The 57,671-nt window shown below is 41.9% G+C and carries 48 protein-coding genes and 1 pseudogene (2 of these 49 cut by a window edge); 13 read left to right on the top strand and 36 right to left on the bottom strand.

What is annotated here, in order from left to right:
* Both ACG2F4_RS10230 and ACG2F4_RS10225 read left to right on the top strand, forming a co-directional pair.
* Positions 1–442: the final stretch of an AAA family ATPase gene (locus ACG2F4_RS10230; protein WP_395260404.1), read on the top strand. It extends 3,254 nt beyond the left edge of the window; only the last 442 of its 3,696 coding nucleotides appear in the window; the start codon falls outside the window, past its left edge; the stop codon is at positions 440–442.
* A complete protein-coding gene (locus ACG2F4_RS10225; protein WP_395260402.1) occupies positions 439–1,494 on the top strand; it encodes a hypothetical protein in 1,056 nt (351 codons plus the stop codon). The genes ACG2F4_RS10230 and ACG2F4_RS10225 overlap by 4 nt, the downstream gene beginning before the upstream one ends.
* 265 nt (positions 1,495–1,759) lie before the next feature.
* Here ACG2F4_RS10225 and ACG2F4_RS10220 read toward each other — a convergent pair whose 3' ends face one another.
* Positions 1,760–2,428 (bottom strand): phospholipase D-like domain-containing protein, encoded by a 669-nt coding sequence (locus ACG2F4_RS10220; protein ID WP_395260400.1) that lies wholly within the window; start codon positions 2,426–2,428, stop codon positions 1,760–1,762.
* Between the two features lie 99 nt (positions 2,429–2,527).
* On the opposite strand from ACG2F4_RS10220, the gene ACG2F4_RS10215 reads away from it, so the two are divergent.
* From ACG2F4_RS10215 to ACG2F4_RS10205, 3 genes are all read left to right on the top strand, one after another.
* Positions 2,528–2,851 (top strand): helix-turn-helix transcriptional regulator, encoded by a 324-nt coding sequence (locus tag ACG2F4_RS10215; RefSeq protein ID WP_395260398.1) that lies wholly within the window; start codon positions 2,528–2,530, stop codon positions 2,849–2,851.
* Between the two features lie 164 nt (positions 2,852–3,015).
* Positions 3,016–3,636: a type IV toxin-antitoxin system AbiEi family antitoxin domain-containing protein gene (locus ACG2F4_RS10210; protein WP_395260396.1), complete on the top strand. Its 621-nt coding sequence runs from the start codon at positions 3,016–3,018 to the stop codon at positions 3,634–3,636.
* A gap of 151 nt (positions 3,637–3,787) precedes the next feature.
* On the top strand, positions 3,788–4,603 hold the full coding sequence (locus ACG2F4_RS10205) for a DUF6577 family protein (RefSeq protein WP_395260394.1): 816 nt from the start codon (positions 3,788–3,790) through the stop codon (positions 4,601–4,603).
* 136 nt (positions 4,604–4,739) lie between these two features.
* On the opposite strand, the gene ACG2F4_RS10200 is transcribed toward ACG2F4_RS10205, so the two are convergent.
* Genes ACG2F4_RS10200 through ACG2F4_RS10190 form a run of 3 tightly spaced genes read right to left on the bottom strand, consistent with a single transcriptional unit; the run spans position 4,740 to position 5,830 of the window.
* Positions 4,740–5,192, bottom strand: coding sequence for a hypothetical protein (locus tag ACG2F4_RS10200; protein WP_395260393.1), 453 nt, complete (start codon positions 5,190–5,192; stop codon positions 4,740–4,742).
* A gap of 25 nt (positions 5,193–5,217) precedes the next feature.
* Positions 5,218–5,520, bottom strand: a complete 303-nt coding sequence (locus ACG2F4_RS10195; RefSeq protein ID WP_395260391.1) for a HigA family addiction module antitoxin — start codon at positions 5,518–5,520, stop codon at positions 5,218–5,220.
* 28 nt (positions 5,521–5,548) lie between these two features.
* Complete coding sequence (locus tag ACG2F4_RS10190) at positions 5,549–5,830, bottom strand: type II toxin-antitoxin system RelE/ParE family toxin (RefSeq protein WP_395260388.1); 282 nt, start codon at positions 5,828–5,830, stop codon at positions 5,549–5,551.
* Positions 5,831–6,046: 216 nt separating this feature from the next.
* Between ACG2F4_RS10190 and ACG2F4_RS10185 the strand changes: the two genes are divergently transcribed.
* Positions 6,047–6,670: a hypothetical protein gene (locus tag ACG2F4_RS10185; RefSeq protein ID WP_395260386.1), complete on the top strand. Its 624-nt coding sequence runs from the start codon at positions 6,047–6,049 to the stop codon at positions 6,668–6,670.
* Between the two features lie 15 nt (positions 6,671–6,685).
* On the opposite strand, the gene ACG2F4_RS10180 is transcribed toward ACG2F4_RS10185, so the two are convergent.
* The gene (locus tag ACG2F4_RS10180; protein ID WP_395260384.1) at positions 6,686–7,687 is read right to left on the bottom strand and encodes a type IV toxin-antitoxin system AbiEi family antitoxin; all 1,002 of its coding nucleotides are present in this window, start codon (positions 7,685–7,687) and stop codon (positions 6,686–6,688) included.
* A 182-nt stretch (positions 7,688–7,869) separates the two neighbouring features.
* On the opposite strand from ACG2F4_RS10180, the gene ACG2F4_RS10175 reads away from it, so the two are divergent.
* Complete coding sequence (locus ACG2F4_RS10175; protein ID WP_395260382.1) at positions 7,870–10,023, top strand: TOTE conflict system archaeo-eukaryotic primase domain-containing protein; 2,154 nt, start codon at positions 7,870–7,872, stop codon at positions 10,021–10,023.
* A 215-nt stretch (positions 10,024–10,238) separates the two neighbouring features.
* Here ACG2F4_RS10175 and ACG2F4_RS10170 read toward each other — a convergent pair whose 3' ends face one another.
* The 14 genes from ACG2F4_RS10170 to ACG2F4_RS10105 all read right to left on the bottom strand — a co-directional run bounded on the left by ACG2F4_RS10170 (position 10,239) and on the right by ACG2F4_RS10105 (position 29,303).
* Positions 10,239–10,694, bottom strand: a complete 456-nt coding sequence (locus ACG2F4_RS10170) for a DUF3368 domain-containing protein (protein ID WP_395260381.1) — start codon at positions 10,692–10,694, stop codon at positions 10,239–10,241.
* Positions 10,672–10,914: a UPF0175 family protein gene (locus tag ACG2F4_RS10165; protein WP_395260380.1), complete on the bottom strand. Its 243-nt coding sequence runs from the start codon at positions 10,912–10,914 to the stop codon at positions 10,672–10,674. Before ACG2F4_RS10165 ends, ACG2F4_RS10170 begins: the two co-directional genes overlap by 23 nt.
* A gap of 592 nt (positions 10,915–11,506) precedes the next feature.
* Positions 11,507–12,592, bottom strand: a complete 1,086-nt coding sequence (locus ACG2F4_RS10160) for a nucleoside hydrolase (protein ID WP_395260378.1) — start codon at positions 12,590–12,592, stop codon at positions 11,507–11,509.
* Positions 12,593–12,652: 60 nt separating this feature from the next.
* Complete coding sequence (locus tag ACG2F4_RS10155; RefSeq protein ID WP_395260376.1) at positions 12,653–13,639, bottom strand: nucleoside hydrolase; 987 nt, start codon at positions 13,637–13,639, stop codon at positions 12,653–12,655.
* 37 nt (positions 13,640–13,676) lie between these two features.
* Entirely contained in the window at positions 13,677–14,666 is a 990-nt protein-coding gene (locus ACG2F4_RS10150; protein WP_395260374.1) for a nucleoside hydrolase, read from the bottom strand.
* Positions 14,667–14,736: 70 nt separating this feature from the next.
* A complete protein-coding gene (locus ACG2F4_RS10145) occupies positions 14,737–15,732 on the bottom strand; it encodes a multidrug DMT transporter permease (RefSeq protein WP_395260372.1) in 996 nt (331 codons plus the stop codon).
* 25 nt (positions 15,733–15,757) lie between these two features.
* The gene (gene rbsK / locus ACG2F4_RS10140; protein WP_395260370.1) at positions 15,758–16,690 is read right to left on the bottom strand and encodes a ribokinase; all 933 of its coding nucleotides are present in this window, start codon (positions 16,688–16,690) and stop codon (positions 15,758–15,760) included.
* Positions 16,691–16,813: 123 nt separating this feature from the next.
* Positions 16,814–18,550, bottom strand: coding sequence for a RagB/SusD family nutrient uptake outer membrane protein (locus ACG2F4_RS10135; protein ID WP_395260368.1), 1,737 nt, complete (start codon positions 18,548–18,550; stop codon positions 16,814–16,816).
* Between the two features lie 19 nt (positions 18,551–18,569).
* Positions 18,570–21,656: a SusC/RagA family TonB-linked outer membrane protein gene (locus tag ACG2F4_RS10130; protein ID WP_395260366.1), complete on the bottom strand. Its 3,087-nt coding sequence runs from the start codon at positions 21,654–21,656 to the stop codon at positions 18,570–18,572.
* A gap of 229 nt (positions 21,657–21,885) precedes the next feature.
* Positions 21,886–22,917: a LacI family DNA-binding transcriptional regulator gene (locus ACG2F4_RS10125; RefSeq protein ID WP_395260365.1), complete on the bottom strand. Its 1,032-nt coding sequence runs from the start codon at positions 22,915–22,917 to the stop codon at positions 21,886–21,888.
* Positions 22,918–23,254: 337 nt separating this feature from the next.
* Positions 23,255–25,075 (bottom strand): L-fucose isomerase, encoded by a 1,821-nt coding sequence (locus tag ACG2F4_RS10120; protein ID WP_395260363.1) that lies wholly within the window; start codon positions 25,073–25,075, stop codon positions 23,255–23,257.
* A gap of 27 nt (positions 25,076–25,102) precedes the next feature.
* Entirely contained in the window at positions 25,103–26,794 is a 1,692-nt protein-coding gene (locus ACG2F4_RS10115) for an FGGY-family carbohydrate kinase (protein WP_395260362.1), read from the bottom strand.
* An 18-nt stretch (positions 26,795–26,812) separates the two neighbouring features.
* Positions 26,813–27,745 (bottom strand): dihydrodipicolinate synthase family protein, encoded by a 933-nt coding sequence (locus ACG2F4_RS10110; RefSeq protein ID WP_395260360.1) that lies wholly within the window; start codon positions 27,743–27,745, stop codon positions 26,813–26,815.
* Positions 27,746–27,824: 79 nt separating this feature from the next.
* Complete coding sequence (locus ACG2F4_RS10105; protein ID WP_395260359.1) at positions 27,825–29,303, bottom strand: sodium:solute symporter; 1,479 nt, start codon at positions 29,301–29,303, stop codon at positions 27,825–27,827.
* Between the two features lie 403 nt (positions 29,304–29,706).
* Here ACG2F4_RS10105 and ACG2F4_RS10100 point away from each other — a divergent pair, with 403 nt between their 5' ends.
* Positions 29,707–30,573, top strand: a complete 867-nt coding sequence (locus tag ACG2F4_RS10100; protein WP_395260357.1) for an AraC family transcriptional regulator — start codon at positions 29,707–29,709, stop codon at positions 30,571–30,573.
* On the opposite strand, the pseudogene ACG2F4_RS10095 reads toward ACG2F4_RS10100, so the two are convergent.
* Positions 30,570–31,370 (bottom strand): annotated as a pseudogene (locus tag ACG2F4_RS10095) (exo-alpha-sialidase); the annotation flags it as partial. The gene ACG2F4_RS10100 and the pseudogene ACG2F4_RS10095 sit on opposite strands and share 4 nt — an antisense overlap.
* 280 nt (positions 31,371–31,650) lie before the next feature.
* Positions 31,651–33,054: an arylsulfatase gene (locus ACG2F4_RS10090; protein WP_395260355.1), complete on the bottom strand. Its 1,404-nt coding sequence runs from the start codon at positions 33,052–33,054 to the stop codon at positions 31,651–31,653.
* On the opposite strand from ACG2F4_RS10090, the gene ACG2F4_RS10085 reads away from it, so the two are divergent.
* Positions 32,984–33,139 (top strand): hypothetical protein, encoded by a 156-nt coding sequence (locus tag ACG2F4_RS10085; RefSeq protein WP_395260421.1) that lies wholly within the window; start codon positions 32,984–32,986, stop codon positions 33,137–33,139. The two genes, ACG2F4_RS10090 and ACG2F4_RS10085, sit on opposite strands and share 71 nt — an antisense overlap.
* Positions 33,140–33,217: 78 nt before the next feature.
* On the opposite strand, the gene ACG2F4_RS10080 is transcribed toward ACG2F4_RS10085, so the two are convergent.
* The 6 genes from ACG2F4_RS10080 to ACG2F4_RS10055 form a co-directional block, all read right to left on the bottom strand.
* Positions 33,218–34,405, bottom strand: a complete 1,188-nt coding sequence (locus ACG2F4_RS10080; protein WP_395260353.1) for a sialidase family protein — start codon at positions 34,403–34,405, stop codon at positions 33,218–33,220.
* Between the two features lie 47 nt (positions 34,406–34,452).
* Positions 34,453–35,856 (bottom strand): arylsulfatase, encoded by a 1,404-nt coding sequence (locus tag ACG2F4_RS10075; protein WP_395260351.1) that lies wholly within the window; start codon positions 35,854–35,856, stop codon positions 34,453–34,455.
* A 21-nt stretch (positions 35,857–35,877) separates the two neighbouring features.
* Positions 35,878–36,933 carry an exo-alpha-sialidase gene (locus tag ACG2F4_RS10070; RefSeq protein WP_395260349.1) on the bottom strand — a complete coding sequence of 352 codons (1,056 nt, stop codon included), beginning with the start codon at positions 36,931–36,933 and terminating at the stop codon, positions 35,878–35,880.
* A 76-nt stretch (positions 36,934–37,009) separates the two neighbouring features.
* Complete coding sequence (locus ACG2F4_RS10065) at positions 37,010–38,425, bottom strand: sulfatase-like hydrolase/transferase (protein ID WP_395260347.1); 1,416 nt, start codon at positions 38,423–38,425, stop codon at positions 37,010–37,012.
* A gap of 399 nt (positions 38,426–38,824) precedes the next feature.
* On the bottom strand, positions 38,825–40,624 hold the full coding sequence (locus ACG2F4_RS10060; RefSeq protein ID WP_395260345.1) for a RagB/SusD family nutrient uptake outer membrane protein: 1,800 nt from the start codon (positions 40,622–40,624) through the stop codon (positions 38,825–38,827).
* A gap of 20 nt (positions 40,625–40,644) precedes the next feature.
* Complete coding sequence (locus ACG2F4_RS10055; protein ID WP_395260343.1) at positions 40,645–43,827, bottom strand: SusC/RagA family TonB-linked outer membrane protein; 3,183 nt, start codon at positions 43,825–43,827, stop codon at positions 40,645–40,647.
* Positions 43,828–45,345: 1,518 nt separating this feature from the next.
* On the opposite strand from ACG2F4_RS10055, the gene ACG2F4_RS10050 reads away from it, so the two are divergent.
* The gene (locus ACG2F4_RS10050; protein WP_395260342.1) at positions 45,346–45,537 is read left to right on the top strand and encodes a hypothetical protein; all 192 of its coding nucleotides are present in this window, start codon (positions 45,346–45,348) and stop codon (positions 45,535–45,537) included.
* 320 nt (positions 45,538–45,857) lie between these two features.
* Here the strand turns inward: ACG2F4_RS10050 and ACG2F4_RS10045 are convergent, their stop codons facing one another.
* From ACG2F4_RS10045 to ACG2F4_RS10005, 9 genes are all read right to left on the bottom strand, one after another.
* A complete protein-coding gene (locus tag ACG2F4_RS10045; RefSeq protein WP_395260340.1) occupies positions 45,858–46,247 on the bottom strand; it encodes a hypothetical protein in 390 nt (129 codons plus the stop codon).
* A complete protein-coding gene (locus ACG2F4_RS10040) occupies positions 46,247–47,536 on the bottom strand; it encodes a hypothetical protein (protein WP_395260338.1) in 1,290 nt (429 codons plus the stop codon). Before ACG2F4_RS10040 ends, ACG2F4_RS10045 begins: the two co-directional genes overlap by 1 nt.
* A gap of 48 nt (positions 47,537–47,584) precedes the next feature.
* Positions 47,585–49,540 (bottom strand): caspase family protein, encoded by a 1,956-nt coding sequence (locus ACG2F4_RS10035; RefSeq protein ID WP_395260336.1) that lies wholly within the window; start codon positions 49,538–49,540, stop codon positions 47,585–47,587.
* A 74-nt stretch (positions 49,541–49,614) separates the two neighbouring features.
* Positions 49,615–49,995 carry a hypothetical protein gene (locus ACG2F4_RS10030; protein ID WP_395260334.1) on the bottom strand — a complete coding sequence of 127 codons (381 nt, stop codon included), beginning with the start codon at positions 49,993–49,995 and terminating at the stop codon, positions 49,615–49,617.
* A gap of 625 nt (positions 49,996–50,620) precedes the next feature.
* Positions 50,621–51,715: a signal peptidase I gene (gene lepB / locus ACG2F4_RS10025; protein ID WP_395260332.1), complete on the bottom strand. Its 1,095-nt coding sequence runs from the start codon at positions 51,713–51,715 to the stop codon at positions 50,621–50,623.
* A 21-nt stretch (positions 51,716–51,736) separates the two neighbouring features.
* Positions 51,737–52,333 carry a hypothetical protein gene (locus ACG2F4_RS10020; protein ID WP_395260330.1) on the bottom strand — a complete coding sequence of 199 codons (597 nt, stop codon included), beginning with the start codon at positions 52,331–52,333 and terminating at the stop codon, positions 51,737–51,739.
* A gap of 85 nt (positions 52,334–52,418) precedes the next feature.
* A complete protein-coding gene (gene lepA / locus ACG2F4_RS10015) occupies positions 52,419–54,227 on the bottom strand; it encodes a translation elongation factor 4 (RefSeq protein WP_395260327.1) in 1,809 nt (602 codons plus the stop codon).
* A 233-nt stretch (positions 54,228–54,460) separates the two neighbouring features.
* Positions 54,461–54,736, bottom strand: a complete 276-nt coding sequence (locus ACG2F4_RS10010; RefSeq protein ID WP_395260326.1) for a YkoF family thiamine/hydroxymethylpyrimidine-binding protein — start codon at positions 54,734–54,736, stop codon at positions 54,461–54,463.
* Positions 54,737–54,756: 20 nt separating this feature from the next.
* A complete protein-coding gene (locus ACG2F4_RS10005) occupies positions 54,757–54,969 on the bottom strand; it encodes a hypothetical protein (RefSeq protein ID WP_395260324.1) in 213 nt (70 codons plus the stop codon).
* A 334-nt stretch (positions 54,970–55,303) separates the two neighbouring features.
* On the opposite strand from ACG2F4_RS10005, the gene hisG reads away from it, so the two are divergent.
* The 3 genes from hisG to hisC form a co-directional block, all read left to right on the top strand.
* Entirely contained in the window at positions 55,304–56,185 is an 882-nt protein-coding gene (hisG, locus tag ACG2F4_RS10000; protein WP_395260322.1) for an ATP phosphoribosyltransferase, read from the top strand.
* Positions 56,186–56,249: 64 nt separating this feature from the next.
* On the top strand, positions 56,250–57,536 hold the full coding sequence (hisD, locus tag ACG2F4_RS09995) for a histidinol dehydrogenase (RefSeq protein ID WP_395260320.1): 1,287 nt from the start codon (positions 56,250–56,252) through the stop codon (positions 57,534–57,536).
* 5 nt (positions 57,537–57,541) lie between these two features.
* Positions 57,542–57,671: the beginning of a histidinol-phosphate transaminase gene (hisC, locus tag ACG2F4_RS09990; protein WP_395260318.1), read on the top strand. It continues 926 nt past the right edge of the window; 130 of the gene's 1,056 nt are visible here — the first part of the coding sequence; its start codon is at positions 57,542–57,544; its stop codon lies beyond the right edge, outside the window.

Genomic DNA, 57,671 nt, shown 5'->3' with positions numbered 1-57,671 from the left:
GCTTCCATATAGAAATGATGAAGATGAACCCGATTTTTATATCCCAAAAAACCTTCATTTAATTGGGACAATGAATACGGCCGACCGTTCGCTCGCAATGGTGGACTATGCACTACGTCGAAGATTCGTGTTCATTGACATGATGCCCAACTTCGGAGATAAATTTCAGGCCCATCTAAAAGACAAAGGCATAGATGATCATATGATTGATACAATTGTTGAACGGATGGCCGAATTAAATAAGAAAATATCCGATAAACAAGAACTTGGACCTGGCCCCGGATATCAAATTGGCCACAGTTATTTTTGTGGTACAGAGGACGGAGACGAAGATTGGTACAAAAATATAGTCAGGTTTGAGATCATCCCACTACTAAAGGAATACTGGTTTGATAAACCGACAAAAGTGGAAGAAGTTGAAGAGCAGCTCCTAACGATATGAAACAAGTTCCTGTCCAAAATATCTACTACCTGTTAAGCTATGCCTGGGACAAGCTGGATGAAGCGGAGTTAACCAAAGCCGGAATTGACGATTTCGAGGAGATTGCTAATTTGCTGGGTAAAGTGCTGGCCAACGGATGTAGCTTCCTGTTCAAACGGGGACTTTATCGAAATTATCGACAAAAAGAGGAAGAGATACCGGGTATTCGTGGGAAGCTCTTAATAAATGAATCGATAAGCGGCCTGTCATTTCAAAATAGAAAGGCATGGTGCCAGTTTGACGAGCTGAGTCACAATGTTCTACCCAACCGAATTCTAAAGTCCACTGTGCGCCGGCTCTTACAGATGGATGAAATTGAAAACAGTTTGCATCTAGAACTAAAAGAACTTTATTACCGGTTTTCTGATGTAGAAGAAGTTCTACTGGAGTTACATCACTTCACGAAAGTACAAATTCATCGGAATAATGCTTTTTACGGGTTCCTGATCCAAATTTGTCGCCTAATATTTGAATCTTCAGCGTTGGATGAATCTGGTCAAAAGTATCAATTCCGGGACTTCACCAGAGACCATCAAAAACTAGCCCGCCTCTTCGAAGCTTTCGTCTTTAATTTTTATAGAAAGGAACAAGATCGCTACAAAGTTAAGAGTCCCAGTTTTTCATGGCCATTTAAATCAACTATTGAAGCTCATAATGAGCTTTTGCCCTCAATGTTTACCGATATTGTGTTGGAAGACGATGAGCGTATCATCATTATCGATACCAAGTTTTATTCAAAAACAATGGCACGGCGCGAAGATTTAGGCTCTATCTCGTTTAAGTCGCCCAATATGTATCAGATATTTGCCTATATGCAGCATATTCCTAATCCGAAGAATAAAAAGATAGAAGGCATGCTGCTTTATCCGGATGTAGGTGATACTATTCATGCTACTTATACCTTGAATAAGCAGATATTAACATTCAAAACGGTAGACTTGGACCAAGAGTGGAAGAAGATTGAGAATGAGTTGATGGATCTTCTTGATCTTTTGCAAGTAAATGCTGTATAAGCTCTCGATTTTACTTTTGTAGCCATTTAGGATACGAGGAGTTGAGACCTTTTAAATGTAAAATGAGTAATTTTGTGCAGTTATACTGGAAAAATAAATGTTGAGGTCAGTCGTCGTATTCTGGAAGAATATGAAAATGAAATAGAATATTACGCTTTTCATGGCAAGTAGTTGTCACAAATCCCGGAATTAGTAAATGAGCAACCTTCCTAAGCTTTTTGGAATGGAACCAAGAGAATGTGTACCAATCATATAAATGTACCTTTTAGTTCAAAATCCCAGAATTACTATAACAATCATAACATAGCGGTTTTCTAAAGCTGGTATATTCTCTCCCTCCGCATAGATGGCAAAAATTTTCCTCATAATCCGGATTATTGAATTCATTCCAGATGGAATAACAATTTTGACAATATGGCCTTTTAGGATTTGGTGGAATACTGGACTCACATCGTATACAATACGCTAATTCTTCATCATTTCGACATTTCTCACGGAGGCGGGATCTAATAACCTCAGATGTATTCATAATGGAATAAGCCTCCTGCCGGGCTTTTTCAAACAGTTCGGTATCTTTTACTCTATCAATATAAATGCCCATTTCTCGATTATTTCGTTCTGAAAAGGCATACATATTCATGGATCCTATTACCATGTTATTTTCATTAAAGTAACATTTTGCATGAAGGTTATCGCAGTATAGGAGCTCCAAGTAAGAGAATTCGGCCAAAGCATAGAACTCACGGTTTTTCATTCTCTCTTTTCCAAAAACTATGGTGGTAATTACTCTTCTTTGAGTAGATTCATATAAACGGTTGTAAAAAGTATCTGAAAGCTGGTAATAAGGAGAAATTAAGTAGAGTTCTTTTTTTGCGTAGTTAATTATTTCCTCAATTCTCGATGCAATACCTTTGGTAGTCAAAAATTCTGCCATACAGATGATATTTTTTCAAAATTTAGCCAAAGGTAGAAGCGCATTTGGCTAAATGCAACGCCAGAATGGATAATTGAAAAAAAATTGGGAGATCTTGATATGAACATAGAAACTTATTTAACGGAAACCATTGAGCAAGCAGTGAGAAAAGTTATTCGAGAAGAACTCGAAGAATTTAAACAGGAAGTTATACATGCCATTAATTCTAAAAGTCAGAATGTAACCGAGAATGGGAATAAACCAGAAAGTAGAATCATCAGGCCCAAAGAACTGGCCAATATGCTTTCGATAAGCATTTCGACAATATATAAAATGCAAGGTGATGGTCAACTTCCAGCCAAAGTTAAAATTTCAAGTCATGCAGTCGGTTGGTTGAGATCAGATATTGAAGAATGGTTAAGTAGTAGAAAACAAGATGAATAGAAAGTAAGCTATGGTCATTTTAGGTAAAGTATTTATGAAAATCGATTATTTTGATCCCCTAATTATTCAAAACGATTAGAAAAGAGGCTATTTCACAAATGAATAGTTACTTGGTTGGATAGAATTGCATACATTAAAGAATAAATATACATAATTCTATCCTCATGTCTGTATCTGAATCCAAAATAGATGAGGCCATAAGACTATTTAAAAAACACGGTGGTGTACTACGAACCAGCGAAGCAGAGGAAATAGGAATTCATAACCGGACGCTGTACCATATGCACGATCAAGGTTATGTTGAGAAACTTGACCGTGGTATATACAAACTGATAGAAAAAGAAATAGCACTTTCCCATCTTGGCCTGGTTATAGTGGTAAAGAAAGTTCCGCAAGCCAAAGTATGTCTAATTTCCGCCTTGGATTTTCATGATATGACTACAGCAATACCCCATCAAGTTCATATTGCTATACCCCGAACCAGCCGGGATCCTGTACTCAAACATCCACCCATAAAAACCTATCGTTTTTCTGGTCCAAGTTTGAATCATGGTGTAGAAAAACACAACCTGGATGGAAACATAGTCTCCGTTTACAACCCGGCAAAAACGATTGCTGATTGTTTTAAATTCCGGAATAAAATTGGATTGGATATTGCAATTGAAGCACTTAAAAACGGAATAAGAGAAAGAAAAGCCAGCTATAATGAAATTCTGGAATATGCTGAAATATGTCGTGTTAGAACTGTTATTAAACCTTACCTGGAGACCGTTGCACATAGTTGAGCTTTACTGACATGTATCGTCCTTATATTCATTTGTTCATTTCTGATCTGTGTTCACGTTCCGTGAACAATTACTATTCATGAACAAATGGTTAAAAAAAATCAATTTTTGTCAATGTTTTGTTGACTTATTTGCGAAAATTTAAACTCGCATGCTGCAAGAGCTATCAAATTATTGTCAAAATATTCTCATATTTGACAATAATTTGAAAATAACCATGGCTGAAACTTTCTATATAGAAGAATTAGAAAATCGATTTAGGGACCAAACAACGGTCTCAATAGAAGAGTTATATCAATTTTATAAAGAAAAAGAACCAAGCTTACCCCGAAGCACATTAAGGTGGCGTGTTTACGAGTTAAATAACAAAGGCATTCTTAGCAGAGTAAAGAGAGGTGTATATAAGCTTGGATCAGAAATTAGGGAATGGAAGCCAGAAATATCCAAGGAGTTAAAAACAATTGCTTCTAAGCTCAATAATGAATTCCCATACCTCACCTATTGTATTTGGTCAACAAAGTGGCTTTTAAATTTTACACAGCATTTGCCCACGAAATATTTTACTCTCGTTGATGTAGAACGAGACACGGAAGAATCGGTTTTTTATTATCTACAAGATATTCGAAAAGATTCCGAGGTGTTTCTTAAGCCCAGCAGAGATGAAGTGCAGAAATATTTGGGTAGTTCAGAAAACCCTTTAGTAGTCCGTCCGCTAATTAGTCAGTCTCCCTTAATGATGGTAAATGAAGTCCAGGTTCCTAAGTTGGAGAAAGTAATGGTTGACCTAGTAGCAGACGAGGTTTTATTTAATGCTTTTCAGGGAAATGAGCTTAAGACTATATACAACAATATCGTAAATGATTATGAAATAAATCTAAGTACACTGAAAAGATACAGCCTGCGACGCAACAAATGGGATGAAGTAATGGCCTATTTAAAAAAGACTAATGAACAGATATTAAACTGAAAAATGATGATAACTAAACTTTTTGAAACCGTGTATCTATTTGTTAAAAGGTAAAATAAGAATTAGCGTATTTTACTTTAATCCAGTAAAGTAAAATATAAGTGTGGAATTTCGCCTTAATAATGTGACTATATCATCAGGCTGTATTACTCTGCCATTCACGATACCAACGGATAAGATTTGAAATACCGTACAGCAGTAAAAATATAGCAATCAGGTATGCCACCGAACCGGGATTGGCAAAGAGCATGATCGCAATGACCAGCGTAATGACACCTGTTGCCGCAAAGCCAAGGGAGAACAGCAACAGCAGACCGAACAGTCCCAGGAACGTTGCAAAGGTGAACGGGATCAGTTCAGGGAATATAAATATTAGTACACCAGCTACGATAGGCACTGCTGAGAGCCATGACGGTATTCGAAATGCTATAAACAGTAATCCGAGGGCGACCAAATAGCCTCCGGCAATCAGGTACAGGAAGTTGGGATAGACCAGGGTGAGCACGCCCGTTGCCAGGGCAAGCAGTGCGTTTAGGATCTGCCGTTCCCGCGTCTTGTATTGGACACTTATCTGGTATTGTTCAAACATGATTAATTTTGGTCTATGAATCTAATCAAGAAGTAGTCAACGGGCGTACCTCTTTATCAATTTTGCTACCGGATTCATCTCGGGTCTGATCCAGGTCGTACCGGGCTTGGAGATTCATCCAGAATTCAGCTGTGGTTCCCAGGGCCTTTGACAGGCGCAGGGCGGTATCGGCCGTTATGCTCCGTTTCTCGTTAACAATCTGGTTGAGCCGTGTATGGGTTACCCCGATTTTTTCGGCGAATTCCCGTTGGCTCATACCCATTGGTTCAATAAACTCTTCCCGCAGTACTTCCCCGGGATGGATGGGATCTAGTTTTTTTGTAGTCATGGCTTTGGCTTCTTGTCTATTGGTCAGGTCAATGATAATCAACGATCTCCACTTCATATGCATCACCCTGGCTCCAGGTAAAACAGATGCGCCATTGATTGTTGATTCGAATGCTGTGCTGGCCTTCGCGATCTCCTCCAAGTGCTTCTAAACGATTGCCTGGAGGTACGCGAAGATCATTGATATCAGCGGCAGCATCAATCATTCTAAGCTTTCGCAAGGCACGCTGCTGAATCGTCTCCGGCAACTTTTTAGAGTAGGTTCTGTTGAAGACCTTCTCTGTTTCCTTGTCGTTGAATGATTTTATCATACCCCAATATAATGCGTAACGTTACGCGTTACAAATTAGTTTTTAATTGATTCCTTTTAAAGTAGGATGGATTCATAAATAAAATTATTGTCAATAAGCGATATTTTTTGACGTAAATTTGAATCAATCTGTCTAACTACAGACAAAACTAACACAGCTATTATTCCATATATTTCTAAAAATTGTCATTTTTAACAAAAAACAGAAACAAATGAGATGAACTACACAGAATTCCGGCAAGAAATGAAAGCCTTTCCGAATTTTTCAATCCGGGAGATTGAGAAGCATTTCCCCGGATTTGATAGCCGCCGACTGGTAGAGTGGCAAGAAAAAGGCTATATCCAAAAGCTGCGGAATCGCTACTACTGTTTCTCGGATCAGGAAGTCGATGAACCTTTTCTGTACTACACGGCGAACCAACTGTATCATCCTTCCTATGTATCCCTGGAGTCGGCTTTATCACGTTATGGTTTTATCCCGGAAGGTGTATTTCAGATTACCTCCTGCACTACACTAAAAACGAATTCATTCGACACGCCAGTCGGTAGGTTTACCTATCGCCGCATAAAACCTTCGCTATTCTTTGGATACCGACTTGAAGAATGGAAAAATAATCGGTACACAATGGCCGAACCCGAAAAAACCTTGATCGACTATCTATATCTTCATCACGAAATAAAGGAAACAGCTGATATCGTAGACCTTCGTTGGAATATTCTCGAAATCAAGAATCGGATTTCGATAGATAAACTTAACCAGTACGAGGCCTACATCAGTTCACCGGCATTAAGTGATCGTCTGGACACCTTAAAAACATACATGGATATTACTACTTCTTGATTGATATTGGCCAACTTAATATTGTATGAACTCGCCGTGTATTTTTTCAGCTATTTTAAAATTGCGTTCATCGCCCGTCAAGATTAAGTCTGCATAGATAGCCAAAGGAGGGGCAGTCTCTTTTCTCTCTTCAATATTCCAGAACGGCTCGTAAACCTGGACCGTACCATTAGGGTCAGGCTTTAATCTAAATTTCTTCATTATATTACCTTTAGTGTGGGTTGTATAAAGAGTCAGGGTCTGAGGCCTTAACATTCCAGTAAGTAAATCTGCACCAGCTTCTCCACCCCATACTGTTTGATCATCAAGCTCTATCTTTTCCCAATTAACCGCCTCTTTTTCATCAATGAATGCAAAATAACCCTTGTCTAGCTTAGGTTTTAGCTCTGTTTCATAAGCACCGATCCATTCATCAATTAATTCATCTTTACGTACTAGCTGATATTTTTTTTCATCCTTTTTTACTAGATACTTTCTTTTCTTAAGTCCATTGATGACATACCCAATCGTTCCCAATGCTACATCTGCAGCTTTGGCAATTTCTCTATACGTTTTTTGAATCCAGTCTTCATCGAGAAGAAATAAAAAGACTACTTTCAATCCCGTTTTAGTAAAGGCGCGATCCCTTTCGACTTTAACATGGAATGTCTCGTTATGATCCACATAAAGAAAGTGATCTTCGGTCCTGATGTACATGTTACCGGCACCATCAATCCAGTTAATCCCTTTGTCTTTTAGCTTCTCTTTTATATTCGGAAAAATTTGTCCTCCAATTAACAGAAATGGTTTATTGGTCTTGGCCAACTCATAAATTTTGGGTAATTGGTGGGTTCGGACCTCCTTCCTTATTTCTGTAAAGAACTCCAATGTCTCATCAGGAAGATGGAGCTTTACCTTTTCCATTGCATCAACTTGATGTTCATCTTGGATATACTTCTCTCGTTCCCCAATTTCTAGCTTAAATTGGGTGAGTTTCTCAAGGTTTTCTTGTGCTATGGGGAATATATCGGCTTCCATTTGTTCATTTTCTATACATGTTCACGTTCCGTGAACGGTATAAATTAATGAACAATAGTATAACTTCCATTATTTCATGACTCGCCAATTTAGTTCACTATAGATAAATTATTGCACTACAGGTACAAGTGACCATTTTATTAACTTGTAAAAGCAGAATGAGATATCTTTGATCGTTACCTATGGCGATATCCAACCAGCATATTGAACTGTTCCAGTCCCTTTTTAGAGGCCGGGAAGATATCTACGCCCGCCGGTGGGAAAATGAAGATCGCGACGGATACATGCCGGCCTATAATGTGGATTGGGAGAGATACGAAAAGCATAAGGCGCTGGGTGGCACCTTTCAGAACTTCAAACACAAGGAGCTTGCTCCACTTACTCCTACCGTTATTCGAAAGCACCTGTCGGGCAAAGAAACGATTGGCATCTATCCCTTACTGAAGGATAACACCTCCTGGCTGTTGGCCGCCGATTTTGACAAGGAAAACTGGATGGAGGATAGCCGGCAGTTTTTACAAGTATGTGAACGGCACAATATGTCCGCCTATCTGGAACGTTCTCGTTCCGGCAACGGTGGACACGTGTGGATCTTTTTCCAACAACCATGTCCGGCGTGGAAAAGCAGAAAAATTGCTTTCCATTTGTTGCGGGAGGCCGGTATTCTCTCTGAATTTGAAAAAGATGCGAGTTTCGACCGGCTGTTTCCCAATCAAGATTCTCATTCAGGCAAAGGGTTAGGCAACCTCATTGCCCTTCCACTGAATAAAAAATGGATGGCCGAGGGGAATACCTGTTTTATTAATCCCAATACTGGTCAGCCCTACAGCGACCAGTGGAAGTTTTTGGAAGAGATACAAAAAGTATCCCCTGCCCGGCTGGATCAAGTATTCGCCTCAATCGAGAATTCATCCTCTTCTTCGACTATAACCGGCAACTCTTCAGAAGGAGAATTGGAAATCGTTCTGGATAATCAGGTGTGGTTGAACAGGGATAATATTCCCCCTGAGGTTGTCAATTTTATCCGAGACCAGTTAAACTTTGTCAATTCTGACTACCTCATAAAAAAGAAGCTGGGCCGAAGTACCTGGCAGACGGAAAAGTATTTCAATCTGATAGGGGAAGAGGAAAATAATATCATCATACCCCGGGGCTTTCTTCCCGATTTAATTGCTTATTGTAAAGAGGGGAACCTTTCTTATCATATCGAAGATCGGCGTCAGAAGAAACCGCCAGTGACCTTTCAATCAAGCATTGAACTGTATCCTCACCAAAAGAAAGCCCTGCAGCCGACTTCAAAGAAGGATTTTGGAGTTATCGTGGCCCCACCGGGATCCGGTAAAACGATTATGGGGCTTGAACTCATCGCCCGCAAGCGGCAACCGGCCCTGATCATCGTACACCGTAAGCAATTGTTTGACCAGTGGGTCGAGCGAATCGAGTCGTTTTTGGGTATTCCCGAGAAAAACATTGGGAAGTTCTCCGGTTCCCATAAAAAGCAGGGAAAGGATATCACGGTGGGGATGATTCAAACGCTGAAACAAAACGAGGAAAGCGACAAGATCCTGGATTCGTTCGGAACCATTATCGTTGACGAGTGCCATCACATTCCGGCCAAAACGTTCCGGGAAACCATCACTCGCTTTAGCTCCTACTACCTGTATGGGCTTACGGCTACACCTATGCGAAAGAACAATGATGAGAATCTGATTTATGTCTACATAGGAAATATTCTTTCCAAAATTACGGCTGATTTTCTGGATGATGAAAAACCTTCTACGGTTCAGATCAACATCAGGGAAACAGGTCTTAAGGCCCCCTTCGATTACCGTATTGACGACTATGAAATACTCTCCCGGATTCTTGTACACGACACTGCACGAAATCAGTTAATTGTGGGTGACCTGGCAGATGTGATTGACCAAAAGAAGACGGTACTGCTGCTTACCGAACGGAAATCGCATATCGAAGTATTGAACCTGTACCTGAAGGAGCGGTTTGAAACGATCACCCTGAGTGGAGATGACTCCAAAGGAAGCCAGCAGTCCAAGATGAAACAGATACAGGCCGGTCATTTTCAGATTGTGTTATCAACTGGCCAATTCTTTGGAGAAGGTGTTGACGTGGACCGGTTCGACTGCTTGTTCTTAGTGTACCCGTTTGCCTTTAAAGGCAAATTGATACAGTATATTGGTCGGATCACCCGGTCAAACCAGATACCGATCATTTACGACTACCGGGACCGGCAAATCGAGTATTTTGAAAAATTGTTCAAGAAGCGAAACAGTTTTTACGATGAGATTCGCAAAGCCAACCAGATGACGATGGATTTATGAATCATATCTTTTGGATGTCAAAATATAGCGCTACTTTTGATCCATAAATTAAACATTTAAAAAAACTGATTTTACGGAGTATGAGTTTTTACGACTTGGAAGAGCAGATTAGCAGTGGCAAAAAATGTAGAACCCTATTTATTTGATGCTTCCAAGGTTAAAAAAGTAACTCGTTTTGAAGATGTTGTCCGGCATTATGAGTTTTGATATCAGAGTTAAGCCTCATCCACCTTTTCCAGTACTTTTTGCAGCAGTGCATCAGAAACCCGGAAATTGGTCTTTTCCATTTTATCAATAATAGGTTTCACTGCTTTAATATATCCTTTCTCTTTTGCAGTTATTAAAACACCTAATGTACCGGTAATTTGAATTCCCATTTCCCTGGCCACTTTCCGTCCTTTAACTTCATCAATGATTAATAATGAATTGTCATGTTCAGTGGCCAACGCAATACTTGTGGCTTCTCCGGGATCAAGTACACTGGATAGTCCTTTATGTAGATTTGATTGGAGAGGGACAATTTCTACCCATTCAGGAAGTTCCTTTTTAAACTCTTTTGAAACTATTTCAGTGACAAGGATATTCCCAAAAACGTTTTTAAGAAGTTCGAGCTCACCAATTTTGTAGAATAGAATTAAGCAACTTGTATCAGAGACTATGGCGTCGGGCATTGTCTATATCTTCATCAAGTTCCTCAGGTGAGTAGTTTATGACAGAAACATTATATTCAGCCAGCAATTCCATAAAAGTTTCTTTACTGTATCCTGCCAGTTCTGCTGCCTGCCCCAAAGTAAGTCTGCCTCTCTCATACAGTTTGGATGCAAGGGCCATCTTAGCCTCTTTGTCATCTATATCAGCAGTATTCGGTATGTTTATGGTAAGAGTTTTCATACAATTAACTTACATATTTTTCTTGAGAACGAAAATTTCAAACAGAAAGTGTAGAAGTGCCAGTTTAACTGGAGGGAGCTTTGTGAATTGCTAAGTTAACACTCACTTTTGTTTGACTCTGACACACAATTTGGGGAATACTCCAGGATAAAAAATTAATCCCCGTCACCCGTGATATTGAAAAATGATACATGCCCACTATAAGCAGGCTTGAGAAGTATGTATAACCAATTTTGCACTTCGCTATCAAGGAAGTTCATAAACCATATACAGTCAATAGATACTGGAGAAGAGTTAAAAAAACGGGCAAAGGACTGAGCAAAAAATGCGGCTGAGCTTTAATTGCTTAACCTTGCGGATTAGGCAAAAATCATTTGTAGGGCCACAAGTTGGACAATCTCTTTCAAATTTCCTTTCTAAGCCCCTGAAAGAGAAAAATGCAAACGATCTTCAGTCGGTTATCTGAACTTTAGAAACAATAAAAAGTACTAAGCCCACTATCTTCATTCAAGAAGCATAGTGGGCAAGGAAGGGGATATTATATGGGAAAATGCTTATGTGTTAAGAAATTTAAGACTATAACGATCTTTACTTATTTGTTACTATTTTCAATCACCGGATTTTTCATTGTTTCAAAATAATCGCTCATAATTGCATATATATGGAAATTTTCCCACACAGTAATTTTTCTCTCATTATCAGGCCTATCCACCCATTTATTATCTATCAATATGGGCGCTGGTATTTCCTTTGATTCAGCCCAATTTGGGTTTTTAACAATTGCAACAGCTGCCATATCATATAGTGGTCTAGATGGTGGATCACCATCCATTTCATAATTTTTGAATAAATTAATGGAATAGTCACCAAAATTATCAAACATCCCGCCATGACGTCCCTCTATTGGTTGAGATATTTTAGGGCCCATCCCTGACATTCTATTCAATATTTGTGCTTTTGTTACTTTAACAGCATCGGTACCCGAGGGTTTACCATAACGAACAGTAACCATTTCAAAGGGTATATCTGAATTGAGAACATAATTCATTGCTGTTGTATCAGCATCTTGATTATGTTCACCGGGTTCAGGGTAATTTGAACCAAGCCAAACCACTTTGGCATTCGATGTAATTTCCGGTTCTTTTTTTAGAGCAAGTGCAATATTTGTTAGCTTTCCTACAGCTAAAAGAGTAAGCTCTTCTTTTTCCTCTGCCATAGCTCTTTCAATGATAAAATTAACTGCTGATGATCCTTCAAAATCTGCATCATTAACTTGGTCTTTTATATCTATAAATCTACTGTCCGCACCCTCCTTTAATGGGATTTCGTCATACGATTTACACAGCTTTAAAATTCGTTTTGCCTCAGCATAGTCTAGAGCAACATCCGGCTTTTTAGTTGAATTTACAGTTACCCCTTCAACATCAAATCTATCTCCATTAAATAATAGATAGGCCAAGGCATGTTGATCATCTATCTCATTATTAGTGTCACTGTCAAATAAAACCCGTATTTTTTGCTCATCATCGGGTCTATTATTCTCTTGTTGAGTATTATGTGCGTTAGAAGAGCAACTATAAAGCGTAATGGAAAAAATTATTAAACCAACTAAATTTATTGACCTTTTTAAAAAAGCTTCTTGTAGTGTACTATCCTTGTGTATTTGAGTTAAATGCATAATCGTTTCTTTATTTTTTGAACTTTCCGGAATATTTGATAGGGAGCTACACTTATTCTGTTATGGTTGATGTTGCATGAGGTTATCAATGATTGTTTGTACGTGACTTGAAGATTCCTTTTCCACGATGTAGTAATGACCAGATCCAGAATAATCCCACTTATTCTCTCCATTAGAATTGACGACGTTCCTACCAGGTACTTTATGATAGTACGGGTCGGCCCCTCGAACAGCTACTAATACTGCAGTTTGATCCCAACTACTTCGTCCATTCTTATCCTGAGGTTGTTGCGGAATGCTAATAACATAAGCTTCCTTTACTGGGCTATTCTGAATATTTTCATTTTTAATAAGAGGAATTCCCGTCTTAACTTTTTCACCAATTTTAAATCCACTAAATATAATTTCGGTTGGCCAGTGCTCTAGTACAAAATCTGTTGCTGGTACATCCATTAAAATATTGTGTTCTTTACCACTTGGATATTCACCAGCCATGCTGACCATTTTTTTTACCTTTTGCGAAACTAATTCTTTCCCATTTAATTCAGAATATTTGTCTGGTTTGGATATCAGTAGCTTAGCCATATTTGTAAAAAAACCTACCGTTACTATAGTAACACTCTTATCGGGTTGTTTACTAAGAACTCTACGATATAACTCTACTGCTCCTGGGACATCATCATTTGTTTTGATATCGTGAGGAAATTTTTTAACTAATACTCGTCCCCACCCTCTGAAATCCTTCCTTTCTACAGCTATCCCTCGTGGGATACCGATTGGCATATCAGGATGCTCAAAGTATGTGTTAATTACATCAAAAATTTCTGCCTTTTCAGGTTGCCGATTGCTTGCAATTGTTGCCAATATTTCGGCTTCCCCACTATCAGCTAAAGCATGTAGCATAGCTAAAGCCCCTACATCATCATAGTCGGCACCCATATCACTATCGAAAATAATTGGAGTAGGAGTTGGACTTTCATGATCCTGCGAAAATGACCCATAGGGGAATAAATACAGTTGTAGCAATACAATTAGAATGGTTTTCAAAAGACTTATCATATCAACTAGAGTTTTGTTTTAGTAATTATTCACCCTGATGCTGCATCAATTCATTTATCAAAACTTGCATATATTCAACAGGCTTGGTCTCAACCAGATAATAATGGCTTCCCTCGGATGCTATCCATTCGTTTTCCCCCTCATGATTTAGAGTAATTTGACCAGGTACTTTATGATAATACGGGTCGGCCCCTCGAACAGCTACTAATACTGCAGTTTGATCCCAGCTACTTCGCCCATTCTTATCACCTTCTGATTTTGGTATGCAAATACTATATACATCCTTAATTGGGCTACTTTCAATATTTTTATTTTCAATCAGAGGTATCCCTGTTTTGATTTTATTACCTATCCCAAATCCACTTAAAACTATTTCAGTTGGCCAGTTTTCGAATACATAGTCTGATGCAGGTATATCTTTTATCACATTGAATTCTTTACCGGAAGGAAACTTACCTGCCATACTAACTAATTTATTAACCTTCTTGGCCACGAGTTGCCTACCATTTAATTCTGAGTATTTATCAGGTTTTGACTCCAGTAGATCAGCCATATTTGTCAAAAAACCGACAGTGACGATATTAATGCTATTGTCAGTCTGTTTACTCAGTATCTTTCGGTATAACTCTACCGCTCCGTAGACGTCTTCATTTGAATTCACATCATGTTGATATTTAGATACTATTACATTTGACCAGCCCTGCCAATCTTTCATCTCTACACTAGCCCCCCTTGGAACCCCTATTGGTAGATCTGGATGACCGAAGTAGGTGTTAATCACATCAAAAACTTCCGCTATTTGGGAATAACGGTTACTTCCTACAGTAGCTAGAATTTTTGCTTCTCCACTGTCCGCTAACGCATGGAGTAAAGCAAGAGCCCCAACGTCATCGTAGTCTGGCCCCATATCACTATCAAAAATTACTGAAACCGGTTTTTCCTTGTTCTGACAGTTACTAATATCTGGTATCCCGATAAATACCAGAAAAACAATTAAGAAATATTTGAACATCATCTATGATTTTAAATTTTCAGATATTATGTGAAGTAGATTAATTGTTGGAGTGAAGTACCCCCCGTATGTTTTATAATCGACTAATAATGATGAGCCCCAAGCCAATAATAAAACATAGAAACATGAGTCCGATGAGTTTATTAGTACCTTGTGGTGCATCTTCAAACTCATCCCAAATGAATACGCCCCAAGCTGCAGCTACCATCGTTGCCCCCTGACCTAGGCCGTATGATATTGCAAATCCAGCTTTTTCAGGTGCCAACAAATTAAAACCCATTCCTAGACACCAAATTGCACCTCCTAATATCCCAACCATGTGTAATCGGCTATTCCCATCCTTAAAGTATTGTTTGTAGGAAACGGGTTCGCCAGAGACTGGACGGTACATGAAATAGGTGTTCCAGAGAAAATTGGATACAAAAACGCCAACAGAAAAGATAAAAACTGCACCATACGGAGTCATTAAACCCGGTTCAGGATTGGTATAATTTAATGACACCCCAGCAGCCACAAACCGATAGAACAATCCCATTAATATCCCACATAGTACAGAAATTATAATCCCTTTAGCCGAACTATGGGTCTTTTCGACTCTATTATAAGCAAGTGCATCTAATATTATCGCCACAGTCACAAGACCAACTCCTGCAAATAGTATAACAGGATCCCCTATTGGAGAGGCCAAGTAGTTAATAAAAACACCTATAACCAGGGCCAACCCGATACCTACTGGAAATGCTACGGCCATTCCTGCTAAATCAATCGCTACCACTAACAGTATATTTGCAAGGTTAAATACGACTCCACCTAGAAATGCAGAACCCAACGCTGACCAGTCTGCCTGAGCCAAATCTGCAAAAAAGCTTCGTCCCTCACTTCCCATTGTCCCCAAGGTCAACCCAAATATTAAAGAAAACAGAAGTACCCCAATCGTATAATCCCAATAATAAAGTTGATAAGGCCATGATTTTATTGCCAACTTTTCTGTGTTTCCCCAAGATCCCCAACACAACATGGTGACGAAACAAAATATAACGGCCACCGCATAGCTATCGATGATAAACATGTATGAAATATTTAGTTATTGTTAATTACCGGTCATCAATTTGACCATTGGTTAGCGTCTCAATCTCAGTTACAGTAGGCACTGAACTCTGAGCACCATTCTTTGTGACTGACAAAGCAGCTGCTTTGCAAGCGAATACAATAGCTTCTTTCCATGATCTTTTTTCTGTAAGTGCTACAGCCAAAGCGCCATTGAAAACATCGCCTGCAGCAGTTGTATCTTTAACATTCACTTGCGGTGCAGAAACAAATTCACTGTATTCTCCTGCTGACAAAAATGCCCCCTTCTCACCCAGCGTGATAACTACATTCTGTATCCCCATATCCCTAAACTTATTAGCTGCTTCATTAGCTGTACTTTGATCCGTTATTCTTACTCCTGTTAATTGCTCAACTTCAGTTTCATTTGGAGTAATTAGATATAACCCTTTATAATATGAGTTAGGCAATTTTTGAGCAGGAGCTGGATTTAAAATTACTCTCGTGTCATTCTGCTTTGCAATGGTTAATACTTGTCCTATTATTTCCAATGGTATTTCAAGCTGCAAAACAATAACACTAGCACTGGAGATCAGGTCGCTCAGCTGCTCAATTTCATTAACGGTAAGGGTAGAATTAGCTCCTGGTGCGACAACTATTTTGTTTTCCCCCTTCTTGTTTACTGTGATTAAAGCAACACCGGTAGGTTCTTCATTATCAATTAAGATATTATCGGTATTTATACCCTCTTCTTTATAATTTTCAATTGAGCTTCGACCTAAATCGTCATCACCGACTTTACATATAAATGTTACATTTCCACCTAATCTTGCAGCGGATACAGCTTGATTCGCGCCTTTACCACCTGCAAATTTGAAAAATCGCCCACCTATGATTGTTTCTCCAGGTTTGGGAAATTCATCAGTTTTTACAACCATATCGACATTAGCACTGCCAATAACTACAATATTTTCTTCCATACGGATAGTAGTTTGTCTATGAATGGAATTTAATCCGTGCCCATCAAGGCTAAGAGTTATTAATGGGCACGGAAATAAATTCAGTTTATAACAACTATGATTTGTTTAGTGAATGTAACAACACTAGTTCCACCCATAGTTTTGCTCATAAACTCCTTCGCTAAAATCAATCTGTTGAAGAGGAATAGGAAGGTACTCATCCCGATTTTTTGTGAAATGAGCATTCTCGAGGTAAGAAGCACGATTCTGTTCCTCTGCGAAGTATTCATTTAACACTTCTGCAGCGATGCCCCATCTGACAAGATCGAAGAAGCGAACTCCCTCCATAGCGAACTCAAGGCGTCTCTCCCATCGTAGTGCCTTACGTGCATTTTCCTGAGTCCAGTTAATATTTACTCCCGGCTCGTATGTATCTATCTCATAGTTTGAAGCATACTCCCCATCATCATATTTAAGTCTTTCTTTACTATTACTTGCGCGAGATCTTATTTGATTAATAATTGGTAGAGCTTCATCATGTCGTCCCAATTCAATTAAAGCTTCAGCTTTCCATAATAATACATCAGCGTACCTGATTATATCATTATTCTTTGAACTTGCAGGGTATTCATATGCAATTGACCCTGCTAGACAAGGACAATCCACTTGTTGAACCTCTTTCATAGCAGAGTAGGGACCATATAGTTGAGGGCCTCTCGTAAATTCACTAAAGTCATAAATAACATCTGTTTGATATTTGTATGGGTGACTCTGTATTCCAACCGTATGATCTAAGCGAGGATCAAATGTATTTTCTTTGAAATCGGCTGAATCCCTCATGACTATATTGTTATAAGTATTAAACTTTGGGATTCCTTCCTCGTCAGTTTGAAAGGCATTCACAAGATTTTGACTAGGTCTGTGAAAAGAACAGCATCCATATTCTTCATACATTGGATAATTTAAAGCTGTTGACATATCAATTCTACCAACTGGAGTACCATCATCAACCGATCGTTGTACCGCATAGACAGATTCAGAACCATTTTCAAAGGACCATAAAAAGTTTTTCGCGTAGTCGTCGAACAATGAATACTGTCCTGAATTGATTACATCGTTAGTAAGATCAACTACCTCTTGTAATCTATCACTATTAATATTTACTACATTATGTTGTTCATTTTGCTCATAAGCTTGATATAAACGAACCTTTGCTAGATAAGCTTTAGCTACGATTTCATTTGGCCTTCCTACTTGGTCTACAGTAGGAGGAAGGTTGTCTACCGCGAATTGAAAATCTTCTGCAATCTTATTCCAAAGTTCATTATTAGAATATTTAACATTGGAAACATTTTTTAGACTATCAGAAGGTATTGATTCATCTACGTACGGTATCCTCTTAAATAGTATTTTTAGCAGAAAATGAAAGTGACCTCTCAAAAATCTCATTTCTGCTTGCCTGCGAGTCTTAAGAGGGAACTCGCTCTCGCTGAGATTATTGATCCGACTAAGAGCAGAATTGGTTCTTTGTACTGCAATGTACAACCTATTCCACATTCTGTTGGCTTTGTTCTGGTCAGTACGAATTGATGAGAAAACTTCATAATCGTGGTACCCACCTTGGTCTGCAGTGCCGAGACCTCCCTTATAGGAATTATCAGACCTGACACTGCCATAAGGCCACATACTCGTATAGGGCTCAAACCAATGGTCATTCCCCAACGAGGCATACGCTGCGTTTACCAATTTCTCTGCACCTTGTGGGTTACTTAGGTTCTCTTCACTTAAAGCACCCTTAGGTTCAACCTCGAGAAAATCATTACATGAAACTATTAAGAGACTTGCTGAGACTACAAATAAAAGTATTCTTAACTTTTCCATTTTCTTAAAATTTTTTTTGTTAAAAGGACAAATTAATTCCCACAGAAACTTTACGAGGTCGTGGTAAACCTATACTTGGATCCTCAGGATCTGGTGCTGTAAAAGCATCAATACCTGAATTATCTTTTACTGTTAAAAGATTTTCACCAGTAACAAATAGTCTTATACTTCTTGTGCCAAGAAAATTATTGGGAGTGTAGCCAAGACTGATCTGCCTGAGTTTTAGGTAAGAACCATTGTCAATAAAATAGGTTGAAACACGCCCTTCATTATTACTATCAGTTAAAGTGGCTGCAGGAATAAAAGTATCTCTATTTGATGGAGTCCAGGCATCTAACATGCGTGTACCATAATTTGTACCGGCCCATAATGAAGCAAAATCCGTCCGCCTCTTAAACTGGTTATATACTTCACGACCTAGCACACCCTGTAAGAAAACTCTAACATCGAATTTTTTATAACTAGCTTGAAGATTAAGACCGTACTCATAATCCGCTGTTGAGGTGCCCAAATATTTTTGATCCAGAGGAGTAATGACACCATCACCATTTAAATCCTTGTAACGTATCCTCCCAACTCCCTTACCAGTCTGATCTGCATGTTCATCAACCTCCTGCTGGTTTTGGAAGATCCCGTCATATACATATCCAAAATGGGAATTCATTGATTGGCCCAAAATTGTTTTTTCAGAATTTCCAGGATATGAATCTACTACATCTGCTGGTAATTCTGTTATCTTATCCTTGTAGTGGCCAACATTACCCCTGATCGAATAATTAAATTCCCCGGCTTGATTTCTATATTCGATAAAAAATTCTGCACCAGTTGTCTCAACTGAGGCTCCATTGACGAAACGGTTACCTCCCTCTCCTCTAACTGCTATATAATCAGGAGATATTAAGATATCTTCTGTGTTACGTTCAAAAACATCAATGGATCCTGTTAATTTATCTTCAAATAATCCAAAATCCAGTCCTAGATTAAACTCTTCGGTCTCCTCCCACTTTAAATTACTATTTCCAGTCTGAGTCTTACGAAATCCAGAAGGCAAAGGACCTGAGTCTGCTCCGTTCAAATCATAAGCAGTACCATTGCTTGAATTAAATGCTACTGCATCTTCACCATAGTGAGTTCTATATATCGTATACCTAGCTATATCCGATATCTCTTGATTACCCGTAACGCCCCAAGAGGCTCTGAACTTTAACTCAGATATAACCTGAAGGTTGTTACTTATAAAACTCTCATTACCCAATCTCCAACCAGCTGATAATGAAGGGAACGTCCCGTACCTGTTATTACTACCGAATCTGGATGAACCATCATAACGAAAAGTAGCTGATGCTAAGTATTTATTATTGAAGACATAGTTTATCTTACCGAAATAAGATAGTAGTGCTGAACCAGTTCTAGAACCACCAACGCTTTGCCTACCACTTCCAGCATTTTCCACCATATAGTTTTCTGTCTCTACTGCAAAATCTTCACGATAAGAAAAGTTGTTAGAATACTGATTTCTTGTAGCCTCGACACCAGCTAAAAATGTAGTATTGTGATTGTTTAACTGAAGATCATATTGTAACGTGGAACTTAAATTCCAGTTGAACGATTCGCTTTTAAAGTTCTCTAAAGAATTTGTTTCACGACTAATAAAACCAGTATTAAACGTTCTCTGTATATCCCTACTGTGACTATTAATCCAGTCTATCCCAAAAGAGTTACTCATGGTCAAGTTTTCCAGTAAAGAGATATCTGCATAGACATTTCCAAACATATTTACTGATCCCGTTTTGTCCCATTGGTTGTAATCTAACAGCATTACAGGGTTTTCCTGATCTACAAAATCTCCTGTGACTGGACCAGAATAGCTACCATCTTCTGTTCTAACAGGTAACATTGGTCTTATTTGCCATGCATTAGCAAATGGCACACCGCCATATCCATTGTCCACACCATTAGAAATGGTCAGATTTTCTCCAATTTTTATATCTCCATCTAAAAAATTATGGTGTGAATTGATACGGGCGGACACTTTCTCATAATTGTTAAATTTCATTATGTATTCATCCTTGTAGTATCTCAAGGAAAGTACAGCCCCTCCTCTTTCTCCTCCGGTTGATACTGAAAGATTATGCTCCTGTATAAAACCGTCTCTGGTCATTGCCTCAAACCAATCGGTATTAGCTGTTGGCACACCTTCGGTGATATATTCTGGTATAGTTATACTATTCAGAACTGCTGTTCCATCCGATTTTCTCTCCCAATCATATTCCACAATTGGGATCTCATCAGGATCACCACCATCATTTACTGTAGCTTGCCACTGTACTCTTGCACGACCTTTTGTATCCAACATACTTGGCTTAGTAGTATAGGCAGAATGAGTAAATTTCGAGCTATAATCGACCTGAAATGCATTCTCTTCCGCCTGTTTGGTGGTCACAACTATAACACCATTTGAAGCCCTTGCCCCATAAATCGATGCTGAAGCTGCATCCTTAAGTACCTGTATTGATTCAATATCATTTGGATTAAGTATATCAAAAGCACTTTGCTTGGTTGGCACACCATCAATTACGTAGAGAGGATCATTATTATTAAGTGTACTAACGCCCCGTACTCTGACTTCTGCTCCTCCTGCTGGATCCCCATTTGTATTAATAAATAATCCTGGGACACTACCTTGAAGTGATTTTATTGGATTACTTGTAGGACTATTCTCAAAGTCTTCTGTTTCCGCAATTGATACAGCACCCGTAACATCCACTTTTCGTTGAACCTGATATCCACTTACAACCAATTCATCTCCCTCATAAACGCGCGGTACAAGTTGAATATTAATTGTGGTGCGACCATCAATGGGTATTTCCTTTCTTTCAAATCCGACAAATGATACAACAAGTGTATCCTGAAGACTCCGAACTTCAAGCTCATAGTTACCCTCAGAATTGGTTGCTGTACCTGTTGTACTGTTTTTCACGACCACATTTACCCCTGGTAATGGATCACCATTGCTTTGATCAGTGATTTGTCCAGATACTGTTTGCCCCCACAACTGAGAGTAACTCCATAACATAATCCCGAATATTAGTAGTAGCCTTTTCATATTATTACTGATTTTTGATTTATCCCGTTAGCAGATTCTATAAATAGCACAATCGATTGTGCTATTTATATTTAAAAAAAGAACGAAAATAACAACTATTCAAATGCACAATCGTTTGTGCATTTGAATAAAAAAATTAACATTTAATTTTCGGTAGGATATATAGAAAAATCCCACTATTTTCACCACCTGCTCAATCGTTTGTGCTATACAGACTAAAAAAAATTTGTTAACTAGTCAAATCTAATACCGAATCCCTCAGAATCATACTGGGTTTCAAACTTGGGTTTTCCCAGTCGGAATCATCCATTTTCCCATCTACATAATCGAGCAACACCTTAACTGCAATATGACTAATCTCATCTATAGGCTGAGCTATGCTAGTTAAAGGTACTTTAATATGATCTAGAAATTCATAATTATCAAACCCTACAATAGATAAATCTTCTGGTATCGAATAACCATTCTCTTCAACCGCCTTCATCACACCGAGTGCTATGTTACTACTCATTGCAAAAATTGCAGTGGGTAGATCTTTTTTTTGTAACAATATTTGGGTTTCCCTATAGCCACACATGTAGCTAAATTCATCACCTCCGATATAAAAAGGCTCTAAATCGAATTCATCTAAGGCTGACAAGTATCCCTTTTTCCGATCCTCACTTGGAGTAGAGTCCGGCAGACCTTGAATACAAGCAATCTTCTTATGCCCATTTTCAATAAGGTGTTTTACCCCTATATAAGCACCATATTGGTTATCAGTCGTTATAAAAGGAATTTTTGAATTTTTAATATACCTATCAATGCAAAGTATGGGAACGCCACTACTTATTGTTTCTTCTAACAATTCTACATTTTCTGTATTTCCTTGACTAGGTATTAATAAAACGCCATCCACATTCCGTTCTAAAAGCTGCATAATCATTTCCTTTTCTGTCCCCGGTTCATCATAGCTCTCAGTAAGGATAATATTATACCCCCTTTTAGTAAGCTCCCTGTTTAACAAACTTGTTACATTTACAAAAAAAGGATTATCCAGGCTGGGAATAACCAAGCCAATAGTATAACTTTTTTTAAGCCTAAGATTAACCGCTACAGGATTGGCCTTGTAATTATACTCTTTGGCTATCTTTAAAATTTTTTCTTTGGCCTCATCACTAATTCTATACTTTTTTGTATGGCCATTAATTACCCTCGATACGGTCGTTGCTGAATATCCTGATTCCTTTGCAATAGTCTTTATTGATACATTTTTACTCATAAGATACTAAATACCGTACACAAAAAGGTTTTAAAGGTAAGATCACCGATTATTAAAAAGTACTAACGGGTGGACAATCTTTATCTTTTTATTAAAGATTTAACCTAACTAAAAAACTCAAATCGTAATATTCGCAATAATAAAAAAATTGATGCAATATAATAGATTGATTTGTTTCAGAACAAAATGGTGACCGCTAATTCGTTGCAAATATATCAGAAATGATCTTCTATACAAAATACTCCCAATCCCAATCAAGGGGTTGAGAGTTTCGTTAGGGAATAAGGGATATTAGTTGGAGGGAAGGGTTATCTATAAGAATTGTATAACTAACTATTTACGATTTCTCATATAATGGACCAAATCCTTTGCATGCCCGGAAGTCGGCACTCTCTAAGTCTTTAGTACCGTAAGCCGCCCATGCACTCGGTCTATAAATGCGCTCTCTTGGCACATTATGCATGGCTACAGGAATTCGAAGCATGGAAGCGAGCGTAATAAATTCATCGCCAACATGGCCGTAGCTCAAAACTCCGTGATTGGCCCCCCAGTTATTCATTACTGAATACACATCATTAAAGACGTCGGTCCCTGTCAGGTTTGGTACAAACCATGTGGTTGGCCAGGTCGGGTCGGTTCTCCTGTTCAATGTTTCATGAATATCAGGATCTATGTTCACAGCAAATCCTTCAGCAATCTGTAAAACCGGTCCCAGTCCCTTTATAATGTTAATCCGCGTCATGGTTACCGGCATTTCGCCTTTTGTAAGAAATTGAGAGGAGAAACCTCCACCTCTGAAATATTCCTGGTTCGCAGGACACCATCGAGTTGCTTCCAGGCAGGCCTCGGCCTCTTCCGGGTCAATTTCCCAATATGGTTTCATGACCGGATCTCCATTTTTCGTTTGTCGGCCGGTTCCATCCAGCGTAGCCGATCCAGAGTTAAGAAAATGAATAATCCCATTTTGGGCCTTTCCTGATAATTCTTTACCTGTTACCCTTTTTACAGAATCAGGACTCCAATAAGTACGAATATCTCCGAAAATTTGAGCCCGATTAGTCAACAGGTGACCAAACAGCATACAAACAGCATTCAGCGTATCATTTTCCGTAGCCACGATGTAGGGTTGCCTGATTCCATTCCAGTCAAACGAGGAATTCAATATCGCTTCTGAGAAATCACCATTTGGAAAATGATCGGTCCACTGGCGTTGTCCCTGGAAACCGGAAGCAATTGCATTATGGCCCAGCGCTTCTTCTCCATAGCCCATATCTTCCAGGCTGGGATTGCCAACCATCAGATCCCGAATAATGAGTGTCATCTTTACAACGGTCTCCCATATTTTATCTTTTTGCTCTCGACTAAACTGCTTATCGGCAGGATTTATATCCTCTCCTTCTTCACAGTACAGCTGCACCCATTGCATGGCCAGTTCAAACTCCTCTTTATCATAAATCTCTTCTTGAATACGCCTAGTCAGTTCCGACATGTCGACCGACTCACACCGCATTCCCAAGTAGTCTTCAAAAAAATCCTGCTGTATCATAGATCCGGCTATACCCATTGAGACGGAACCAATAGAGAGGTATGATTTACCTTTAATCTGGGCGACTGTTAATCCAGCTTTTACAAATCGTAAAATTTTCTCCTGGACATCTTCCGGTATTGTTTCGTCATCTTTATCCTGTACTTCGCTCCCATAAATGCTGAATACGGGCAACCCTTTCTGATCATGTGCCGCTTTAGTTGCCGCCAGATACACGGCACCGGGGCGCTCACTTCCATTGAAACCCCAAATGGCCTTCGGTCGCAACGGATCCATGTCCATCGTTTCTGAACCATAACACCAACATGGGGTAACGGTTAATGTCAAACCAACACCTTCTTCCTCAAATTTCGTGGCTGCCTGAGCCGATTCAGCCACCCCTCCGATACAGGTATCCGCAATAACGCATTCAACCGGCAGACCATTGGAATGGGTCACATTCGCAGATACAAACTCAGCCGCTCGTTTAGCCATATTCATGGTTTGATTTTCCATTGACTCACGAACCCCTCCTTCCCTGCCATCAATAACGGGTCGTATTCCTACTTTCGGCTGTGATCCGATTAATCTCTGGTGCGGTTCCATCGTCTTTGAAATTGTTACTTCAGACATAGTTGAACTCGTTGTTTTAAATTGTCTTTATGCTTTCTGCAATTTCTGATCCATAATGTTGAAATAAGAAATTTCGTCATCATACATCTTCAGGAACACCTCATATTTAGCATCGTGATATGCTTGCACGCCATTATTATCAGGAGTGATTTTTCTTCCCGCATGATTCATCTCCACCATGGCTTTAGTAACAGACGTGTAATGTCCTGAGGCAACAGAACCCAAAACAGCACCGCCCAGCAAAACCGCTTCTCTCTCCCTGGGTAGTATAATATCACATCTGCATATATCTGCATGTTCTTTCAGAAACAGGTCATTTTTCGTTCCCCCGCCTGTGGCCATTATTTTCGCAATTGAATACCCATTATTATTCATAGTCTCAATAATGTGACAGGTACCATAGGCTATGGCCTGGATGGTGGCCAAATATTTAAGTGCCAGGTCTTCTATAGTATTCGACAAGCGCAATCCACAAATACTGCCAAGCAGGGAAGGATCCGCTCTGGGTGATCGGTTTCCGTGGAAATAGGGCAACACATGGAGGTCCCTCGTGAGCATTCCAACATCATCGAAGTTCCTTTCTTCTGCTAACTCATATAGCTTTTCATTAAGTACTTCATAAACCGTTTTATCCTCTTCCTCAGAAATCTCTTTTAACGTTTCCGATTTATCCGATGAAAAAATGATATGATCTATTAAAGCCCCGGTAGCAGATTGTCCACCCTCATTCAACCACATCTTCGGTATCATAGCAGAATAATAAGGCCCCCAAACACCATCAAGGAACTTAGGTTCCTGAGAAACAGCCATATGGCAGCTGGAGGTACCTCCGATCAAGGCAATACGATCTTCCAACTTCAGTTTGTTGCCTTCATGTCCATCTTGCTCCAATTCCATTCCCAAAAGTCCCAACCCGCCTGCATGGGCGTCTATAATGGAAACTCCTACGGACGTAGTTGGTCGCAGGCCCATTTGCAAGGCTGACTCTTCGGTAAGACCGTTACCAACAGAATCACCTACAGGTTTAACTATTCTCCCAATTCTGTCATATTCTTCATCTGTCAAATCTTCCAGCCCTATTTCCCTGAAATAGCTATTGTCCCACCTGCCTACATTGTCCTCTGAAACCGGGTCTTCATGAGCCAGATAGGTCCATTTGCACGTCGTCGTACATACCGATCTTACATCAGTTCCGGTAGCTCTATACACCAAATAGTCAGCCAAGTCAAAAAATCTGGTTGCCTTACTCCAGGTATCCGGATTATTCCTTTTTAACCACAGTAGCTTAGGGGTTTCCATTTCCGGACTGATGGTCCCACCCACATAGCGGAGTACTTCTTGATTGGTATTATTAATCTCATCAGCTTCTTTACTTGCCCTGTGATCCATCCACACCATTACATTTTGATGATCCGGTCCATCTGGGCTTACCGGTATTGGTTTGTCATATTCTCCTAAAGCCACTAATGAGCAAGTCGCATCGAAGCCTACACCCTTTACCTGTTTGGGTCTGATATCGCTTTTATTAAGCACCTCCTTTATTGACCTACAACAGGCATCCCATATATCATCGGAAGACTGCTCAACAAAGTCTGCTCTGGGACGCCACATCTTAATCGGATGAGAATGCATAGCTACCATTTTTCCCATCTGATTAAAAATGCCAATCCTTGCTGACCCCGTACCAACATCGCAGCCTATGAAATATGAATCAGACATTTTATTAGGTGGGTTAATTTATTTTTCGACCTCAGTTTCCAAATCTTCCACAGTTGTCAGTATAGTACCAACTAAATTCTCGATTTTTTCTGCCTTCTCAGCATCAACTTGACTTAGAGGTTTGGCAACATAATCATTACAAATATCCAGGCTTTTGAGCGCACATTTAATACCATTAATCACATTACCGGCTCCATAACCAGCTCCGCTATATACAACTTTGCTTATTTTCATAATCTCTCGCTGTAATACCAGTGCCCTTTTCAAATCTCCAGATGATGCAGATTTATACATGTTGACATATAATTCTGGAAAAATATTAGCTCCCCCTGGAATTCCTCCGTTACCGCCCAAAAGCAGTGACTCCATTAATAATTCTTCCGGTCCCATATACAAAGCAGTATTTGAATCCTGCGTGTACTCCATCAATTGCTGGTAGTATTTCATATCTCCCGAGCTGTCCTTAATTCCCAGGATTTCCTCTCTTGTTAACAGTTTACCCACCGTTTCCAAGTCAAAAGAGGCTTGCGTAACACCAGGATTATTGTACAAATACATTGGTAAGGAAATATCATCAAGCATATTAACAACCAGATTGTACAGCTCCTCCTGATTTATTTTATAAAAACTTGGAGGGGCCAGTACCACTGCTTTTACGCCTAATTCCTTTGCTTTTTCTGCCACATCAACGGACTCCTTGTAAGAAGTATCCATGAGTCCTACTAAAACAGGGATACGGCCATTTACCCTGTTACAAGCAGTCTCTAATAATTCAAAGCGCAATGATTGCGTCAAACTTGGGCTCTCACCTGTAGTCCCCAGAAGAAACAAACCATTTACTCCTCCGGAAATGAGATGATCTACCAACTTCTCTATTCCTTTATGGTCCAATGCATCTTCATTTAGAAGTGGAGTAATCATTGGGGGGACTATTCCTTCAATACTATACATATTAAATTGAAATATTGTTATTAAGTTATAATTGTTGTAGATGACAAATTAAACATACAGGAACTGACTTTGTCATTATTTAAGAAGACGTGGAGTTACTTCTCATTAAAGACATTAAAAATCCAACCAAAAAAATTACGGTGGTGCCAAGAACAATGGTTAAATATGAATGAATTTGATAACCCAGTGTTTCCTCAAGTTGAAACAATTTGGAGAGGCTCAGCCACATTATCACCAGTATACCTGCTATTACCCCCGTTATGGCGCCTTTTACATTCTTTTTGCGGGTGAATATGCCCAGCAGAAATAATCCGAGCATACCCCCGCTAAATATTGAAGATAGTTTCCACCAGGCATCCAGGGCACTCGTGACATTGATCAAAGAAAGTCCTATTCCTATTCCAACGGTTCCCACCAACAGTGAGGAGATATACAGTACCTGCATTGAATCTTTGTCGGTAGCCTCACGCTTAAAGAAGCGCTCATAGTAGTCAGTAAGGAATACGGTTGCCGAACTGTTCAGGCTGGTTGAAATCGTGCTCATTCCCGCCGCAAAAATAGAGGCGATAAGAAGCCCAGTGATACCGGCAGGAAGTTCATGGACAATGAAATAGGGAAATATCCGATCACTCCGGCTGGCTTCCATCAAATCGGCAGGTATTTGCCCTGCAGAAGTAGAATAAAATGTGTACAGCGCTGTACCGATAAACAGGAAAAATGCAGAAACAGGTATGTAAAGAAGTCCGCCATACAGTACAGAACGACGGGCCTCTTCATCGTTCCGCGCAGCTACATATCGCTGAACATAGTTTTGATCAATCCCATAATTCTGCAGGTTAATAAACGTGCCATAGATCAGGACCACCCAGAACGTGGACTCAAATACATTCAGATCGAAACTCCCCAGGCTGAATTTATCGTGCTCCATTGCCACCGCGAATAGCTGCTCCGGGCCACCCGGCAAATACACCAGGATATAGCCGATACAAAAGAGCGCTCCTGCTATGAGAATGATGCCCTGTATTGCATCGGTCCATACTACGGCCTGAATTCCCCCAAGTACTGAATAGATTATGACTGTAAGTCCCGTTACTATAATAATAGTGGCAATATCCCACCCAAAAATGGCATGGATAGCTAGTGCTAACAGGTACAAAATCACCCCGATTCGCATTAACTGTGTGAGCAGGTAACAGGTAGATACATAGATCCTGGCCCAGGAACCGAATCGGTTCTCCATATAGGTATAGGCCGATGGGCTGTTAATTTTACGATAATGCGGCACAAAAAAATATAGTGCAACCACGATGGCGATAGGTATGGAGAGGCTAAAGACAAACGCATTCCAGTTGGACATATAGGCTTCACCCGGCAGGGCAAGATAACTGATACTGCTGACAAAGGTCGCAAATATTGACATCCCGATCACCCAACCCGGGATCTGATTGTCTCCCAGGGTAAAAGCAGATGAGGTTTTATTTTTCCTATAAAAAGAACTGCCGAAAATGGTGATCCCGATTAAATAGCCAAAAAATATAACTACATCTATGGTTGTCATATTTGCTTAGCTAAAATTAAACAACCGATTAGCGTACTCATTTTAATAAAATTGGATTATGTACTTATAATTGTTACTCCGTACGATTCTCTGACAAATCCGTAGTTAATTACACAATCATACAGGGGAAAAACCACGCGGAAATTCTCTAATGGTTAAACTATTTTCACTAAATGATATAAGTAACAAATCAGATCGTAACAATCTATTATTGGGAGTATCCCACTAGCCAAAATGTCAATACTTACCTAATTAAATTGATCACGTAAATTTTATTTATATGTTAATTTTATTATAATAAATAGGGTTAAATAATTAATTTTTAATCAATTTTAACTAAAACTTAAAGTATATTATCATTCTCTTGAATTTAATGCTCTCCTTAAATTAAAACCTCACTGCTATGGACTTTCTCGTTGAAAGAATACTTGTACCTGAAAAAAAGTCATTCCAAATAACAGAACATGATTTGGGATCACATACTTCAAAAGTTCATACACATTGTAATTGTGAGTTAAATTTCATCAAACGAGGATGGGGACGAAGATACGTTGGAGATAATATTTCCAGTTTCCATCCGGGAGATCTGGTACTTATGGGGGCCAATCTACCACATTGCTGGGAAGTAAAAGGGACCTACAATGACAAGAGTCCAAAATGTATAGTAATTCACTTTCAGGAGAATTTATTAGACTCCGTCTTTACACATGTCCCCGAACTTGAACCCATTCGAGAGATGTTGAATAAAGCAGCTCAGGGATTACATTTCAAAGGTTCCCAAATTATAAGAGTCCGGGAACTCATGGAGGAGATGCTGCAATTGGAGGGATTAAATAACCTTATAGCACTGTTAAAAGTATTCAACATACTACTGGAAATTGAGGACTATGAGTACCTTTCCACACCGGGTTATATTAAACAAGCTAACCAGTCGGACTTCCAGAAAGTCAACAAAATTTATGAATACGTATTTAAGAATTTTCAGCATGATATATCACTGGAAGAAGTTGCAGAGCTTGTCAATATTACCCCGGGTTCTCTTTGCAGATATTTTAAAAACAAAACAGGACAGACTCTCTTTGAATTTTTAAAGGAGGTACGCATAGGATATGCCTGCAAATTACTAAGTGTAACCAATAAAACGATAACCGAAATCTGCTTCGAATCCGGATACAATACCCTGGCTCATTTTAACACCCAGTTTAAAGAGCTGAAAGATATGACTCCCAGTGAGTTTAGGAAGAAATCGAAGACGGTATTAGCAAACTAATTATTGTAATCAATTTTAGTAGGATCCAGCACTACGTGTTTTATCCGCTCCCTTTTCCAAGTATAAGTTATATGGACTATTCCGTCCCCCGATTGAATCACGGCCGGATATAAGTATTCTCCGGTCTGGTCTTCCAGGGTAATAATGTTATGCCATTCCTTTCCATCTTCTGACACAGCCACATTCAACGGGGTCCGTGGGCCTCCCCATTCATCCTTTTCTTTCTCTGAATGATTATATACCAACAGGTGAAGGCCACTCTCCAGTGTAACTGCATCAGTTCCTGAATTGGGATTGGGTAATTCCGTGGGTTTCAGGCTACTCCAAGTATACCCATCATCATATGACCATGAGGTCATAATCCTGTTATTTTTACTCCTTGCCAAAATCTGCAGGGTGTCTCCACCATGCTGTAGGATACTGGGCTGGATGACGTCGTATTTCTCGGCATTATTAATAGGTCCTACCAACTGCCATGTTTTACCCGTATCTCTGGAAATCTCAAAATGGATACGCCATCCATCATTCTCTGTGTTAGAGGGACTAATTAACCGACCATCCTCGGTCATTATCGGCTTATTTTTGACTTGGCCCAAAATATCTTCCGGCAATCGGCGTCCTCTGGACCATGTTTTTCCATAATCATCAGACGTTATTAGTTTATCCCACCACTGCCTGGGATTAGGACCAACTTTGTAAAACAACAATAATTTGCCATTAGGTATCTGGAACAATACCGGATTCCATGTTGGGTAGTGTTTGTCCCTATGCTGCACTCCATCGGCTACGGAAACCGGCTCCGTCCATTTCTCTTATTTTCCTGACTTACGGCTCATCCAGATTTCAACATCTTTGTCACCTTCCTCTGACCCTCCAAACCAGGCTGCCACCAACCCTTTAGGGGTTGCTTCTATCCTAGAGGCATGGCACTCATCGAACGGGGCTTTTTAAAAAATGGATTCTTCATTCTGAATTGCCTGATGCTTAGACGAAGCCCTTGTACAGAACAGAAGAAACATCGTATATGTTATTACAATTATTTGCTTAATCATAGTTTCGTATTTAATATCATGATCACTATTCTTTGTCGACACTATTAAGTGGTATTGGTTCGTATGATTTGTGCGCCTGCTGCATTAGCCTAAGCAACTCCCGTGCTTTTTCGGGATGCTCATCGGCGATATCATGTTGTTCCGAGGGGTCCCGGCTCAGATCGTACAGCTCCACCTGTAGTGGGGAGCGGGATCGCACCTGCCGTCGCACTGCCTTCCACTTGCCCTGCCGGACCGCCTGCTCGCCGCCGTCCTCGTAGAACTCCCAATACAGATACTTGTGTTGCTGCTGGTCGCCCGGGTGTCCAAGCAACGTCGGCAAGAAAGAAATACCGTCGATGCCTTCGGGGGCCGGTATCCCTGTCAGGTCGCTTACCGTTGGCAGAACATCCCAGAACGCCGATATATGGTCACTGGTTGTCCCGGCCGGCACCTTACCAGGCCAGCGAACGATCATCGGCACCCGGATACCTCCCTCGTACAGATCTCGTTTTATACCGCGCATTGCCCCATTACTGTCGAAGAAATCCGGATCGTGTCCCCCCTCCGCATGTGGACCGTTGTCGCTGGTAAAGATGACGAGCGTCTGCCGGTCAAGGCCCAGGGATTCCAGCTTTTGCAGCACCTTGCCCACCGTATGGTCAATATCGGTTACAAACCGTGCAAATCCCTTCTCTTGTTCCGGCCAGTCTTTTTCGGCAAACGGGCCGTAGTCAGACGCCCGCAATCCATTCTCGGTGTTCTCGTTATTGGCGTGCGGCAGGTTCAGAGAGATAAACAGAAAGAAGGGGCGCTCACTGTTACGCTCGATAAATGACAGGCTTTCCTGCTCAATCAGGTCAGGAGCAAACTGCACGGTTTGTTCGGCCACACCTGTCCCTTCCGGCATATGAGCCCACGGATTGGTCCCTTGCGGGCGACGAAGGCGGTTATCGAGCCAAACCTTACTTCCGTTTTTATAGAGAAACTCCGGGTAAAAATTGTGGGCATGCCACATATTGAGGTACCCGAAAAAATAGTCGAATCCATTGCGGGCCGGATCATTATGCGGGGGTGGATGTCCGACGCCCCACTTGCCAACCAGTCCTGTTCGGTAGCCTGCTTTTTTAAAAATATCAGCAACCGTCACATCCTCATCCTCCAGCAACAGGGGTTGGCTGCGGTCGTTGGCCCGAACCGAAGTATGACCCGTGTGGGTGCCGGTCAGCAGCGCCGAGCGGGAGGGAGCACACACTGTAGAACCCGCATAATGAGCGGTGAATTTCATACCCTCCTTAGCCATACGATCTATAAATGGAGTATCAATAATATCTTGTCCATATACACCCAAGTCACCATAACCTAAGTCATCAGCTAAAATGAAAATTACATTAGGTTTTTGGGAGGAAATTGTATCACCAGTTGTAGAAAAGGATTTGCAAGTAACCAAATTAGCAGAAAACAACAAACCTAATAGTATTAAGGATAAAACCCGTATTTTTTTAAAAGTTATCAATACAATCCCTTTATTATAAATACATTTGAACGATTGTGAGCATTATACAAAATCAATATTATGGGCAAGGATTGATACCAGTTCGAATAGATGAGACTTACCTCAAATCTTCTGGATCAAATATCGTAGCTGCAATATACCGATAAGGGGGAGCATCTTTTTTTAGAGCATTATTCCAGTAATACACCAATACTAGCTTATCATCAGGTCGTTGTACCATGCGGGGGTAACCTACATCTCCCGTAGCACCGTCTTCTCTTAGTACTATTTCATCACTCCATGTATAACCATCATCTGTACTAAATTTCATACAAACCCGCGATCCATCACCTTCATTTTTACGGACAATATATGCCAACGCAAGTGAATCGTCATCTAGCTTAAGCAAGGCCGGTGGAGAGCCTCCAGAACCGGTGTTCTTAACGGGATCATCCAGTTTTTGCCACGTTTTTGCATTATCTGTGGATAAGTAACTTGTTAACTTGTCATGCCCTTCACCTGTCCGGTGCCGAACGACAGTAAGAATTTCAGAAGGCGATATCCGAACGGATGAGGGCATTATTTCAAAACCTTCGGGTTCATCACCCATCCAACTTACTCTTTCCCAACTTTTGCCTCCGTCTGTGGTGCGTACTGATAGCACCCTTCCCTCTTCGCCGTTGCTTTTCGCGGCAGTTAAAAAAGCTGTTAGTTCATTTTGGCCATCAATTAAATAATCAGTGCGGGTAGCAACACCTTCTGTCCCAAAATTTTGCAATTTGAAAGGTCCGTTCCATACTTTTCCTCTGTCATATGAATAATAAAAGTGGGATGGTCCTGTGTGATTAGTTTGTCTAAGGAAAGTCAAAGCTAAATCAGGATTATTGAAATTAATGGGTTTAGTAAGCTCCGTAGTTGGTTCCGATTTATCATCACTCAACTGATTATTATACCGCCATCCGGTTTGTCCATGCTCGTATGCATCTTCTATAGACCAGCTTTGACCGCCATCTAAACTTCTTGCGTATTTGTCTCTTGCAGTACTTCGTTCATAGGTGTGACCTTCCCTTTTTTTATGACTGGCTTCAACAAAACCAACTAATATCTCATCCTCCCAAATCCAGATACCATGGTTTGCCGGCCATCCGGCAAACCGTCCTTCTTCATAATAAACTTTTACATGTCTTATATTCTTCTGAATGGTTTCTTTTCCCGTACATCCAATCATTGAAATTAATATGCATAGGGCGGTTGTTAAAGTATACTTCTTTAAATGTTCGAAATGTTTAAATATTACAAATTTCATATGCTATGATTAAAAGTTGAGTTAGTCGGCATTTAATATTATCAACCCTAATTTTGTTTTCTCCAAATTGGATCTCCTGTATACTCCTCTCCAATTGGATAACGTTCGTTGGGCTCAAAAGCAGCTTCCATAATTCCATCAATTTTCCGAACAATCTCCGGATGTTTCTCGGCTATATTATTTTCTTCCCCGAGATCCTCTTCCAAGTTATACAACTGAATTTCATTTCCTTGTCCAAGCCGTATTCCCTTCCACTCTCCCATTCGAACTGCCTGTTCATATCGATTTCGAGTGTGTCCATAATCCCAATATAGATATTCGTGAGGTTTTTCAATCTCGTTACCCATTAAAGCCTCTCGGATAGAAATGCCATCAATATTTTGAGGACTTTGTACACCTGCCAGTTCAGCAAATGTTGGCATCATATCCTGAAATGCAACTATTTCACGGCTTACTTCACCAGAAGGAATTTCTCCCGGCCACCTTGCAATAAAGGGTACCCGAATTCCTCCTTCTGTTAAATATCGCTTATAGCCTCTAAGTGGTCCATTAGTATTGAATTCCTTCCAAATTGTACTGTGTCCACCATTGTCACTGGTGAAAATAATTAGTGTGTTTTCTGAAAGTCCCAACTTGTCAATAAGTTGAGTTATTCTTCCCACATCGCGATCAATCAAATGAACCATTGCCGCATATTTCTTGGCACTTTCTGGCCAGTTTTTATCATTATATGGCTCAGTTGAAGGGACTGTAAGTCCATGTATATCCTCTGACTTTGCTGAAAAGTGTGGTAATGTATATGCTGCATATAGGAAGAATGACTGAGCTTTTGATTGACGAATAAATTGCAGGGCCTTACTTGTTAAAATATTATGGCTATAGTGCTCCCTAAGTACGGTATTTCCCGGAAGTTCAAGTCGTCCTTCATTGTAATCCAGGTATTCGGTATAATAATAATGAGCATGATCTTGATTTAGATATCCTAACCACATGTCAAAACCTTGATTAGTGGCACGTCCTTCCGTACCCGCATCCCCTAAGGACCACTTACCGACTCCCCCTGTTCGATAACCCGCTTCCTTCAACACTTCAGCAATTGTTTTATCTTCATCCTCCAGATATGTATGATAGTGAGGGATATTGTCACGGGCAGGAGTATGTCCATTGTGCAATCCTGTCATGAGCACACTTCGGGATGGGGTACATACCGGGCCACCTGCATAGGCTTGCGTAAAACGAATGCCTTCACTGGCTAAATTGTCGATATTTGGGGTTTTTATTTTATTTTGGCCATAAGCCCCAAGGTCACCATACCCCAAATCATCAACCATTATAAAAATGATATTTGGTTTTGATTTTGCTTGATTTTTCTGAGCTTGAATTTGGGGTACAATGGCTGATATTAATAAAACCAGTAATAATTTTATTTTGATATATAAATTAGTATCCATAATTCTATTTATTTTGTCAATTCAAAGTTTTGATGGATCAATGACTATATGTTTGATACGCTCTCGTTTCCATGTATAGGTTATGTGAACTAAGCCATCCTCAGACTGGATTACAGCAGGATAAGAATATTCCCCAGGTTCATTTTCAAGTGTCAAAACGTTTTGCCAGCTATTCCCATCTTTGGAAACCGCAACATTTAAAGGAGTCCGAGGACCTCCCCATTTCCCCTCTTCCCCTTTTGAATGATTATAAACGAGTAGATGGGTTCCATTTTCTAGTGTAACTGCATCTGTACCAGAATTGGGATTAGGTAAATTAGTAGGCTTTAACTCAGTCCAATTATATCCACTATCATAAGACCAGCTACTTATCACATAATTCTCCTTACTTCTAGCCAAAATTTGCAGCGTATCTCCACCATGTTTTAAAATACTAGGTTGGATTACATTGTACTGACTAGCATCATTGATTGGACCTATTAATTCCCAGGATTTACCATGATTACTGGTCATTTCAAAATGAACCCGCCATCCATCATTCTCTGTACTTGACGGGCTAATCAATCTTCCCTCTTGAGTTAGTATTGGTTTATTTTTGATAGGACCCAATATATCTTCTGGTAACCTGTAACCTGTTGACCAGGTTTTACCAGCATCGTTGGAAGTTTTTAACATTCCCCACCATTTACTCGGATGAGGGCCGACTTTATAAAAAAGCATCAAGGGACCATTTGGGTATTGGAATAAAACTGGATTCCATGTAGGATATCTTTTATCCTGATGTTGAATCCCATTAGCCACAGATTCAGGATCGGTCCATTCCCCATTTATCTTACGACTAACCCATATTCTAACATCTTCATTTCCCTCTTTAGTACCACCAAACCATGATGCCACTAGTCCTTCATTCGTAGATTCGATTGTTGAGGCATGGCATGCCTTGAATGGTACATCCTTAAAAATAAATTCATTTGTTTTAATTGCAGAATTTTGAGCATGAGTTTTTGTAAAAAAAGAGCAGGTCAAAATTATTGATAATATGAGTATACTTATCTCAAGAAATTTTATTCTTAACATTCTTCTACATTATTTAGATTAGTAAATTTTTTAATGACTTTGGATATCTCAATAAATTGATTAGGAATATCCAAAGTCATTTGCCCCATTTTTGCGTGTATGAAGTAACTTCTCGGAGCCATTCTTTATATAATGAAACAAGTGTTTTTAAAAGTTCTGGTCTCTGAGATGAAATATCTCTTTTTTCCCCGATATCATTACTTAAGTTAAATAATTGCTTATCATCTCCGGTGTTTACTAGTTTCCAAGGACCCATACGTATGGCCCAATCATCTCTTATTTTCCAAAAAAGAGTACGTTCAGGAAGATGTTCATTTTTTAGTAGTACGGGTAGGAGACTAACTCCATCTATTTTTTGGTTCTTGATAGGTCCCGATCCTGTTAGTTCAACCAATGTTGGAAAGAAGTCCATAGTCATTGCAGTTTCATCTGTCTCTGTACCAGCCCTAATCTTGCCTGGCCAGTATGCTATCATAGGCACCCTATGTCCTCCCTCATAAACCTGCCCCTTTTGGCCACGCAATGGTCCATTATTAGAGATATTTTCAAATTTGTGTTCATTTTGATAGTAATGAGTATAGCCCCCATTATCTGAAGTAAAAATGACCAGTGTTTCTTTTGCTAATTCCAGTTCCTTTAATTTATTGATGATTCTGCCTACACTTTTATCTATAGCTTCAATCATACCTTTTACATGTGGACGTACATTATTCTCATTTTTAATAATACCCCACTTATTATTGCCATATTTCTTCCCGGCCTTACGATGTGGAGGGTCTTCTGGACCTTGCCAAGGGAAATGGATTGCTAAATGTGCTGTATAAATAAAGAATGCTTCATTTTTATGTTCTTCAATAAACTCAATACTATCATCTGTTATTAATTCTACACTGTAACCATTTTCCATGTTTAACTCACTATTATGCCACCAGTCCTTTTTACCCCAACGACTTATATGAGTAAAGTGATCACCATCTCCAGATAGTAATCCTCTAAATTCATCGAACCCAAAATTATTTGGGAAATAAGGCTGCTCATACCCTAAATGCCATTTCCCAAACATACCCGTAGCATATCCTTCTTTTCTTAAAACGTCCGAAATAGTTAATACTCCCAAAGGCATTCCTTCGTGATTCTTTTTTTCACTCAATGCCGCTTCAAACCTACCTCCTAAGCGGTGTTGATACATCCCTGTTAGTAATGCCGCACGTGTAGGAGAGCACATTGGACCATTGGAATGAAAATCTGTGAAGCTCATTCCTTTTTTAGTAAGTCTATCAATATTAGGTGTAAAATCAATTTCTTCATTGTAAGAGCCAATATCTCCGTAGCCTAAATCATCGACTAGTATAAGTATTATATTAGGTTTCTCAGTAATGGTAGCTCTTATCTCACCATCCACTGGTTGTAAGAAAAAGTAAATAGCGATATAACACACTAAACATTTTAGAGCTATTATTAGCCTTTTTTGTTCGTAATATGGATTAGGCATATTGATCAAAATTTATTCGGTAATGAAGTTAAATTGAGATCAAATCATAAAACTCAATCAATAAATATTTCAATTTAGGTATGTCGAGAAACGATCAGTGAAAATCGTCAATAGTGCGAATGACAAACTCTTTCTAGCGATCTAATCTAGAGGTATTTACATACCACTAAAAATCATTATAATCAGTGTTGTATTAAATACTGTTTTCTCCGTAACTGATCGCAACTGAAGGAACTTGAAATTTACTACTTCAGTTGCGGAACAGTTCTACGGAAAGCGCCTTAGGAAAGCAATAATCACATTCTAAAATAATCTCAGTATTATTTGCTTTTAATAGGTGCACTGCTTTATTCGAAGTTACATATTTTGTTTTTTAGTTGAATTGTTAGTTACCCGGTTTCAGAAACCAGGATTCTGAACTAATTCACTATTTCTATTCATTTCATCTTGCGAAATAGGCATAAAATACATTTTATTATCCCAAGCCCTGTTTTGAACACTGATCACTTCATACTCATAGTTGGTGTAAGTGCTGCGATCTGCTCTGTCTGTAGCCTCCGCATTAATCTCTATACCTTTGGCATTAACATCCATTACGTCAGGAGCTATCATCCACCTTCTTATATCAAAATATCGATGCTCCTCATAGACTAGTTCAATACGTCGTTCATTACGATAATGCTCACTTAATTCCTGGCCAGTGACCGATGAACCAATTTCAGGCATTCCTGCCCGAACCCTAATCCTATTTAAAGCATCACGAGCGTCCCCAAATTCTCCAAGCTCAATTGAAGCTTCTGCATAGTTAAGTAGTATTTCTGCATAACGAAAGAAAGGCCAAACACCACTTTGAGGACCTGTTTCTGGTGGTTTGCTTACATCAATAAATTTACGCATATAGTATCCTGTATATGTTCCATTCCATGGCTCAACATTACTATTGCGAGTATCTAAACCCGAAACTGTAGTGCCATCCGGCAAATTAAGTTCTAGAAATGTCTGGATTACACCATCTTCATCTCTGTCTTTGGTATCGGCAGGGCGTTCTCGATATTCGGCTCCGTCGTATGCAATTGTAGCATAAAAACGGGGATCCCTGTTTTCATAAGGCGCACTTGCGTGACTTGGATTTTCCCAACTAAATTCCGAACCGTCAGCCATCTTATAAGCGTCGACCAGTTGTTGTGTTGGTGTATTACTACCAAACATATGATAGCCATTAGGTCCATGGTGTAGGTTCGGGTTATAAGGAGGGTCAACAGTTGAGGCTGTTTCTTCAGACCTGTATAATTCTAATATTGCTTCACTGGTGTTGGGAGTTCGAAAAAGCTGTTCATAGTTTTGCTCAGCCTCTTCTTTATCTGCAGGATTTGGACGGAACAAACTATAAGTGTCTAGATCAATTACAGCTTGAGCAGCATTTTTAGCATCTCTCCACATCTGAGTTTGATTCTGAGAACCTGTATAGCCGGTTTCAACCATATCACTCGGATTTTCATGATAAAGATCACTGGCAGCATATAAAAGTATGCGCGATTTTAAAGCTAAAGCCGCTCCAGCACTTGCTCTACCGAGATTTTCTCCGGTTCGGACAGTTGGGAGTAAACCAGCGGCACTCTCGGCTTCTTGAACAATAAAGCTAACAGTTTCACCGAAACTGTTACGCGGCACATTCATATCATCATTAAGGCCGTAGACCTCAGTAATTATTGGTACTCCGCCATACATTCGCAATAAATTGTGATAGAAATATGCCCTGAGAAAATGAGCTTCTCCCTTTAATTGATCTTTTACATTTTGATCTTCTATAGCCGAGTTATCAATTTCTTCTATAAAAATATTTAGTTGCCGAATTTTGTCATATAAATGATCCCAAGAGTAATGGTAGTAGTCTCTATCTAAAAAAGCATCAAATATCCCTCGATCGCTTGAATTAATGTTTGATTGAACGAATGATTCATTCCTTACAGGAATTGGATGACCATTATCAGTATTAGCTGACAACTTATGATGATAAAGGCCATGGCCCATTCCACGATAAACCTCACTCAGGTAAGCTTTTATTAAAGAAACATCTTCCCATACAACCTCTTCAGTAATTTGGTCAGGTGGCTGAATATCTAATGGGTTGTTATCACAAGCATTAAATATCAAGACGCTTAATAATGCGATCGAAAATAAACTTATTAGATTTTTCATAATATTAATTGTCTTTACCTTTAAAAAGTAACGGATAATCCTAAATTAAATATCCTTTCTTGTGGATATCTTCCCCCGCGGGGATGGCCTGCTGACTCAGGATCTCCTAAATCATAACTAGTCCACGTTAACAGGTTAAATCCGTTAGCGTAAACTCGCATATCATCAAGACCTACTAGAGTACTAATATTTGAGGGAAGGTTATATCCTATTTCAAGTGTTTTAAGCCGTAAATAATCGGTTTCGCGAAAGAAATATGTATTCCTGTTAGCTATCCAGTATTCCTGTGTTCTGTTAAATGCTCTTGGGCCATCAAAATTGGAATAATCTGGATGGGGCGTCATAGCTGTAGGATCGTTGGGATCAGGCCTCCATCTTTTGTCAGCAAATTTCTTATAATAATTACCAAATTGACCTGAAGCAGTCTGAATATATTGTGATGCACCTGCAGCACCTTGAAAAAATATCGTTAAATCAAATTGTCTATATTCAGCATTTAATGTTATACCTCCTGTCCATTCCGGTAGGTCGTTCCGCTCAACTCGAATACGATCGGCTGCATTTATTTGATCGTCTTCGTTAACATCTCGAAAGATAAGATCTCCCGGACGAGCCCCAGGCCAAGAGGGATAACTATCTATATCTTCTTGATCCTGGAATACCCCAATTACATCATAATAAAGACCTGTATTCATTTTAGAACCAGTGGACTTTTGCCACTCAGGAGCCCCAGGTGGTTCATCCCAGAATTGAATCTCATTAGTAGCATATCCCCCACTAACTGTAATATCATAAAGAAAATCTCTATTTATCTGTTGTCTCCAAGTTAATGAGCCGTCAAAACCCCAACTTTCTACCTCTCCGATATTTTCCCTTGGCAATTCTAATCCGGAGGATCTAGGTATTGATGCATTTCTAAAGGTTAGAATATCAGTTCTCAAATAATCGAAGTAATCAAACTCGAACGCTAAACTATTTTCAAAGAGCTCCCCTTCAATACCAACGTCAAACTGATTTGCTACTTCCCAAGTTATATTCGGATTAGGAGTTTGGGTCTGCCTAATACTAGGTGCCAACTGATCAATATTAAAGATATAACCGGAACCGAATCCGTAACTTGTAAGGTGCTGATATGGTGAAACGCGATCATTACCAGTCTGCCCCCAAGATGCACGCAGTTTAAAATAATTTAGAAAGGAAAGATTATTTTGGAAAAACTCTTCTTCACTCAAAACCCATCCTGCAGAAAAACCCGGGAAGAAACCGAAACGATTACCTTCAGGGAATATGTAAGAGCCATCATATCGTGCCACAAACTCAAGTAGATATTTATCTTTGTAATCATAGTTAACCCGACTAAAAAAGTTTAATCTAGCTCCTTTGCTGGCACTTCCATTAATATCCTGTTGAGCTTGTCCACCAGCAAAAAATTGAGGAACCTGATCAGTTATAAAGTTTCGACGAAATGCATAGAACCAAGAATTTTCAAATTTTTGATACTCAGATCCTACTAATATATTATATGAATGATTCTCCAAGTCCTTCTGATACTCACCTATCAGGTTCACAAGGATATCATAACCCTCATTACTCTGTTGTGACAGTGACGGTTCTGAAGCTCCCCTTTTTGCTCCTGATAGATATTGTACTGGATCACCGCCATTGGCCCGATAGGCAGCTTCATCAAATGAATATAATGTCCAAGGTTTGACAAATCTTTTTTGCTGATGAAAATCTTTGTCAAAGGAGCCAGAAGTTCGTATTTCAAAACCATCTACACCAGGAAACTCAACTGCTAATTGTAAGTTGGTCTGTAGATAGTATCGATCATCATCATCAAATCCGGTAACATCACTCCCTGTTACAACGGGATTATTTCCACCAGCCTCAAAAGCCGGACCCGGGTGCCCGCTAGGCCAGAAACCTGGAAGATTAGGAAAAGCTTGAATCAAATTTTCAAATCTACTACTTGCAGGTACAGTAGGATAGTTACGATCTTCCCATCGGCCTGCTACATCAAATTTAAGGTCTATATTATCTGATACTTGTCCATCAATATTGCTTCTAAAATTATATTGATTGTAACGAGTGGAACTATTTACAAAAATACCATCTTCAGTAAGAGCACCCAATGATAAACGGTACTGTACATTCTCACCTCCCCCAGAAACTGACATATCTGCTTTGGTCTGATGAGAAGTAGATTTCAATGCCTCATTAAACCAATTTGTATTGGGGTATAACCAAGGATCTGAATTAGAATCTGCATAATTTTGTAATTCTTCTTCCGAATATTGTGGAGGATTACCCCTATACATATTTAATTCGTTCAGCATCCGGAGATATGTTGAGGCATCCGCAGTTTCAGGTAGACGAGTTGGCTGAGAAAAACCCTGATTAAATTCGATATTAAATTGTGGTGCTCCTTTATTCCCTCGTTTGGTTGTAACTAGTATAACACCATTGCCCGCTCGAGCACCATAGATAGCCGCTGAAGCATCTTTTAGTACCGTGATATTCTCAATATTTTTAGGATTAAGACGATCAAGCCCCCCCGATCGACTGGGCACCCCATCAATTACTATGAGAGGTTGATTATTATTCAAAGTGTGCTCACCACGTATACGCAAAGTCGCATCATCAGCTCCTGGCTCCCCACTGGTATTTACTGCAAATAAACCAGGGATCTTACCACTTAGATTTTGTGAAAGATTGGTTACAGGTGCCTTCTCCATTCTTTCTCCGGAAACTGCACTTATAGATCCCGTTGCAGTTTCCTTGGTTCTTGTTCCATAGCCTACAACAACTAATTCCTCACCAGTAATTGCAGATTGAGTTAAAGTTATATTAATTGATTGGCGTCCGTTTATTGCTATTTCTTGAGTTTGATAACCAACAAAGGAAACAACTAACGTATCATTTAGTGAAGGCACGTCTAATGAGTACTCACCTTCTATATTTGTAGTGGTACCAATCGTTGTACCTTTGACAATTATATTAACACCAGGAAGAGATTCACCTGTTTCTGCATCAGTAACTATTCCACTGACCGTCTCCTCTTGGTTAACATGAAAGGCTACGCTATCTGTATTTATACCAAGAGTAATTAGAGCAGCAAGTAGGAATAAAGGAATAACCCTAAACACCAAATTTTGTGCAATATTAATAAACCTTTTAGTTCCAGATCTGTTTCTTTTTTCCATAACTCCTAAAATTTTAGTTGAATTTTCCCCATATGACTCGTGGTCCGTTAAAGAACCTATTCGATAGAGCTATCAATTAATCTACTTTATTAAATAGGTATTCAGATAGAATGGCTACTTGGAAATTCCCCAATACTAAAACTATTTTAACAACTAATATTTTTATGTGAGGGAAATGGTAAAGTTTCTTATAACAGAGGATAATATACTTTAAATACCTTGTTGGTGAAGCAACTTTTTTAAAAAGTGAACAGAAATATTTGAGTGCTTATTTAAGAAAACTAAAACTGGTAAGACATCATGAATTAACTATTCATCTTCATAAAGCTTTCCATTTTTATGGTAAATCTTAAATTTGCAAGTATACATCACCTTTATATAATGCATACCAGTTGGCATAAATATAAGCACCCCACTTTTCAAATCTTCTAACATCTGTGTAACAACCCATCCTCCGCTGACACTTAAACAACCTTTGATCAAGTATATTCTGGATATATTTTCCTTGTAAGATTGGTTTCTATTTTCAAACACCGAAGAACTTCTACGTCTTTATAAGTTTGTAGATTAGTGCCTCAGGTAGGTATATCCACTAGGGTCCCAGTCTTGCAACATGATCACCTTGGGCCCCATTTCAGCTAATCACATAAAATTATTATATATTTTACCTTCTTTCTTATACAGAAATTAAAATAGAATATTATTACAACCCATCTCGATATATAATTCTATAATATACTGTGCTGTATCTATATTTTCAGCTACTGCTCCAACTATAATTGGAATCGGTTACTTACCTCATCCAATACGATGTTTACCATCTCGTACCGTTCTTCTAATTAAAGTTTATTTACTTCTGAGGCTATGTTGGAACCAAACCCATTTATTCCGGTTCTTAATTCTATTCTTCCTTTTTCGTAAGACTTTGTACATCAATACGGTTAGTTTCAGTATATGGCGTGTTCAATACTGTTACTATACCATGTAGTAAATACACTTCCTTCATCTAAGGAAAAACCATCTATATTCAAATACCTACTCTTGGTAAACTTGCCATTATTTATTGTTAACTTTCTTCACTAGTGACACTCAAAGTTGGTACATTAGTGGGTACATAGTAGCTAAAAATCAGCTCCTATAGCCTCTATAGTCAATTCTGAACTACACTCATAATCGATTGGTCGCAGGTTCAAATCCTGCCGGGCCCACACTATTTATCTCTACAACACTATTTTGCTCTTCCCTCCTTTTTTACTCCCTTCATGGGCAGCTGCTGGTCCGACCAATCCAGCCTACGTGTTGCGAAACAGTGTTTCGCGGTTCAAATCCTGCCGGGCCCACTTATTGGTTAGCTTGTCATTTAGGCCATTTAAATGCCCTCTCAGGCGATTTAAACGGCCTTTTTTGTTTCTATTTCGCGCACATCGATAGAAATGAATAGAAGAAAAAAGAACGGTTCATTCTACTCTGTTCTTAGAGATATGGTACAATTTGGGTGCAATATCAGAGGACCGTTTTATGGCATCACTCAAAAAGAGAGGAAAATTTTACTACATCCGTTTCACAAAAGTAGTCAATGGCAAGCAGATCGAGTCCACCAAAAGCCTGGGAACCCGGTACAAAGAGCAGGCCCAGGAAGCATTAAGACAGATGGAGGAAGGGGATAACACCTCAGAAGCCCAAGCATATGGCCGGACATTCATCCAGTAGTGTGACGAACAGATATACCCATTTGAGGGCAAGAAGCTTGTTTCGCAAACAACGAGAGATTGAAAAAAATCGGGCTTAAGCTGCCTTTTCCATAATTGGACTACCTGTTTGGCAGTAGTTGGAATGAGCTGAAAGTCCCAGCCTTCCGCTGCTGGTCCACGCTGGCAGAACAGGAGTTCTATTTTTCAGACAATCGTTGTAAAAATTGATACGGCGAAAGAACAGACAAGTTTAGTGATTGTTTGCTCATAATATTCGTTGTTTGTTAATGCGCACCTGAAACATGCTGAATGCGCAATATAACAGAAAGAAGTAACCCGTTATTGCAACAGTATAATCCCGGTTAAGGTGTCAGCCATACCTGCCCCGGCTCTGATCCAGAACCTGGGTATCTTGTTTCGCGGCTTCAGTTCAGTGTAGCTTTTGTATTCCAGGCGCTCAAAATCAGGACTGGTAACATAGGTAAGCATCCGGGTACGGTTTTCATTGGTCGTTGTAGCCACGTCAATGCGCAGCGGCCGCCGGGTGAGCTGCAGGCGGTTTCCAAGTAGGGGCCAGTCAAAAACAACATCGCTGCAGACCCGGAATAGCCCATAGGTAAACGTTTCGGTGAATGTGACGGTGGTATCCATCACATTCAGATCGGACCGACCGCCCCAAAATATGGATTCTATGCGGACGGGACGGTTTTCCGAAAAATATGATCTCATCAGAAATGTGCTGCTATTCCCGCCGTGGGTGCTATGTTGGATTGCAAGCCGTGATCCAGCAACGCAAACAGTGCGCTTCCGTACGCGTACAGGCTCGGCGAGAGGGCGAACTGGAATCCCAACCCGGCGTTAAGCGTATGATCGCGGCTGATGGCCGGGATCGAAGTATCGGTCAGCGTGCTCCCTCCCATCGTACCTTCCGGCGACAATGCTCCACCAATGGGGGCCAAAAAGGGATCGGGCTCCAGGTCGATATTACCAAGCAGATCAAATGAAAAAAACAGGTTTTCAGCAAGCTGCTGGTTGAACCCGGTAGCTACATTAAAGCTGTTGCTGTTGGGACCGTTCCAAAATTGTGCTCCCACATTTACATAGGGCTGGAATGTATTTGACGGGTTAAATTCACTGATAAAAGTGAAGCGGGTCCCAAAATTCCCACTTCCCAGCATGTTATCACGGGTTCGCAGCGGCAATCGTATATCCAGAACTGCCGCAAGACGTACCGTTTGTACGGTAACCGGAAAGCGATACTTCGCCCGCAGGGCAAGCGTCTCCATAAAAGTCTCCCGTTCGGATGCATCGTCCACAAAGTTAAACAGCGCCGGACTCACCTCCCTATTCCCCACTCCTTCACAATTCAGGCCCCCTTCCGATCCCGGCCGGTACCGGCAGCCGGTATTATCCCCTTCTATACTGAATGTTGTATTTACATTTTCGATTGCAACATTCACAACCGGCAGGGCAAACCCCACATCGAAACGATCGGTGACCCCATAGGTCCCGTGAAGGGTAAACACCGTGGCATTGATATCCCACGGCATGCTTGCAACCACCCGGTCTCCCCCTCCATTCTGCACGAAGGTAAAACTCAGGGCACTCAAATCTTCTCCTCTGATTTTGGAAAGATCAAAATATGAGGCGTTTCCCCCAACTAAAAAGAGTCCCCGACCCACAGTAGCCCCGCTCTCGGTGTATATCGGCGTAAAACCGGTTACGACATTGACAACCCCGTTTTCGGTGAATTCCGCCTCCAGGGCCGGAGGTGTCAGCGGAATGGCCGCCAGGTTGCTTTCTATAAACCCACTGATGCCCGGGGCAAAAGACTGGCGCGCCAGCTCCGCCGCCTGGCTAAATGGATTGCCCTCCACCGGCTCAAAGAGACAAGTTGCGTAGAGATCCGCCAGCGATTTCTCCAATAATGACTGGGACCGCGCCGATTGATATCCCGTGATACTTATGACTAAGACCAGCAAAATTGATTTTCCACGTACAAAGTAAAGATCTCGCATGGCATCTCCTTATTACGTTTCCTGTTTACATAATCGGGAGGTTGTGGTTCAGTGCGGTTCCACCTCACTCAGCACATATCGCTCCTCGTTTTTTTTCCATATCCAGTTAGCCGGAACGGGGAGTATTTTCACCTCCTCCCTTCCCTTTTGACGGTAGTGGATATCCATCGTAACAGCCAGTGTGGCAGTGGTACCGCCAGATTCCTGCAATTCTCCAGCCCTGCTTTCAACACTGACAACATTGAACCTGGAGTACAACCCCTCCAGCATTTTCCCATAGTAATCCGCAAGCGGAGGGGCAACGTCGTTCCACTGCCGATCCATAATCGCCTGGCTGACCGCATTCTGAAGCTGATCTATCTGCCCGCGCACAAGTTCGATTGGCGGAATCTCGGCGGCGGGCTCCTCCTCTTCCGTCGGCACCTCTGATGCGGCAAGTGATTCATCCCCCGGCCCCGGTTGATCTTCAACATTTGTTGATGAGTTGGTTCCTGCAGTAGAGATCTCCGACTCTTCTCTGTCTCCCCGGTTGCCAACGGGCTGCCTGTTGCTCACCAGGTTCGCAGACTGCTCCTCGTCAATTTGCCGCTGATCTCCCGGCGAATCAACCATCCCAGAGGTGGTGGATTCCTGCGTGTTTACCGCTTTTGGATCTACCGGAGATTGTGTTTCAGCATCCAATGGAGGGAGAGATTCTTCCTGCTCAGGCTCATCCAGGGTAGTGCCGATATTGCCCCCGGCGGTTCCTACTTCAGCCTGTTCGGTTGAGGACTTATCTTCATCAGCAATACTGCTGCCGGGTATGCCATAAAACTGCCAGCTTACCACTGCCGCGACCAACGCTATTCCCGCTCCAATTACCCAGGCCCTTGGCCAACGCATCCCTTGTTGCCAAAAAACAGACCTTACGTAGGTCCAAATATTCTTCAGAAGTGTTTCAGGTCTTTTTTTTGAAACTTTTTTATCGGTTTCCCGGGCTTTTTCAGCAGCCCGCTCTTCCCCGAGTTCAACAGCGGGTGGTTTACCTGGTGTTGCGCGATCCGGGTCATAGTTTGAAAGTATGCCGGCAGCGGCTTCCCTGACCTTGCGCTTCTCATCTTTTTGCATGTCTTCAAGCGCCTCGCGGGCGGCCAGTGCCATCCGTTTATCTCCGCCATCCAAAAGATATGCCAGCTCCGGTATCGCCTCGAGACGGACCACCGGGTCATCATCTTCTATTGCAGCACGAAGTTTCGGATCAAGTTCAGCAGGGGTCAGGGGCCTGGGATTGCGTGCGATGATGAGTCGTCCCTGTTGATTGTATACCCAGCGCCGCGGTGTCTGGGTCGGCAGGTTGCTCACCACCTTGTCATAGGCATAATCGTACCACTCGTCAAGAGTAATCAGGCTGTCGCCATCCTTGTCAGCTTTCCCGGATTGGATACCTTCAAGTAAAAAATGGGTAAACAGGGAGGTCTGCGCTTGCTCCAGCACCTGGTTGCCCTCCATCGCAAACTCCCGCCGGTCTGACGCGGTCAGGACTATACGCCCGCTGCCGTTGCCCTCAAACGTCGCCGCGGTCAACACCTGGTCATCTCCCTTAATGCCCCGCCTGAACGCGCCGCTGTGGCAGCAGTCCAGAATCAGTATCTGCCGTTTGGAACGGCACAAATCCATGTCATCGGCAATAAAGTCAGCTGAAATAGCCGTTGCTCTCAGTAAATCAGGACGTGTGTCCCTTACCGCCAGGTAAAGGTGCCCGCGGTCATCCAGTATCCCGTGGCCGGAAAAATAAAGCAGCAAAAGGTCATCGGGCTTTTTATTCTGAAAGAAGCCGCTTATCTCCTGCCGGACTTTTGATTCCCCACTATTAATCAACTCCTTCACATCATCAAATCCGCCGATAGAAGAGTCCCGAAACAGGCTGGCCAAATCCTGCACATCTGCAATGGGAGAGGCCAGGTCCGCCAACTTTTCGGCCTCATACTCACTGTTACCAACGAAAAGAGCATACTTGCGTGCCATGGAGGAACCTCATCTCTGATTTATCAAAAGAAGGCGAATCTGCGAGGTAACCTTTTTCTGAAAGATGTGCTGCTTTATCCATCACCGGGTTGATTCAATGATTCCAAAAAAATTTTGAAATCCCTGGAATTACCCTCAAACTCAACCTGCTCCCCGCCGATCTCCCCTTTAAATTTGACAATACGTCCGCTGCCACGCTCAATCCAGGCCTGCAGCAGTTCAATAACCTTGGGAACGGCTTTCGGCAACACAGCCATGATTATAGCTCCCAGCGTTACCGCCTCCACTGATTTTGCCCCTGCGGGCAGTTCCCCTTGCTTCGCCAGCTCGGCCGACTCTACCTCCTCCTCTCTGAGTTCCCGCAACAACTGGCGTGTTAACTGGTCGATTTCATCCGGGTCCCCGTCTTCGGTACTGACCTGCAACAAAATCTCTGAAGGCTGCTCATCTTTCATCGCTACCCCTGTTAGATAAGTTTCAAAAAATACTCAGCGAGGATTCTGTTTCTTACCACCCTTCCTGCATCGGCGTTCAACATATAAACATGCGATCCTCCGCCGGCTGACACCGGGCAGTGCATTATCCCCACTTGTACTTGTTACACCAATTTTAGCCGGCGAAGCCTCAATCGTATCTTATTATTTAGAATACAAATTATAATTAATTTTAATAAAAACAATGAATTACATATAAATATTTTCTTTTTCTCATAAAATTTATCCGCTTTAGTCCTGATTTCTTTCAAGAGGTTAATCCCCAGCAAGGAGAAAAAGAAATGGCCGCAGAAACGTACCCCGTGTGTTATAGCAGATCAACTCTGCATACCTTCAGGTAAAAATTGGGAACCCGGGTTTCGTTACGGGTAGTAATCTGGGGATAGGTGTTCATTTTTCAGTGAAAAAAAAGAACCTTTAAAAATTTCCTGAAAAATTCGAGATAATGGATCCTTATCCCTTCCGGTCTGGAAATGTGTGAATCGTCCCGGGCAAATGCAGCGCAAGCGTAAGGAAAGGAATTGTATCCATTCTAAAATTAACAATTTGGAACAGGCCCGGGATATCTATTTGAAGATCCCTGAATTTAGTCGTGTATAAAGTTGAAGATTCGGCCAAATCGGGGAAGCCAGCGCTCCGAATCCCAGGAGAAGTAGATCATGCCCGCCTTGCCTACGACGTGATCTTGCGGCACAAATCCCCAGTATCGGCTGTCTTCGCTGTCGTCCCGGTTGTCTCCCATCATAAAGTAGTAGCCCTGCTGGATGGTATAGGTTGAATCTCGTTCTCCATTAATATAGAGCTGATCTCCCCTCCATTCGGCGTCATTCCGTTCATAACGCGTGACGATATTCTCATAAATATGCCAGTTCTCGCGTGTCAGTGTTACCTGCTGTCCTTCGAACGGTACAACAACGGGGGGGAGGTGATCGTGATTCATAAATCCGGAGGAGAAGCTAAAATTTCTACGCGAAAATTCATCGAAATCATCGGGAAGCACATGCAGCTGCACGTCCTGGACTTCCGGCCACTGGCGAATCGTCTCTGCCACGCTGCTGGTCATATTGACCCGGTAGCTGTTTTCTCCCTGCGAGCCGAGAAGAGTACCGCCGGCATTCTGAACCTTGGTGGGACTCAGCCGCACCCGCTGGCGCACCTGCACCACATAGTTTTTCTGTATTCCCGGGGCCTGTTCAGACAGTTCCCCGTTCACATACAGCATTTTATCGCGGATAGAGAGCGTGTCGCCCGGAATGCCGACACACCGCTTTATATAGTTTGTTTTAGCGGAAATCGGGGCGATATCGATCGGGTAGTTAAAGACCACGATGTCATTGCGCTGTACCTCCGTATAGCCGGGAATACGCGTCCACGGCAGGTTTACGCCGGGAAGATAGATGTTGGTGAACGGTACGCCAAGTACCATGGGGGTACGGGGACCATAACTGATTTTGGAGACAACCAGGAAGTCGCCGGTGAGCAGTGTTTCCTCCATTGAAGGGGTGGGAATGCGATACGCTTCGAACAGGAATGTACGGATAATAAGCGCTGCCACGGCTGCAAAAAGCAGGGCATCCAGCCATTCCCGGGCCCAGTGCTTGGCCTGTTCACGCTGTTCATCCTGTCGCCGTTTACGCCGGGAGCTCTTCTCGCTGTTCTTTTCTGCCACTTCGTCTGCCAATGCCGTTTCCTTTTTAAACTATTATTGATACCTGAAATTGATGGTCATTCCCTCGGGAGAATCGATCTCTTTTGTGACAAATTCGCCATTCTGGTAACGCACGTCGAACCACTGCTCTCTTTCGGGAGAATAGAAATAGTCCTGAAACGGGGAGAGGCTGTCCACCGACATCAATTTCTGTGAAAGGGTTCGTTTGATCTGGGGCATTAGATCGATATAGCGGCTGGCACCGCCATACACGAGGCCATTGCCAAAAGGCCCGTCGATATCCAGTACCATCATCGGGATGCTGTCATCCACGGTAAACCAGTATTCAAACTGAATCGCCTCCGCAGGGCGAAAGTTGTCGCTGTTAATCAAATCTTCCAGTGTTTGCGTGGGATCGCCATATTGCGCCTGCAGGCGTGCCCGGACTTCAGGGGTCTTTTGCTTGTCGATGGTGGTCTCCTGATACAAGCCCTGTCCGGTCCATTTTATCTCCTCAAACCGGTTCAAAAACTGCTGTCTTTCATCGTGGGGCACTTTTTGAATTTCCGGTTCATTGAACTGCGCCAGTGCTGAACTGGTAAGTATAAAAAAAAGCACGGCAACCGCCGCCATCTGTCGTAGTAATCTCATAAGCAAATTCCTGGCTTCATTTAATTTTTCGGGTCAAACTAAATAAAATCTGGTAAAACTTTGGTTAAAAAGCGTAAGCAATCTTCTAACCTTTCTCGTCCATTGAAAGGACAGCGAGGAATGCCTCCTGGGGGACTTCAACAGTACCCACCTGTTTCATACGCTTTTTCCCCTCCTTCTGTTTCTCGATAAGTTTGCGCTTTCGGGAAACGTCTCCGCCATAACACTTTGCGGTGACATCCTTGCGGATAGCCCGGATCGTTTCGCGCGCAATAATTCGCGAGCCGGTGGCGGCCTGGATCGGGACTTCAAACTGCTGCTTGGGGATCAGTTCCTTCAGCTTCTTGCAGAGCTTTCGACCCTGTTCATACGCCTTGTCGCGATGTATGATACTGGAGAGGGCATCCACCGGTTCCTCATTCAGCAGTATATCCAAACGAACCAGGTCGCTTTCCCGGTATTCAAGAAATTCATAGTCGAGCGAAGCGTATCCGCGGGTGCCGCTTTTCAGGCGATCGTAGAAATCGAACACCACTTCCGCCATCGGCAGTTCGTAGGTTATCTCCACGCGGCCGCCCTGCATGTGCAGCTGGTTTACGTACACCCCCCGCTTGTCCTGGCAGAGCTTCATCACCGGGCCGATAAATTCAGATGGAGTCAAAATAGTAGCTTTGATAAACGGCTCGTATACCGCTTCCCGCTCTCCCGGATCCGGCATATCGCTGGGATTGTCCACAACAATCGTTTCCCTTTGCCCCTTTTTTTCGACCTCCACCTTGTATTCCACGTTGGGAACGGTGGTGATAATATCTATATCAAACTCGCGGTCGAGCCGCTCCTGTACAATCTCCATGTGGAGCATTCCCAGGAAACCCGCGCGGAATCCAAATCCGAGGGCCTCGGAGGTCTCCGGCTCGTAGGTTAGCGAGGCATCGTTAAGCTGCAGTTTTTCCAGTGCCGACCGCAGATCCTCAAAATCATCCGACTGCGTGGGAAAGAGCCCGCTGAACACCATCGGCTTGGGCTCCTGGTACCCGGGGATCGGCTCTTTGGCGGGATTGTCGGGCTTCGTGACGGTGTCGCCAACACGGGCATCCTGCAGCGATTTCACACTGCCCACGATATATCCCACTTCTCCGGCTTCCAGTCGATCCGTTTTCACCTGTTTCATCATAAGGTAGCCGATCTCCTCGGCGTCGTACTCTTTGCCAGTCGCCATAAACCGGATGCCGTCGCCCTTGTTCAGGGCTCCCTCCATCACCCGTACATACACAATGGAACCGCGATAGGTATTGAAGACCGAATCAAAAATCAGTGCGCGCAGCGGCTTTTCCGTATCTCGTTTGGGGCCGGGAATGCGCTCCACAATCGCTTCGAGAAGCTGGTCAATTCCATCTCCCGTTTTGCCGGATACTTTCAAAATCTCGTCGTGGTCGCACCCGATCAGGTCTACAATCTGCTGGCCCACCCCTTCGATGTCGGCGCCGGGCAGGTCAATCTTGTTCAGGACCGGTACAATGTCCAGGTCCTGGTCAATCGCCTGGTACAGGGTGGATATCGTCTGTGCCTCAACTCCCTGGGCGGCATCCACCACCAGCAGAGCGCCTTCACATGCCTTCAGCGCGCGCGACACTTCATAAGAAAAATCGACATGCCCCGGGGTGTCAATCAGGTTAAAAATCACCTTCTCCCCGTTTGGACGCTCATACTCCATCTTGATAGCGTGGCTTTTAATCGTAATACCACGCTCCCGCTCCAGGTCCATATCGTCGAGAATCTGCTCCTTCATCTCCCGCTCGGTGATGGCGCCGGTGCGCTCCAACAAGCGATCGGCCAGGGTCGACTTCCCGTGGTCAATATGAGCGATAATGCAAAAGTTGCGAATTTCAGGCATAACTGTATCTGCTTGCGGTGGAATAGAGGCTTAACAAAAAGAACGGTTAAGATACAAATTTAGTGGAGGGATTGCATATTACCCCGTAAAAATAAAATTGGAACAACTTCCACCACCTTGCCTCTGCTTCTATCCAAATAACGGAGGAGGTGGGAGGTGGGAAAAGCGCAATACGTGCCCCACATCCCTGGCCTGACGGGAATACATATCACGCATAACGGTCGGACTCACCTCTACTCGGGGATGTTGAGCTGCTCAGTGTCGTCAACCGGGACCGGGTTAAGAAGCTCGATATGAAAACGAAACTCTTCCCCCTCGATGGTCATCGTGTCATAAATTTCACGGATCAACTCAAAAATAGTATCTGTTTCTCCTCGCACGCTGGTGGAAAGGTAATTGACATCCACCTCTACTTCGTGCTGGGCCACCATCTCGAGTAAAAATTCTATGCTCTCGCGCGGGTTTTGAGACTCAAGGGGAATATAGGTAAACTGGGCCGTGGTTATCATATAATCTGTATTCTGTTGATTTAATTTCTGTCGTTTGCCAAAGCGATAAGAATAACCGTTTGAATTAAATTGATCAATACAGAAGTGAAAATGTTTTCTCTTCCCATACCGGTCTGGCCACAGGTAACGAACTTCTTTGCTGGAAACAAAAATTTTTCCGGAACATTTCTTCCTGCTGCCAGTATAGGTATGTACAAGCTGCTATTTTTACGTTCTACCGTCGCAATACCCACACTCCAACATTGTAGACGGTTGTTGACCCAGACAGCCCCGTACATAATAATTTATCGTGTACGGGGCTTTTTTATTGGCTGCTTCCAGTAGTTTACATAGACCGTGATACAGCCTCGGCCGCCAGTTCATTTTCTTGCGTGCATACTTGGGTTTGAAATTGTATATTCAGGACTGATGGAAATTCGATATTCCCATATTCTCTCCCACGCCCGTCACGGTGGTGTCCATCACCACTAAACAGACTTTTTATATCTATACAGGTATTGCTACCAGCCGACTTCTTTACCATCTTCCATAACCATTTTCACAATACAACCAATTATTCTGCAAGCTATGAATCGATCTGCCGATACCAAGACCTCTTTACGCATTGCGTTGCAAAAAGATGGTCGCCTGACCGATAAAACCATTAACCTGCTGGAAGGCATCGGACTGCGCTTCGACAATTACAAGCGCAGTCTGATGGTGAAATGTCGTAATTTTGATGTGGAGCTGCTGCTCATTCGTGACGACGACATCCCGGAATACGTGCAAGACGGGGTCTGCGATCTCGGTTTTGTAGGAGCCAATGTTACGGCCGAAACCGGCGCCGATGTTACAATCCTCCGTGGACTCGACTACGGGGTCTGCCGGCTCTCCCTGGCAGCCCGTAAAAACGGGAATATCCAGTCCGTCCAGGATTTTGACGGGAAAACGATCGCCACAAGCTACCCGAACCTGACGCGGCACTACCTGCAGAGAAAGGGCGTTGAATCGAATATTGTGACCATCTCGGGGGCCGTCGAAATTGCGCCCCGCCTGGAGGTGGCCGACGCCATCTGCGACCTGGTTTCCACCGGCAACACGCTTAAAGCCAACGGCCTGGAGGAGATTGAAACCATTTTTGAGTCCGAAACCCAGCTGATCCGCACGAACAAGGAGCTTTCCGAGGGGAAAAAGAAGCTGATCGAAAAATTTATGCTCCGCATCGACGGCTACCAGCAGGCCGAGCGCAGCCGGTACATCATGATGAATGCCCCCAAGAAAGCGGTCCCGGAGATCAAGGATATCATCCCCTCGCTCAAAAGTCCGACCGTTATGCCGCTTGCTGACGAGGATATGGTGGCCATCCACACCGTTATCCAGGTAGAACAGTTTTGGGAAGTGATGGAGAAGCTGAAGGCAGCCGGGGCTTCAGGCATTGTCATATTGCCTATAGAAAGCATGATTGTTTGACAAACCTCCAAATTGTTGCAAAAAGGAATGCTTTTATCCTGAAGCGATGTTCAGTGAGTGAGTTATGAAAACGTATCAATTTTCCAATTTAGATGACGACCAGATCAAGGCGCTCTGCCGGCGTCCCAAGATGGATTTCCTGTCCGTTTTCGAGCAGGTCCGGCCGATTCTTGAGGATGTGGAAACCAATGGAGACGAGGCGGTGCTCTCGCACACCGAAAGATTCGACGGCGTACGCCCTGCCCCCCTTGCGATTAATCCGCATGAGATTGAGGTGGAGATCAATGCAGAAGTGCAGTCAGCGATCGACACCGCCTTCCGCAACATCTATCGATTTCACAAGGCGCAGCTTTCTGCTCCTGTCGAAGTTGAAACCATGCCGGGTGTTCGATGCTCCCGGGTAGCCCGCCCCATTGAGCGGGTTGGACTTTACATCCCGGGCGGGACGGCCATCCTGCCCTCCACGCTGATGATGCTGGGAATTCCCGCCATGCTGGCCGGGTGCACGCAGATTGTTGCCGCCACCCCGCCCAATGCTCAGGGGACGGTTGATGATGAAATGATCTATATCGCCCGCAAGCTTGGCATTACCACGCTTTTACTGGCCGGCGGGGCACAGGCGATAGCGGCTCTCGCATACGGAACTGAATCGGTTCCCAAGGTGGACAAGATTTTAGGGCCAGGCAACCAATATGTGACGGCTGCAAAAATGTGGCTGCAAAACAGCGAAGCGGGTGTTTCCATTGATATGCCGGCCGGTCCCTCGGAAGTACTGGTCATCGCGGATGAAACCGCAAATCCTACTTTTGTGGCGGCAGACCTCCTCTCGCAGGCTGAACACGGAGCCGACAGCCAGGTGGTACTGGTGGCTACGCCTTCATTTAACTTCGACCTCCTGGAAGATGAGCTCAACCGGCAGTTAACCCGGCTTCCCCGGGCAGAAGCGGCCACCGGCGCCCTGGAGCACAGTTTTGCCGTCCAGGTGGAAAACCTTGAAGATGCGTTCTATTTTTCCAACCGGTATGCACCGGAGCATCTGATCGTACAGTGCAGGAACCCCGAATCGATGACCGATCACATTCAAAACGCGGGATCTGTTTTCCTGGGTCCCTGGTCGCCGGAAAGTGTCGGGGACTACGCCTCTGGCACCAACCACACGTTGCCGACTTATGGCTATGCCCGGATGTACAGCGGCGTTTCGGTGGATTCATTTCAAAAATTTATCACTATGCAGCAACTGGACCGGGCAGGACTGGAATCCATTGCTCCATCGGTTACCAAGCTGGCTGAACTCGAGCAACTTGAGGGCCACAAACGTGCCGTCACCATACGAATTAATGACAACGACTGATTATTATGCCGAAAACAATCTCCATTGACGACCTGGTTCGTCCCAATATCAGAGCGCTGAAACCCTACCGGAGCGCGCGCGACGACTACGACAAGGGAACCCTGCTGGATGCCAATGAAAACAGCTACGGTTCAC

Source organism: Halalkalibaculum sp. DA3122, assembly GCF_043951865.1.
Classification (GTDB): Bacteria; Bacteroidota; Rhodothermia; order Balneolales; family Balneolaceae; genus JAMQKA01.
This window is presented reverse-complemented; position numbering and strand designations above follow the sequence as displayed.

Coding starts and splice junctions, on each gene's coding strand:
- ACG2F4_RS10225 (WP_395260402.1), top strand. CDS start 439: ATGAAACAAGTTCCTGTCCAAAATATCTACTACCTGTTAAGCTATGCC.
- ACG2F4_RS10220 (WP_395260400.1), bottom strand. CDS start 2,428: ATGGCAGAATTTTTGACTACCAAAGGTATTGCATCGAGAATTGAGGAA.
- ACG2F4_RS10215 (WP_395260398.1), top strand. CDS start 2,528: ATGAACATAGAAACTTATTTAACGGAAACCATTGAGCAAGCAGTGAGA.
- ACG2F4_RS10210 (WP_395260396.1), top strand. CDS start 3,016: ATGTCTGTATCTGAATCCAAAATAGATGAGGCCATAAGACTATTTAAA.
- ACG2F4_RS10205 (WP_395260394.1), top strand. CDS start 3,788: ATGCTGCAAGAGCTATCAAATTATTGTCAAAATATTCTCATATTTGAC.
- ACG2F4_RS10200 (WP_395260393.1), bottom strand. CDS start 5,192: ATGTTTGAACAATACCAGATAAGTGTCCAATACAAGACGCGGGAACGG.
- ACG2F4_RS10195 (WP_395260391.1), bottom strand. CDS start 5,520: ATGACTACAAAAAAACTAGATCCCATCCATCCCGGGGAAGTACTGCGG.
- ACG2F4_RS10190 (WP_395260388.1), bottom strand. CDS start 5,830: ATGATAAAATCATTCAACGACAAGGAAACAGAGAAGGTCTTCAACAGA.
- ACG2F4_RS10185 (WP_395260386.1), top strand. CDS start 6,047: ATGAACTACACAGAATTCCGGCAAGAAATGAAAGCCTTTCCGAATTTT.
- ACG2F4_RS10180 (WP_395260384.1), bottom strand. CDS start 7,687: ATGGAAGCCGATATATTCCCCATAGCACAAGAAAACCTTGAGAAACTC.
- ACG2F4_RS10175 (WP_395260382.1), top strand. CDS start 7,870: ATGGCGATATCCAACCAGCATATTGAACTGTTCCAGTCCCTTTTTAGA.
- ACG2F4_RS10170 (WP_395260381.1), bottom strand. CDS start 10,694: ATGCCCGACGCCATAGTCTCTGATACAAGTTGCTTAATTCTATTCTAC.
- ACG2F4_RS10165 (WP_395260380.1), bottom strand. CDS start 10,914: ATGAAAACTCTTACCATAAACATACCGAATACTGCTGATATAGATGAC.
- ACG2F4_RS10160 (WP_395260378.1), bottom strand. CDS start 12,592: ATGCATTTAACTCAAATACACAAGGATAGTACACTACAAGAAGCTTTT.
- ACG2F4_RS10150 (WP_395260374.1), bottom strand. CDS start 14,666: ATGATGTTCAAATATTTCTTAATTGTTTTTCTGGTATTTATCGGGATA.
- ACG2F4_RS10145 (WP_395260372.1), bottom strand. CDS start 15,732: ATGTTTATCATCGATAGCTATGCGGTGGCCGTTATATTTTGTTTCGTC.
- rbsK (WP_395260370.1), bottom strand. CDS start 16,690: ATGGAAGAAAATATTGTAGTTATTGGCAGTGCTAATGTCGATATGGTT.
- ACG2F4_RS10135 (WP_395260368.1), bottom strand. CDS start 18,550: ATGGAAAAGTTAAGAATACTTTTATTTGTAGTCTCAGCAAGTCTCTTA.
- ACG2F4_RS10130 (WP_395260366.1), bottom strand. CDS start 21,656: ATGAAAAGGCTACTACTAATATTCGGGATTATGTTATGGAGTTACTCT.
- ACG2F4_RS10125 (WP_395260365.1), bottom strand. CDS start 22,917: ATGAGTAAAAATGTATCAATAAAGACTATTGCAAAGGAATCAGGATAT.
- ACG2F4_RS10120 (WP_395260363.1), bottom strand. CDS start 25,075: ATGTCTGAAGTAACAATTTCAAAGACGATGGAACCGCACCAGAGATTA.
- ACG2F4_RS10115 (WP_395260362.1), bottom strand. CDS start 26,794: ATGTCTGATTCATATTTCATAGGCTGCGATGTTGGTACGGGGTCAGCA.
- ACG2F4_RS10110 (WP_395260360.1), bottom strand. CDS start 27,745: ATGTATAGTATTGAAGGAATAGTCCCCCCAATGATTACTCCACTTCTA.
- ACG2F4_RS10105 (WP_395260359.1), bottom strand. CDS start 29,303: ATGACAACCATAGATGTAGTTATATTTTTTGGCTATTTAATCGGGATC.
- ACG2F4_RS10100 (WP_395260357.1), top strand. CDS start 29,707: ATGGACTTTCTCGTTGAAAGAATACTTGTACCTGAAAAAAAGTCATTC.
- ACG2F4_RS10085 (WP_395260421.1), top strand. CDS start 32,984: ATGAAAATTACATTAGGTTTTTGGGAGGAAATTGTATCACCAGTTGTA.
- ACG2F4_RS10080 (WP_395260353.1), bottom strand. CDS start 34,405: ATGAAATTTGTAATATTTAAACATTTCGAACATTTAAAGAAGTATACT.
- ACG2F4_RS10075 (WP_395260351.1), bottom strand. CDS start 35,856: ATGGATACTAATTTATATATCAAAATAAAATTATTACTGGTTTTATTA.
- ACG2F4_RS10070 (WP_395260349.1), bottom strand. CDS start 36,933: ATGTTAAGAATAAAATTTCTTGAGATAAGTATACTCATATTATCAATA.
- ACG2F4_RS10065 (WP_395260347.1), bottom strand. CDS start 38,425: ATGCCTAATCCATATTACGAACAAAAAAGGCTAATAATAGCTCTAAAA.
- ACG2F4_RS10060 (WP_395260345.1), bottom strand. CDS start 40,624: ATGAAAAATCTAATAAGTTTATTTTCGATCGCATTATTAAGCGTCTTG.
- ACG2F4_RS10055 (WP_395260343.1), bottom strand. CDS start 43,827: ATGGAAAAAAGAAACAGATCTGGAACTAAAAGGTTTATTAATATTGCA.
- ACG2F4_RS10050 (WP_395260342.1), top strand. CDS start 45,346: ATGGCATCACTCAAAAAGAGAGGAAAATTTTACTACATCCGTTTCACA.
- ACG2F4_RS10045 (WP_395260340.1), bottom strand. CDS start 46,247: ATGAGATCATATTTTTCGGAAAACCGTCCCGTCCGCATAGAATCCATA.
- ACG2F4_RS10040 (WP_395260338.1), bottom strand. CDS start 47,536: ATGCGAGATCTTTACTTTGTACGTGGAAAATCAATTTTGCTGGTCTTA.
- ACG2F4_RS10035 (WP_395260336.1), bottom strand. CDS start 49,540: ATGGCACGCAAGTATGCTCTTTTCGTTGGTAACAGTGAGTATGAGGCC.
- ACG2F4_RS10030 (WP_395260334.1), bottom strand. CDS start 49,995: ATGAAAGATGAGCAGCCTTCAGAGATTTTGTTGCAGGTCAGTACCGAA.
- ACG2F4_RS10020 (WP_395260330.1), bottom strand. CDS start 52,333: ATGAGATTACTACGACAGATGGCGGCGGTTGCCGTGCTTTTTTTTATA.
- lepA (WP_395260327.1), bottom strand. CDS start 54,227: ATGCCTGAAATTCGCAACTTTTGCATTATCGCTCATATTGACCACGGG.
- ACG2F4_RS10010 (WP_395260326.1), bottom strand. CDS start 54,736: ATGATAACCACGGCCCAGTTTACCTATATTCCCCTTGAGTCTCAAAAC.
- hisG (WP_395260322.1), top strand. CDS start 55,304: ATGAATCGATCTGCCGATACCAAGACCTCTTTACGCATTGCGTTGCAA.
- hisD (WP_395260320.1), top strand. CDS start 56,250: ATGAAAACGTATCAATTTTCCAATTTAGATGACGACCAGATCAAGGCG.